This is a genomic window from Cohnella sp., assembly GCF_041640265.1.
GTDB lineage: Bacteria > Bacillota > Bacilli > Paenibacillales > Paenibacillaceae > Cohnella.
Genome location: NZ_JBEQAP010000039.1, coordinates 1 through 52,779, shown reverse-complemented (window position 1 = coordinate 52,779; position 52,779 = coordinate 1). Strand labels below are relative to the sequence as shown.

At 48.5% G+C, this 52,779-nt stretch carries 47 protein-coding genes, 1 pseudogene and 2 riboswitches; of the genes and pseudogenes, 6 read left to right on the top strand and 42 right to left on the bottom strand.

Going from position 1 to position 52,779, the window contains the following annotated elements:
* Window positions 1-190 precede the first annotated feature (190 nt).
* A complete protein-coding gene (locus ACESLK_RS22190; RefSeq protein ID WP_373231898.1) occupies window positions 191-1,693 on the bottom strand; it encodes an MDR family MFS transporter in 1,503 nt (500 codons plus the stop codon).
* Between the two features lie 217 nt (window positions 1,694-1,910).
* Here ACESLK_RS22190 and ACESLK_RS22185 point away from each other — a divergent pair, with 217 nt between their 5' ends.
* A complete protein-coding gene (locus ACESLK_RS22185) occupies window positions 1,911-2,513 on the top strand; it encodes a TetR/AcrR family transcriptional regulator (RefSeq protein ID WP_373231897.1) in 603 nt (200 codons plus the stop codon).
* A gap of 87 nt (window positions 2,514-2,600) precedes the next feature.
* Here the strand turns inward: ACESLK_RS22185 and ACESLK_RS22180 are convergent, their stop codons facing one another.
* A complete protein-coding gene (locus ACESLK_RS22180; protein WP_373231896.1) occupies window positions 2,601-3,260 on the bottom strand; it encodes a phosphatase PAP2 family protein in 660 nt (219 codons plus the stop codon).
* 37 nt (window positions 3,261-3,297) lie between these two features.
* On the bottom strand, window positions 3,298-5,157 hold the full coding sequence (locus tag ACESLK_RS22175; protein WP_373231895.1) for an LTA synthase family protein: 1,860 nt from the start codon (window positions 5,155-5,157) through the stop codon (window positions 3,298-3,300).
* 139 nt (window positions 5,158-5,296) lie between these two features.
* Here ACESLK_RS22175 and ACESLK_RS22170 point away from each other — a divergent pair, with 139 nt between their 5' ends.
* Together ACESLK_RS22170 and ACESLK_RS22165 are read left to right on the top strand one after the other, a co-directional pair.
* Window positions 5,297-5,593, top strand: a complete 297-nt coding sequence (locus ACESLK_RS22170) for a hypothetical protein (RefSeq protein ID WP_373231894.1) — start codon at window positions 5,297-5,299, stop codon at window positions 5,591-5,593.
* A gap of 51 nt (window positions 5,594-5,644) precedes the next feature.
* Window positions 5,645-6,439, top strand: coding sequence for a (2Fe-2S)-binding protein (locus ACESLK_RS22165; protein ID WP_373231893.1), 795 nt, complete (start codon window positions 5,645-5,647; stop codon window positions 6,437-6,439).
* 575 nt (window positions 6,440-7,014) lie between these two features.
* Here ACESLK_RS22165 and ACESLK_RS22160 read toward each other — a convergent pair.
* The 8 genes from ACESLK_RS22160 to ACESLK_RS22125 all read right to left on the bottom strand — a co-directional run bounded on the left by ACESLK_RS22160 (window position 7,015) and on the right by ACESLK_RS22125 (window position 17,197).
* Window positions 7,015-7,569, bottom strand: a complete 555-nt coding sequence (locus ACESLK_RS22160) for a guanylate kinase (RefSeq protein ID WP_373231892.1) — start codon at window positions 7,567-7,569, stop codon at window positions 7,015-7,017.
* A gap of 215 nt (window positions 7,570-7,784) precedes the next feature.
* A complete protein-coding gene (gene nasC / locus ACESLK_RS22155; protein WP_373231891.1) occupies window positions 7,785-9,905 on the bottom strand; it encodes an assimilatory nitrate reductase catalytic subunit NasC in 2,121 nt (706 codons plus the stop codon).
* Window positions 9,906-12,254: a nitrite reductase large subunit NirB gene (nirB, locus tag ACESLK_RS22150; RefSeq protein WP_373231890.1), complete on the bottom strand. Its 2,349-nt coding sequence runs from the start codon at window positions 12,252-12,254 to the stop codon at window positions 9,906-9,908.
* A gap of 21 nt (window positions 12,255-12,275) precedes the next feature.
* Window positions 12,276-14,714, bottom strand: coding sequence for a nitrite reductase large subunit NirB (gene nirB, locus ACESLK_RS22145; protein WP_373231889.1), 2,439 nt, complete (start codon window positions 14,712-14,714; stop codon window positions 12,276-12,278).
* Between the two features lie 302 nt (window positions 14,715-15,016).
* Window positions 15,017-15,247 (bottom strand): cold-shock protein, encoded by a 231-nt coding sequence (locus ACESLK_RS22140; protein WP_373231888.1) that lies wholly within the window; start codon window positions 15,245-15,247, stop codon window positions 15,017-15,019.
* A 77-nt stretch (window positions 15,248-15,324) separates the two neighbouring features.
* On the bottom strand, window positions 15,325-15,525 hold the full coding sequence (locus ACESLK_RS22135) for a cold-shock protein (protein ID WP_232182287.1): 201 nt from the start codon (window positions 15,523-15,525) through the stop codon (window positions 15,325-15,327).
* A gap of 294 nt (window positions 15,526-15,819) precedes the next feature.
* Window positions 15,820-16,095, bottom strand: a complete 276-nt coding sequence (locus tag ACESLK_RS22130; protein WP_373231887.1) for a MoaD/ThiS family protein — start codon at window positions 16,093-16,095, stop codon at window positions 15,820-15,822.
* Window positions 16,085-17,197 carry a WD40/YVTN/BNR-like repeat-containing protein gene (locus ACESLK_RS22125; protein ID WP_373231886.1) on the bottom strand — a complete coding sequence of 371 codons (1,113 nt, stop codon included), beginning with the start codon at window positions 17,195-17,197 and terminating at the stop codon, window positions 16,085-16,087. Before ACESLK_RS22125 ends, ACESLK_RS22130 begins: the two co-directional genes overlap by 11 nt.
* 138 nt (window positions 17,198-17,335) lie before the next feature.
* Here ACESLK_RS22125 and ACESLK_RS22120 point away from each other — a divergent pair, with 138 nt between their 5' ends.
* Together ACESLK_RS22120 and ACESLK_RS22115 are read left to right on the top strand one after the other, a co-directional pair.
* On the top strand, window positions 17,336-19,372 hold the full coding sequence (locus ACESLK_RS22120) for a molybdopterin-containing oxidoreductase family protein (RefSeq protein WP_373231885.1): 2,037 nt from the start codon (window positions 17,336-17,338) through the stop codon (window positions 19,370-19,372).
* Window positions 19,373-19,543: 171 nt separating this feature from the next.
* On the top strand, window positions 19,544-20,617 hold the full coding sequence (locus ACESLK_RS22115; RefSeq protein ID WP_373231884.1) for a YncE family protein: 1,074 nt from the start codon (window positions 19,544-19,546) through the stop codon (window positions 20,615-20,617).
* On the opposite strand, the gene ACESLK_RS22110 is transcribed toward ACESLK_RS22115, so the two are convergent.
* The 27 genes and pseudogenes from ACESLK_RS22110 to ACESLK_RS21980 all read right to left on the bottom strand — a co-directional run bounded on the left by ACESLK_RS22110 (window position 20,604) and on the right by ACESLK_RS21980 (window position 43,018).
* A complete protein-coding gene (locus ACESLK_RS22110) occupies window positions 20,604-21,683 on the bottom strand; it encodes an acyl-CoA dehydrogenase family protein (RefSeq protein WP_373231883.1) in 1,080 nt (359 codons plus the stop codon). The genes ACESLK_RS22115 and ACESLK_RS22110 overlap by 14 nt on opposite strands.
* The gene (infC, locus tag ACESLK_RS22105; RefSeq protein WP_373231882.1) at window positions 21,680-22,168 is read right to left on the bottom strand and encodes a translation initiation factor IF-3; all 489 of its coding nucleotides are present in this window, start codon (window positions 22,166-22,168) and stop codon (window positions 21,680-21,682) included. Before infC ends, ACESLK_RS22110 begins: the two co-directional genes overlap by 4 nt.
* 221 nt (window positions 22,169-22,389) lie before the next feature.
* Window positions 22,390-23,238 carry a response regulator gene (locus ACESLK_RS22100; protein ID WP_373231881.1) on the bottom strand — a complete coding sequence of 283 codons (849 nt, stop codon included), beginning with the start codon at window positions 23,236-23,238 and terminating at the stop codon, window positions 22,390-22,392.
* A 1-nt stretch (window position 23,239) separates the two neighbouring features.
* On the bottom strand, window positions 23,240-24,883 hold the full coding sequence (locus tag ACESLK_RS22095; RefSeq protein ID WP_373231880.1) for a GspE/PulE family protein: 1,644 nt from the start codon (window positions 24,881-24,883) through the stop codon (window positions 23,240-23,242).
* A 64-nt stretch (window positions 24,884-24,947) separates the two neighbouring features.
* Window positions 24,948-25,871, bottom strand: a complete 924-nt coding sequence (locus ACESLK_RS22090; protein WP_373231879.1) for a type II secretion system F family protein — start codon at window positions 25,869-25,871, stop codon at window positions 24,948-24,950.
* 3 nt (window positions 25,872-25,874) lie between these two features.
* Entirely contained in the window at window positions 25,875-26,837 is a 963-nt protein-coding gene (locus tag ACESLK_RS22085) for a type II secretion system F family protein (RefSeq protein ID WP_373231878.1), read from the bottom strand.
* A gap of 4 nt (window positions 26,838-26,841) precedes the next feature.
* Window positions 26,842-28,272: a TadA family conjugal transfer-associated ATPase gene (locus ACESLK_RS22080; RefSeq protein ID WP_373231877.1), complete on the bottom strand. Its 1,431-nt coding sequence runs from the start codon at window positions 28,270-28,272 to the stop codon at window positions 26,842-26,844.
* 13 nt (window positions 28,273-28,285) lie between these two features.
* Window positions 28,286-29,140 (bottom strand): CpaE/TadZ family protein, encoded by an 855-nt coding sequence (locus ACESLK_RS22075; RefSeq protein ID WP_373231876.1) that lies wholly within the window; start codon window positions 29,138-29,140, stop codon window positions 28,286-28,288.
* Between the two features lie 43 nt (window positions 29,141-29,183).
* Window positions 29,184-29,882: a Flp pilus assembly protein CpaB gene (gene cpaB, locus ACESLK_RS22070; protein ID WP_373231875.1), complete on the bottom strand. Its 699-nt coding sequence runs from the start codon at window positions 29,880-29,882 to the stop codon at window positions 29,184-29,186.
* A gap of 33 nt (window positions 29,883-29,915) precedes the next feature.
* Window positions 29,916-30,836: a pilus assembly protein TadG-related protein gene (locus ACESLK_RS22065; RefSeq protein WP_373231874.1), complete on the bottom strand. Its 921-nt coding sequence runs from the start codon at window positions 30,834-30,836 to the stop codon at window positions 29,916-29,918.
* A gap of 15 nt (window positions 30,837-30,851) precedes the next feature.
* Entirely contained in the window at window positions 30,852-31,232 is a 381-nt protein-coding gene (locus ACESLK_RS22060) for a TadE family protein (RefSeq protein ID WP_373231873.1), read from the bottom strand.
* Window positions 31,229-31,741 carry an A24 family peptidase gene (locus ACESLK_RS22055; protein ID WP_373231872.1) on the bottom strand — a complete coding sequence of 171 codons (513 nt, stop codon included), beginning with the start codon at window positions 31,739-31,741 and terminating at the stop codon, window positions 31,229-31,231. The genes ACESLK_RS22060 and ACESLK_RS22055 overlap by 4 nt, the downstream gene beginning before the upstream one ends.
* An 83-nt stretch (window positions 31,742-31,824) precedes the next feature.
* Entirely contained in the window at window positions 31,825-32,025 is a 201-nt protein-coding gene (locus tag ACESLK_RS22050; protein WP_373231871.1) for a Flp family type IVb pilin, read from the bottom strand.
* 23 nt (window positions 32,026-32,048) lie between these two features.
* Window positions 32,049-32,399 carry a DUF192 domain-containing protein gene (locus ACESLK_RS22045; protein ID WP_373231870.1) on the bottom strand — a complete coding sequence of 117 codons (351 nt, stop codon included), beginning with the start codon at window positions 32,397-32,399 and terminating at the stop codon, window positions 32,049-32,051.
* Window positions 32,400-32,482: 83 nt separating this feature from the next.
* A riboswitch (cyclic di-GMP riboswitch) is annotated at window positions 32,483-32,570 on the bottom strand.
* Window positions 32,571-33,064: 494 nt separating this feature from the next.
* Entirely contained in the window at window positions 33,065-33,475 is a 411-nt protein-coding gene (locus tag ACESLK_RS22040; protein WP_373231869.1) for a hypothetical protein, read from the bottom strand.
* 579 nt (window positions 33,476-34,054) lie between these two features.
* A complete protein-coding gene (locus ACESLK_RS22035) occupies window positions 34,055-34,594 on the bottom strand; it encodes a hypothetical protein (protein ID WP_373231868.1) in 540 nt (179 codons plus the stop codon).
* 284 nt (window positions 34,595-34,878) lie between these two features.
* On the bottom strand, window positions 34,879-35,922 hold the full coding sequence (locus ACESLK_RS22030; protein ID WP_373231867.1) for a hypothetical protein: 1,044 nt from the start codon (window positions 35,920-35,922) through the stop codon (window positions 34,879-34,881).
* 153 nt (window positions 35,923-36,075) lie between these two features.
* A riboswitch (cyclic di-GMP riboswitch) is annotated at window positions 36,076-36,151 on the bottom strand.
* 48 nt (window positions 36,152-36,199) lie between these two features.
* Window positions 36,200-36,538, bottom strand: coding sequence for a hypothetical protein (locus tag ACESLK_RS22025; protein ID WP_373231866.1), 339 nt, complete (start codon window positions 36,536-36,538; stop codon window positions 36,200-36,202).
* A gap of 33 nt (window positions 36,539-36,571) precedes the next feature.
* Window positions 36,572-36,703 (bottom strand): annotated as a pseudogene (locus ACESLK_RS22020) (RHS repeat-associated core domain-containing protein); the annotation flags it as partial.
* Window positions 36,704-37,007: 304 nt separating this feature from the next.
* Entirely contained in the window at window positions 37,008-37,472 is a 465-nt protein-coding gene (locus tag ACESLK_RS22015; RefSeq protein ID WP_373231865.1) for an SMI1/KNR4 family protein, read from the bottom strand.
* A complete protein-coding gene (locus ACESLK_RS22010) occupies window positions 37,429-37,773 on the bottom strand; it encodes an HNH endonuclease (RefSeq protein WP_373231864.1) in 345 nt (114 codons plus the stop codon). Before ACESLK_RS22010 ends, ACESLK_RS22015 begins: the two co-directional genes overlap by 44 nt.
* Before the next feature lie 165 nt (window positions 37,774-37,938).
* Window positions 37,939-39,135, bottom strand: coding sequence for an RCC1 domain-containing protein (locus tag ACESLK_RS22005; RefSeq protein ID WP_373231863.1), 1,197 nt, complete (start codon window positions 39,133-39,135; stop codon window positions 37,939-37,941).
* An 88-nt stretch (window positions 39,136-39,223) separates the two neighbouring features.
* Window positions 39,224-39,586, bottom strand: coding sequence for a hypothetical protein (locus ACESLK_RS22000; protein ID WP_373231862.1), 363 nt, complete (start codon window positions 39,584-39,586; stop codon window positions 39,224-39,226).
* A 146-nt stretch (window positions 39,587-39,732) separates the two neighbouring features.
* Window positions 39,733-40,113 (bottom strand): hypothetical protein, encoded by a 381-nt coding sequence (locus ACESLK_RS21995; RefSeq protein WP_373231861.1) that lies wholly within the window; start codon window positions 40,111-40,113, stop codon window positions 39,733-39,735.
* Window positions 40,107-40,721 carry an RHS repeat-associated core domain-containing protein gene (locus ACESLK_RS21990; protein WP_373231859.1) on the bottom strand — a complete coding sequence of 205 codons (615 nt, stop codon included), beginning with the start codon at window positions 40,719-40,721 and terminating at the stop codon, window positions 40,107-40,109. Before ACESLK_RS21990 ends, ACESLK_RS21995 begins: the two co-directional genes overlap by 7 nt.
* 99 nt (window positions 40,722-40,820) lie before the next feature.
* Window positions 40,821-42,056, bottom strand: coding sequence for an IS110 family RNA-guided transposase (locus tag ACESLK_RS21985; protein ID WP_373231858.1), 1,236 nt, complete (start codon window positions 42,054-42,056; stop codon window positions 40,821-40,823).
* Between the two features lie 185 nt (window positions 42,057-42,241).
* Entirely contained in the window at window positions 42,242-43,018 is a 777-nt protein-coding gene (locus tag ACESLK_RS21980) for a recombinase family protein (protein ID WP_373231857.1), read from the bottom strand.
* 169 nt (window positions 43,019-43,187) lie between these two features.
* Between ACESLK_RS21980 and ACESLK_RS21975 the strand changes: the two genes are divergently transcribed.
* On the top strand, window positions 43,188-43,388 hold the full coding sequence (locus ACESLK_RS21975; protein WP_373231856.1) for a helix-turn-helix domain-containing protein: 201 nt from the start codon (window positions 43,188-43,190) through the stop codon (window positions 43,386-43,388).
* 368 nt (window positions 43,389-43,756) lie between these two features.
* On the opposite strand, the gene ACESLK_RS21970 is transcribed toward ACESLK_RS21975, so the two are convergent.
* The 4 genes from ACESLK_RS21970 to ACESLK_RS21955 form a co-directional block, all read right to left on the bottom strand.
* A complete protein-coding gene (locus ACESLK_RS21970; protein ID WP_373231855.1) occupies window positions 43,757-44,368 on the bottom strand; it encodes a helix-turn-helix domain-containing protein in 612 nt (203 codons plus the stop codon).
* Between the two features lie 600 nt (window positions 44,369-44,968).
* Window positions 44,969-45,196: a DUF6199 family natural product biosynthesis protein gene (locus tag ACESLK_RS21965; RefSeq protein WP_373231854.1), complete on the bottom strand. Its 228-nt coding sequence runs from the start codon at window positions 45,194-45,196 to the stop codon at window positions 44,969-44,971.
* Entirely contained in the window at window positions 45,197-51,406 is a 6,210-nt protein-coding gene (locus tag ACESLK_RS21960; RefSeq protein WP_373231853.1) for an RHS repeat-associated core domain-containing protein, read from the bottom strand.
* Window positions 51,399-52,658 (bottom strand): S-layer homology domain-containing protein, encoded by a 1,260-nt coding sequence (locus ACESLK_RS21955; RefSeq protein ID WP_373231852.1) that lies wholly within the window; start codon window positions 52,656-52,658, stop codon window positions 51,399-51,401. The genes ACESLK_RS21960 and ACESLK_RS21955 overlap by 8 nt, the downstream gene beginning before the upstream one ends.
* Window positions 52,659-52,779 lie beyond the last annotated feature (121 nt).

Genomic DNA, 52,779 nt, shown 5'->3' with positions numbered 1-52,779 from the left:
ATTTGCCGCCGACTTCCTTCAGATTCCACCTCACGGAGGACACCCTTGTCTTAAGCTAATGACTACTACTGCCTTCGCCATTCGGGACTTGCACCCTATAGATAACGCCCATGCTGGGCGACACTAAACGAGAAGCTGCCCCATTCGAGGGCAGCTTCTCCTATTTTATTAACACGTTACAACTTTGCCATTAATGGCTAATCGCCATATGAGCTTCGGCATTGCCTTCGGAGCCGTCTTCAGACTTCTTAGGCTTCTGAATCATGAGACCTAACAATCCTCCGACTAACGCAATACCAACCAAGATCAAGAACGTATAACCAAATGAGGAAGCATATAGCTCCAGATCAGGCCTCTGCTTGCCAGTTTCGATCATCAGATCCTTCATCTTGGTCGATGAAAGAGTCGTCAATACGGCAATCGCGAAGGACATCATGACTTGTTGCGCCGCATTCGTAAGCGAAGTCACACGACCTACCAGGTTCTGCGGAGCGGATTGGATAAGATGGTTATTCAGAGGCATCATGAACAGCCCCATTCCTGCCCCCAATAAAGCCAGCGGCAACATAACCGTACCTATGCCGGATTCCGCAGTTATACCCGACAGGAGCAATGCCGAAATCGTTGTCAAAGCCATCCCTGCCAATACAAGCGGGCGGGCGCCAAAGCGATCGGATAACTTTCCGCCGATTGGCATGAACACACCGGAAGCCAGTGCTTGAGGAAGCATAATCAAGCCCGTTTCAAAAGGAGAATACCCTTTGGCTTGCTGCAGAAACAGCGGAACCATGAACATCGTGCCGAACATTGCGATCTGCGATATCCATTGCACGATTATTCCTTTGGTAAAGTTTCCGGAACGGAAGACGCGAAGCTCCAGCAAAGGGCTTTGGCGATTTGTTTCCACGAGAATAAACAGAATCAACGCGATAACGCCTACGCCTATCCCAATGAGCGTTGTCGCATCTGCCCAAGTGGATTCACCCGTTACTGGATCTATACCGCCTTGAGAAACGCCGTAAACCAATGCAGCGAACGCTAAAGGTCCAAGTATCATTCCAAGTATATCCAATGACGCGACAGCTTGACGTTGAATATTCGGCAAAGTGCGGATGCCGAGTATAATACCGATAACTCCGATAGGCAGGTTAATCAGGAATATCCATTGCCAGCTGTGATATTCAACCAACCATCCGGCAACGACCGGACCAAGCGCAGGACCGAGCAAGATCGGAATACCGAGCATACCCATTACGGCTCCGACTTTGCCGGGAGGCGACAAGCGGTAAATAAAAGCCATGGCAATCGGTATAACCACGCCCCCGCCAACCCCTTGAATGATCCGGAAAGCAATGAGCATTTCCACGGTATTGGCCATCGCGCAGAGCGCTGAACCGATTGTGAACATTCCAATCGAAATCAAGAATACCTTCTTGGCTCCGAATCGATCCGACAACCAACCAGCCAAAGGTATAACGGCAGCCTGCGCCAGCGCATAACCGATAACTGTCCATTGCACTAGTGACAAATTAAGTAACTCGAACTCTTCCTGCAGCTTAGGCAGTGCGACATTAACTGCGGTACCATCCAATATGACCATGAAAATCCCGACGACGATGGCAATCAATGGCCCGAGAATGCTGCGAATAGATGCCGAACCTTCCGTTCCCGTTGGTGATGCTTTTGAAGACATGCATTACCCTCCTATCCAGATTATAGAGCTTCCTCTGCGCAGTCTCTCTCGTCCATTGACCGTCTTATGCTTTGACGCTACAATAAAGACATATGGACCCTACAAAGGTAAACTCGCAACTTACCGGACAATTGTCCGTTTAATTTCGATGTTACCGGACAATTGTCCGGTTGTCAACGGCTAAAATGTTAAATTTATGTAAAATGAGGTGATGACCGTGTCCATTCGCCGCGAACGAAAAGACGCTGCAGAGCACCGCAAATTAATCCTGCAAACCGCCAAGTGTCTCTTTAAAGAACATGGTGTTCATCCCGTTAGCATGCACCAAATTGCTAAGAAAGCAGGAATAGGACAAGCGACTTTATATCGTAGGTATGCCCATAAAGGCGATCTATGTTTCGATATTCTTCAGGATTACGGACGAGAGATTTTGGAGGAGATGAATTCTTATTTGCAAATTAATCAGCATGCTCCTGCCGCAGATCGATTAGGAGGCATTCTAGATTTATGGATTGATGCCGTGGAAGAAAGGTCCGATTTAATCATCGAGATGGAATCCAAAATGAACTGCCAGGATAACCGAGGTAATTTCTTTCATTCCCCAATGTATCGGTTTATCAGAGAAAAAATGTCGGGGCTTATCGTAGAGATTGTGGGAGCGAATCCCCAATTACCGATTGACCCTGACCTTACCGCACATGCCATTATCTGCTCCTTGTCTCCCGTTGGCTATTTCTATATCAAACAGGAAAAGGGATATTCGCGGGAACAGATGAAGCAAGGCTTTCGTCAGATGTGCCGTTTGGCATCCCCCGTATAAATAATAAACTTCAACCCCATATAACAAAGGCTGTCCGATTAGCAGAGCTTACCTTCTGCAGAACCGGACAGCCTTTCCCTTTGGCCATTAAGCTCCGAAAGTGCTCTTCTGACGCTCGCGAGACAACTTGAACATCCGCTCCGCAAGGACAATAACTGAGATAACAACCTCAACTAAGAAAATTGCACCGATCGCATCCATGATAACGTGTTGTTTCACGAATAAAGTGGATAAAATAATAAGGCTGGACATTCCCGTAATCAGAGTTACATTCCACTTATTGCGGAAGGAACTGGACCAAACCAGTCTCATTACCATGTAGCTTGAGAAGCAATGGATGCTCGGGAAGCAGTTAAAGGGCTGATCCCGGTTGTAAATGTAGCGCATAAGTTCGGAGAAAGGATCGCTTCCGATAACCATCGGACGAGGAACCGTCGTTTGGAACACGGAGTAGATCAAGTAACAGACGAGTGCACTAACGATATAAATCAATAAAGACCGATAGTAAACGTTGATGTCCTTCTTAAAGAAATATAACAAGCAAGCATAAATGTAGAATATCCATATGGAATATGGAATTGAGAACACCTTAAGGAAAGGGATCGCTTCATCGGCAGCAGTTATCAAACGATAAACTTCCTGATTGTTTGCATTGTTGGTCCATGCATATAGCATTCCAAGAAAAGGAAACACAAGCATAAGCAACAGCGGCGCATACTTTTTCCAATCTATATATTTAAGTTTCAATACTTAACCCCCTATTTATATCTGTAGCATTAACTCTTTATTCATGCACTGGCAAGCTGCTGACATAGCTATCCGACAGCTTCAACAATTCCAATGCGCGATTATATTCATCCGCCGTCAAATCGGTTTCACTTGGACTTAATCCGTCCCGAGGATAGCTCGTACCATCCTTATAATCATTACCCGGAACGAAAATACCATTATCGTTAATGAAGGACCCCGAAGGCAAATAGTAACGCTGCGGAAGCAAGTTGCTCTTCGCATTCAGAATATCCTGACCGAAGTGGATGTGATCCTTTAATGAGATCCCCAGCAGATTAGCTATGGTTGGGAATAGATCAACCTGACCCCCAGTCTGGGGCTGTAAGCTGCCTTGTGTTCCAGGCGCGATGAGCAGCAAGGGAATATTAAGCATTTCCGAGAAATGATAGGGTCGGCCGTAAATTTCTTCCATGAGGTCTTTCTCCCGGTCGACTAACGAATATAACGGCAAACCCAGGTGGTCTCCATAGATCAGGAGGATTGATTGATCCCACAAGCCATTCTTCTTTAATTTCTCTATAAAAAGGCCAACCGTATAATCCGTATAGTTCTGTGCCTTAATGTAGTCCCCTACAAGGGTATCCTTGTAACGCTCCGGAAGCTGAAGGCGAATTTTGCGCTCTGGAAGATTAAAAGGATGATGGGAAGACATCGAAATGATTTGCGCATAAAAAGGCTTGCCGCTTTGACTCATCCTCAGTAACTCGTCTGCCGTTTTGTCATAAAGCACTTCATCAGATGCTCCGAAGAAAACCATATCGTCTTCACCGAAAAACTCCGAGTCATAATAATGATCGAAGCCAAGACCCTTATACAGCTCCTTGCGATTCCAGAATTGCACATCATTCGTATGGAACGTTGCAGACTGATATCCATGCTGTCCCAGTACTTTCGGCAAGCTCGGCAGCGCTAAGTTCCCATAGTCCTGTGCTGCAGCTCCATGCTGAGGGATATAGAAAGAAGTATTGACGACAAACTCAGCATCCGAGGTGTTTCCTTGACCGACCTGTTGGTAGAAATGCGGAAAATAGAAGTGCTCCTTAGCAAGCTGGTTCATCACCGGCGTAACTTCTTGACCGTCGATTTTAAGATTTAGCAGGAAGTTTTGAGTCGCCTCAAGCTGAAGGATAATCACATTCTTACCTTGCGCTTTACCCCAATACATCGGTGCAGCTGCTTCTTTGATGCCTTTTAGCTTCGAAATAGCTTCCGTCGATATATGGCTTAGGTCCACCACATATTTGTTGGCGCTGGCAAACACCGCATAGGCCTCATAATTCAGAATACCCATGCTTTCAGCCTGCTTCAGCTCGTTAATGCTATCGCGATGTATCCATACGTTTAACACACTGGCTGTCAAGGAAAGAAAGAATATAACCGAAATCAAGACATTGGATTCCCTAACGGCAAGTGTCTTTCCCCACTTTCGGAACCGACGGTTCAATAAGAACAGAAGCAGAGCGGCAATGTCTGTATAAATGAACAAGAAATAAGGATGAAGCAAGGAGAAGACGCTTCCTCTGACCTCCGTCACTTGATTAACTTGCTGCAAGGCATGATAAGTCACGATGACCCCAAAATATTTGTAGTACATAATGACCGCAAAGAAAATAGTAGTCAGCAACAAATTAACAGTGACATATGCGCCCAGCTTCCTGCGAGTTGCCAGCCACTCAATGAGGCAGAACAGCACCCAGACTGACGGAATTCCAGTTGCGAGCGGCAGCCACAATGAACCTCCGTCGAATATAACGATAGTAACCAGATAAGTTTTTAGAATCATCATTAAGGAAAAAAAGATAAATGGCTTGGATAATACCACTCCCAGCCGACGAAACAATTGCAAGCCGATCACCTCCGGAACCTCATTTATTATAACGAATGTAAACTCACTGTTAAAGTACTACTTCAATGAAGATAACCTAAAGGTTGGCTAAAGAATTCTCTGTCGCTTATAATGAAGCAATCTAATCGAATGCGAAAGGGGTACCCTCATGGCTATATCCTACACAAGAGAATATGATCATATTTTGAATGACCTGTCTCACGCTATAGAAACAATCCCAAATTTCTATGAGGCTTTCGAAATGGAAGCTGATGATTGGAAAGAACTTGGGAAAGAAGAGCGTGAAATTTGTATTCGCACTCTGGCGGATGATTTGTTCTATATGCTTGGATCCGAAACCAATGCAGAAGTAGGTCTCGGCTCCGCCGAGTATGATTCTGCCCATGCCGTCATCAAAGTGACAGCGAACGCACAGCTTGTTCATGTTATCTGTTTGCGCGAGTAGCTCGCCTGGATCTTCTAAGACTCCAATTAGTAATGGATGGATGGGATTATATTGGACTTGAGAATCGCAGAGGAGCACTTCCATATTTCAACAAAGGGAAGCGAAGCTCCTCTTTACTCCATAGCAGCCACCGATATCCTTCAGCATGAGAAGATGTTAGAACTCCTTCAAAGAGGATCCGTGCTGGTCAAAGGCATTGGTCTTGAGCTGGCCGTTTCCTTTCTAGGTCTGGCATACTTCGGCTTGGCGGCGACGAAGCAATTCGTCATGTCCCGGTACAACCGGGTGCTGGACCTCTCCCTTGAGAATCTCACGATCCAACTACAATCCAGCGGCGATTATGCGCAGGCCGTATTTAAGCTGAAAGAATTGAAATGGACAGAACTCCCCGCGAATGATCGTGAAACAGCCCTCCTCGCGGAATGGAAGCATTATTTCGAAGAAACGATGAACCCCTTAATAGAAGCTACCGCGGGCAGCGCTGGATTCAAGCCCGCCATGATTTGGAACCAATATGGCGCTCGAATGTCTTACACAATGGACTATCTAAGATCCCATGCAGCTGAAGGTTCCGCTAGGCAGCTCCTCGAAGAAGACTTCCTGCTTCTTAGCAGCTTACCTGCAGAAACCTTTAATCTAAGAAGGAAAAACCCATTCGATCATACCCCGTGTTATATTGACAGCCCTTATCAGCCGGGTAACCAGATCATGATACGCTCTTCATGCTGCATGTATTACCGACGGGAGAACGGTGTAAAATGTTACAACTGTCCATTACTTAAGGATGAAGAGCGCGCAGAGATGAAGCTGAAGATTGAAGCTGACCGGCAAGGGCAGAGCGCATAACCAAAAAAACTACGACGGCACAATCATCGAACATAACTTTCTCGCTGTTCGTAGGTGAGCTATAGCGTGCTTTACGAAGTACACCGAGGCGCTCTCATTGTTTGCTTTTCGAGGCTGTCGATTAATTGTGGACATTTTTAACGTGAACATACAGATGCAGAGAATATATATGATTTTTCGCATACATTTACAGAATCCGGGCTCAAATCAAATTTTTTGTATGAAATTTCGTATAGAATCGACTGATTCGATGTGTATGACGCTCATTTTGTATGATTGTTCGCATACATTTTGTGGTTTCCCGCAGATTTCCGAAGTTAGGAACTGTTAATCGACAGCCTCTTTTTACGACAATGATGAGACGACTATTAGTTTCGTCCTCGTACGAGGCTGCTTGAAATATAGTCCGCAGTCCGTTGTCTCTCAGCGAACCTCAATAGATCTTTCAGAATTCTGATAGCAAATGGGTTTTCTCCCTTAAGGATCGGCTACCAATAGGGATATAATGTTAGATGATTATGCCATCGTAGAAAAAAAAGAGATTGAGCAGATTTACTGCCAATCTCTTTTTTTGGTTAGGACTTATAATTCTTCATCGCTTCGCAAATATGGTCCACCGTCCGCCCTAACTCCACATTCTCGAATACATATTCGCACATTTTACGGTAAGTCACTTCTTCCATGTAGTGTTCCAAGTAACTATCAATAACCTCATATCCCGTTCCATTGCTCTCAAGCCTCTCTCGTACGGATTGCTTGTCAACATAAATGAATATCCGAACGACGCGGTCTCCGTATAATTGCTTTAGGGATGAAGCCCCTTCGCGATTCAGGATTAGATAGACGTTATGATTGCTAGCCAGGACGGTTTCAAGCTCTTTGTGCAGAACGCCGTATTTATATTTATCGATCTGGACGGTTTGAATAAACTTGCCGCTCTGCTCCCATTCCTCGAAATGCTCAACACTTATATAGTGATAATCTTCGTCCGGCTTATCCGGATTGCGGGGCGGGCGAGTCGTACAGGAGCGAACAGGCAACCATCCTAGCTTCTCTCCGGTTCGACGGGCTACGGATTTACGTCCCGAGCCGCTCGTTCCGGTTAACACGAAGATCATTGAATTAGCCATGTTACCCCCCCTAAACTTAGATCCTACTTCTTATATCGGCAAAATGGCTGAAAAAGTAACCTATTAATGCCCACTCGACCGGAACGCCATGCAGAGCTTCGGCTTACCAATTCAAGAGGAAAGCCTATTCTCGTCAATAAATCATAAGTGCCGCGAACAACAAAAGGGTTATTCCAGAAGTCACCGACTTTTGGAATAACCCTTTATTGTTTAGTTCAATTCGTATACATGGATGAAACCTTGACCGCACATGCCTTGAAGCCAGGCATTCGACAGGTTGGATCCAACGTCGGATTCGTAAGCTTATTTACATTTTGGATATCTCCCCAATGCATAGGCACGAACAAGGTATCCTCCCGAATTTCCCTCGTATGGCGGCTTCGGACGACGATTTCTCCCCTTCTGGATTCCAATCGCACCAAAGATGCATCCGCAATTCCATGCTTGCGAGCCGTACGAGGATGAATCTCCACAAAGGATTCAATATCCCTCGCAGCTAACGAATGACTTCGGCGAGTCTGAACACCCGTTAAATAGTGCGTAAGCACCCTCCCAGTGGTAAGGGTTAAAGGATACTCTTCGTCTGTAGGCTCATCCGGCATGTGATTCGGCACACCAGTTAGCTCTGCCTTGCCGCTTAAGTGCGCGAATGAGTGTTCGAATAGCCTTCCCGTACTCTTGTAATCAACGGATGGACAAGGCCAATAGACGCCCTCCTCCTCACGAAGCCTATTGTACGTAATACCGTAATAATCAGCTATCGCGCCTCGAGTGGTTAAGCGCAGTTCATTAAAGATCGATTCCGCGGATTGAAAGCCGAAATACTCCTCTTTTCCCAACCCAGCCGCGATGTCGCATAGAATCTCCCAATCATGCTTAGCCTCTCCCGGTACTGGACGATTCGCTTCACGGAGCAGAACGCGCCCTTCCATATTAGTCAACGTTCCTTCATTTTCTATATAAGCAGATACAGGGAGGATTAAGTCGGCCAAACGAGCCGTCTCAGAGAGGAACATATCCGCCACAACGAGATAGTCGAGCTTCTTCAAGCCCTCTTCTACGAAATTGGCATTCGGATTCGACACAAGCGGATTGGAGCCCATCACGAACAAAGCGCGTATTTCCTGTTGATGAACCTTTTCCATCATCTCGTAGGCAGAAACCCCTTTGCCAGGCAGCTCGCGAGGATCAATTCCCCAAACCCCCGCGACATGAGCCCGGTCCTCCGGATTCTCTATTAGTCGATAGCCTGGAAGCTGATCGGCTTTCTGCCCATGCTCCCGACCGCCTTGTCCGTTTCCTTGTCCAGTAATTGCTCCATAGCCCGATCCCGGCTTGCCAATCTTGCCTGTCATTAATACGAGATTCAAGAAGCTCCTTACCGCCATATATCCATCGGTTTGTTGCTCCACCCCGCGTGCAGTAAACACCATTCCTGTAGCTGCTTTACCGTAGGCCAAGGCAGCCTTGCGAATATCTTCAACAGACACACCTGTTAGCTCGGCAATTTCCTCTAAATCCAATTGCTGCAGATGAGCTTTCAGCTCCGCATATCCCGACGTACGATCCGATAGGAATTCTCGATTCAGCAAATCCTCTTCCAGAAGAACCTTCTGCAAACCATTAGCCAGCGCAGCATCCATTCCCGGCTTTACTTTCAAATGCAGGTCCGCAATCGCAGTCGTTCCAGTTTCCCGAGGATCAATTACGATAATAAAGGCGCCGTTCTCCTTCGCTCTTGTGAAATACGGCATTAAGGTAGGCTGGCATTCGGCAATGTTCGTCCCAGCGAGAATGATACACTTCGCAAGCGGGATATCCGATAGAGGATTCGTTAAACCACGGTCCATGCCAAAGGTTTTGTTCCCTGCGGAAGCAGCCGCGGACATGCAGAATCGCCCATTATAATCGATATATTTGGTTTGCAGGGCCACTCGAGCGAACTTCCCAAGCAGATAAGCCGCTTCATTAGTCAGCGATCCTCCGCCGTAAACACCGATAGCATCATAGCTATAGCGGCTGCGAAGCTCTGCGAATTTGTGGTGGATAAGCTTATAAGCTTCTTCCCAGGATACACGCACTAGCTCGCCATCTATGCGAGCCATCGGATACAAAACCCGTTCAGCCGTTAAGGCATGCTGATAAGCATTCATCCCTTTAATGCATAGTCGTCCTTCCGAAGCGGCGTTCGGCTTCGGAGCTACAGTATACGTCGCTTGTTTCGCACCAACCCTCTGCTCTACCACCTGCATTTTGCATTGTACGCTGCAGAAGGGGCATTGCGTATCGAATACTGAGGTTGTCACTGATTCATGTATCTCTGCGCTTTGGCTCATTTACTTCACCTGCTCCAAGGCAGCCAATGGCTGCAGTTCTGTACTCATTGCTAACCCTATATTCCTTTCGGAGTCCAAACGTTCCAGCAAGCCCGCACGATGAAGCGTGTTAAACAAATACTCCCTGATTCCGATAAGTCCGATTCGTTCTATCCACTCCCAGGTCGTTTCACCAAAGTACGCCTGCTCCCGATAAGCCTGCAGGAAAGACGCCGCCATCTCGAGCGCTTCCCGGTCAACCGCCTCCGTGCAAAGCAGCTGTCCTTGTCGGAGCGACCCAATAGAATTGCCTCCGACATGAATTTCCCAGCCCCCCGGGGCTCCAACAATACCTACATCTTTGGCTAACGTTCCCGCTCGATGGAAGGGACTGCCCGACACCGCAACCGATAAGGGTGCAGGCATTTGCACGCTCTCGAGCCGCCTCTCCAAAGCGACGGCCATACCTATTGAATCCTGCAGCGCATATCGGTCATACCGCAAGCCCTCACAAGCAGCAACCGTTACTGGATGACCATAGCCTGCACTCGCGATAGGCATTTCCAGTTCTTTAACGACATCCTTAAATTTCTCGTTCTCAATACCAAGCAATTCAAATCCAGAAGCCCCGATCTTGGCATGGGGAACGCCGTATTTGTCGATAACATTCGCAATTCGCCGTAATTGCTCAGAGCCGGCAAGACCTCCGTGCATCCGGGGAGCAATCGAGTATGTTCCATCTGCTAGTGGAATGACCGCATCTAACGAGTCGCCATTTAAGTAACCCATATAGTAACTTATGGCAGGTCGGCAGATAGAGCAGCCTTCCGCTTTTTTCCAGCCTAATTGCTCTCTGACTTCCATAGCCGTCTTATAGCCGCGCTTACTTACAGCTGCCCTCAGCTCATCATGACTTAGCTCCGTACATGCGCAAACCGTCTCCTTGACCTGCTCGATGTCCTCATCACTGGACAAGGTCACCCGCAGAATCGCAGATACGATCGGCTTACAGCCCCCGCAGGAGCTGGATGCTTTCGTACATTCCCTTACCTGCTCGAAGGTATCCAGCTTATCTAATCGGATTGCGGATACGATCGCCCCTTTGGTCACCCCATTACAAGAGCACACCGTCTCCTTATCCGACATGGCGCACACGTAATCCTCATCCGAATCCGCCGACGTACTGCCAGCTTGTTGATCGAGTACAGATACGCTTGCTCCTTGCTTGATGTAACTAAGCAGCTTGTTGCCTTCGCTGCTATCCCCGAACAGAACGGCGCCGACAATACGATTGTCCTGGACGGTTATTTTCTTGTAGGTGCCCCGAATACCATCTACAACCTTCATAGTTGCCGCAACCTCGGAATCCCGGATTTCACCTGCCGAGAAAACCTCGACTCCCGAAACCTTGAGCTGAGAATAAAGGATCGAACCTTGGTAGCCTTCCGCAGCTATCCCGCAGATCGACTTGGCAAGCACCTTCCCTTGCTCATAGAGAGGGGCAACTAATCCGTACGTCACTCCGCGATGCTCGGCACATTCACCAACAGCATAAACACCCGGAATATTCGTCTCCATCTGATCATTAACAACAATAGCCCGATCCACCTGAATACCGCTTTCTGCAGCCAGCTTGATATTCGGTCTTACACCGACGGCAACCACGATGAGATCAGCCGCCACCTTGGTGCCGTCCTTAAACTGCAAGCCCTCTACCCGTTTCTTGCCCAATATTTTTTCCGTATGCTTCTCCAGCAAGAAACGCATGCCTTGCTTCTCGAGTTCTTTCTTCAGCATCTGAGCCGATTCCAGGTCTAATTGACGATCCATGAGATGATGAAAAATATGGACAACGTCAACCTCCATCCCGAGGTTCAACAGCCCTCGCGCTGCTTCGAGACCGAGCAGCCCACCGCCGATTACTACGGCTTTCTTGTATCGGCGCGATGCTTCCATCATCGTATTACAATCCTTTATGTCACGGAACGCAGTTACTCCTGGCAGATCCGCGCCGGGCAGCGGCAGCATAAACGGCAAGGAGCCCGTCGCCAGAATAAGACGATCATAATCGACCGTAATACCGCTAGCGCTAATTACTTTGCGCCCCTTGATATCAATATGAGCAACGGGGTTCCCCGCGTATAAGGTGATGCCATGGTCCTTGTACCACTGCCAGTCGTTGATCGTAATGTCCTTGATCTGAGTATCGCCCTGCAGCACCTTGGATAGCATAATGCGGTTATAGTTGGGATGCGGCTCACTGCCAAAAATCGTAATCTCGTAAGCATTCGGCGCGAGCTTAAGAATTTCCTCTATGCATCGGACGCCCGCCATCCCGTTGCCTATCAACACCAGCTTCTGTTTTCCCATATGCAGACGACCTCCAGCTATCTATTTCAACAAGGAAACGGGTGTTTCGGAAGCCAGCGGGACGAAGGTTTCATTCAATCGCTTCTGCTCGATGATTTCTTTCCACGGATCCTTCATTAAACTAAGTGTTTTCTCAATTCGTTCAACCAGCGCAAACCGGTCTTCCTGTTTATCCAAAGCTGCCTTAATGGTATCTAGCCCCACACGCTCCAGCCATTCCGATGTACGTTCATTGTATTTGCCGGTCTCCCGGTAATACTGCAAATAAGCACCCGCCCACTCGATAACCTCTTCTTCTGTCTTTACCTTGCAGAGCAGATCGGAGCCGCGAAGCTTCGTCCCGCCATTGCCTCCAACATGCAGCTCCCAGCCGCCGTCAATCGCGACGACACCGAAATCCTTAATCGTTGCCTCCGCGCAATTCCGAGGGCAACCGGAGACAGCCATCTTTACCTTAGCAGGAGTGTATAAACGTTCGAATTTCTTCTCAAGCTTGATACCCATTCCGATGGCATCTTGGGTACCGAATCGGCAAAAGGTTGATCCCACACATGTTTTGACAGTCCGCAGCGATTTACCGTACGCATACCCTGACGGCATATCTAATTCTGCCCACATTGCCGGCAGATCTGCTTTCTTAACCCCCAACAGATCGATTCGCTGTCCGCCTGTTACCTTAACAAGGGGAACCTCGTACTTCTCAGCGATTTGGGCGATCTTTATTAAATCCTTAGGTGTCGTTACACCGCCATACATCCGCGGCACAACGGAATAGGTGCCGTCCTTCTGGATGTTGGCATGATTGCGTTCATTAACGAAGCGGGATTCCTTCTCATCCTCATGCTCCTCCGGCCATGCCATGCCTAGGTAGTAGTTAAGGGCAGGACGACACTTGGAGCAGCCCTCCGGATTACTCCATTCCAAAACATTCATTACCTCTTTAGAGGTCGTTAAATGCATGGACATGATGGCCTCGACTACCTCATCCCGGCCTAGAGTCGTACATCCGCATATGCCCTCCTTGACGGTTTTGACGCCATCAGCCCCGAGCACATAGGTCAGCACATCCTCAACCAATGGCTTGCAGCCTCCACAGGACCCTGACGCTTTCGTACAAGCCTTGATCTCGCTCAAGCTGGAGCAGCCTTTGTCTTGAATCGCTTGTACGATCGCACCCTTGCTCACTCCATTACAGCCGCATACGATTTCATCCTCGCTCATCGCCGCAACCAGCTCGACGCCGGACTTCGCTGAGCCTCCACCCGCGGATGCACCCAGAAGAACTTCCTTTTCCTTGCCCGTCACATCTTCCCCGCTTCGAATCATCGCGAACAAGCGAGATCCATCTGCGGTGTCTCCGAAGAGAACGGCTCCAATCACTTTGCCTTCGCGAAGCACGATTTTCTTATAAACGCCTTCCAGCTCATCCTGCAAGCGAACGGCACGAGTATCCGCTTCATCTTTGAATTGCCCAGCGGAGAACACCTGCACTCCGGATACCTTCAGCTTAGTAGAGACAACAGAGCCCTCATAACCCTGCGTATCCAAGCCCGCAAGCCGCTTAGCAAGTACCGCTCCCTGTTCATACAACGGGGCAACTAATCCATATGCAATACCTCGATGCTCCGCGCATTCACCAACGGAATATACATGGGGCGCATCCGTCTCCATATAATCGTTGATAACAATTCCACGATTGGTCTCTATTCCACTGCTCTTCGCTAACGAAATGTTAGGGCGAATACCAACGGCCATGACGACTAAGTCCGCCGCTTCCTCTGACCCATCCGTGAACCTCACGCCTGTAACCCGTTTCTTGCCAATAATCGATTCCGTATTTTTGGAGAGCAGGAATTTCATTCCCTGGCCCTCTAGCTCCCGTCGCAGCATTATCGAAGCAGGCTGATCCAATTGCCTTTCCATTAGAAAAGGATGGATGTGAACGACGGATACTTCCATATTCAGATTAAGCAATCCGCGTGCCGCTTCCAAACCAAGCAATCCACCGCCGATCACAATCGCTTTCTTATATTTACGGGACGTCTCGATCATCGTCTCGCAATCTTTAATATCGCGGAAGGCGATGACCCCTTCCTTATCCGCGCCTGGAAGCGGGAGCATGAACGGCAGAGAACCCGTTGCAATAATCAATTCATCATAAGGAACGCTTATTCCGCCATCGGTGCTAACGAGCTTCCGTTCTTTGTCGATGTGGCTTACCGTGTGACCGGTATGAAGCGTAATATGATTTTCTTCGTACCAAGACCAATCGTTAATTACGATTTCCTTCATATCTGCGTCACCAGCAAGCACAGAGGACAGCAAGATGCGGTTATAGTTAGGATGAGGTTCTTTACCAAAAATCGTAATCTCATAGCGATTCGGAGCCAATTTCAACAGCTGTTCCACACAGCTAACCCCCGCCATACCGTTGCCAACCAGCACTAACTTCTTTTTCATCTCGGTCTCCCCTTCCTTGCTTTAACCATAAAAAGCCCATCCTTCTGTTAAACAGAAGGACAGGCTTCATTGCCAGAGTGATAACACGTCATTGTGTCTGGATCACTTCGTTTATGAATTAAATTATATTAACAGTATAGATGGCTAACCTGCATATGTCAATAATCATCACACACAATTGCTGATAAACATCCTTTAAGGAGAAAAGAGTGTTTTCTTTATTTTTTCCATGTTATAATACATAACATATAATCAACAAAAAGAAAGAGAACACCTCTTGCGGTGCTCTCTCGCATGCATGATTATCCGATTGAGACACCTTTACGAAGGGTCTTCTGATCCCTATTCGTATTGATAAGCGCGGGCAGCATTCTTGTTCCGCTCTCCATAGGTGTGTGACAAATCCCGCAGGTTGGGACGGTCTCGAATGCAAAATTATCTCTCATCCAACCTTTGCAGCCTTCACTCGTACAGGACCAGATCGCCGTCATCTCTTCAGGGATTTCCTCTAACGATTTCTTCCGCGAGTACATGGACGAACCTCCTTTTGCTATAGCGTAACCAAAAAGATGCCCTTAACGATCAGTTAAGGACACCTTTGTTGTTAGAATTACAGTTTAACAACGTTCTCCGCTTGTGGTCCGCGGTTGCCTTGTACCACATTGAATTGAACGCGTTGTCCTTCGTCCAAAGTTTTGAAGCCGTCACCAGTGATCGCGCTGAAATGCACGAATACATCGTTTCCGCCTTCAACCTCGATGAAACCGAAGCCTTTGTCTGCATTAAACCATTTAACTGTACCTGTTTGCATGTAATTCACCTCCAACTTCTATTGCCTCATGAACTTTTTTATTCATACGAATAAAAAATCCACAAAATGAAATAGGTTATGTCTAACAAAATAATAACCCTTCCATTTTGTGAATCCAGGTCACGATTTCGATAGTTCTTATCTTAACAGGTTCCCATATAAAATGCAAACTCATTCTCCTTACGTCTTAATTTTTAACACTCCCTTTACATCGAACATTTGCCCTCAACGCTTGAAATGTAAGCGTCGAGCTTTTAGGATAGCCATTAAATAAAATCTTATGCTAATTCTTCTTCACCCTCCGGACACAAGCTGCATGATAAACACTTTGTCACCATGACGAAGGGGGATATCCAGGGTATCCAGCCAAGCTATATTGTCTTTGTTGTAGCAAATGAGCACGTGCTGTCTAACCTTTCCCGGTTCAGTGAATACATGGTGCTTCAGCAGCGGATAATCATAGAACAAGCGATCCAGCGCCTCCTGCAGCGTATGTGCTGCAAGCGGAAAACGCGCTTTGCCTCCCGTACAATCCGCAAGCAAAGCGGGGACGCTTACCTCAATCTCCATCCTCGCCCTCCACAATCCACGGCTTCACCGATAGAATACGCGATAATTGACCCGGCAGACGTTGCCAGCTTACTCCGCAATCCACGGAGCAGAATACTTCACCGGAAGTCGTACCGAAGTAGAGACCATACGGATCAAGCGAGTCAACTGACATCGCATCCCGCAGCACGCTGACATGTCTTTGCTCCTCGGGAAGGACGTTCCCGATCGGAAGCCACTCTGTCTCGCCCTGGCGTCTGCGGTATACGAGCATTTTGCCGTCCTTCATCGAACGCTGCTCCGAGCTTTCCAGCGGGATGATGAATAAATCTCCCGTAGGGGAAACACAGAAAGGAAATCCGAACGGCTCGTCGCCTTGCCGCATGGTCAAGCCTTCCTCCATCGGTGTCCAATTGTCTCCCCCGTCTACGGACTTGAACACGCCGCAATGCTCCTGCATATAAAGATGATCCGGGTTCTTTGGGTCTGCAACCATCTTATGAATGCAATAACCTACCTCTTCATAGGGCTGTCCAGTGGGCACACGCGCTAGACCCGCATTCTTCGCCTGCCACGTCTCTCCTCCATCATCAGAACGGAACACGCCAACAGCCGACATAGCCACCCACATTTTTTCCGGTCGATTTGGGTCTATGATAATGGTGTGCAAGCACATGCCTCCCGCACCGGGAAACCAGCTCGGACGCGTAGGGTGGCTTGTCAATCCGCTTAACTCTCGCCAAGACAAACCCCGATCCTGGCTTACGAATATTCCGGCTTCTTCAACCCCCGCATACAAAGTATCCGGCTGCGAGGGAGCCCCCTGCACAAGTTGCCAAATTCGATTTAATGCAAATCCGCTTTCCGGGGAATAACTTGGTCCTTGTTCGATCTGCGTCCACGTTTCTCCGAAATCATAGCTGGCGCGAATAGATGCCCCGTAAGCCGCATGAGAGGTGCCAGCGAACAAGGTGTGCCCGTTCCGGCTATCGCCAAGCACGCTATACACTTCCCAGCCACTCAAGTAGGGACCGCTCAACTTCCAATCTCGGCGATCTTCATTCGAAGAGTACACAAAAATACCTTTATTCGTACCTACTAGCAGCTTCACTTGTTTAGCCACGAAATTCCCTCCAGACATGTTTACATCTTCTTACATAAATTCGTTAAAAGATCGGATTATCCTCTCTCAGAAAATAGTTCTGCTAACCGATTTCCTGTATAATTAACCTATCCTCTAGTGGAGCGTGAAAAAAAAAGCATGTCAGCGACTGAAATAAAAATCGTCCGTTCCGTCTGCCCTTTTGATTGCCCCGATACCTGCAGCTTAAACGTCAAATTAGAAAATAAACGAATCGTATCCATAGATGGAAATCCAGAGCACCCTGTCACCCGAGGTGCAATCTGTAACAAAGTCCGTCACCTGAACGAACGGGTTTACCATAAAGATCGACTCCTATATCCGATGCGCAGAACCGGCCCGAAGGGCTCCCTCGAATTCGAACGAATAAGTTGGGAAGATGCCTATGGAGAAATTATCTCTAGATTTAAATCTACAATAGAAGAGCATGGCGCCGATGCCATTCTTCCTTACAGCTTTTATGGAAATATGGGGATCCTTAATGCCGAGGGGATGGATCGTCGTTTCTTTCACCGCATCGGCGCAAGCAAGTTAGACAGAACAATATGCAACTCCGCGGGAGCAGAGGGCTTTCGATACACAATGGGGGCAACGGCCGGCATTGACCCGGAGGATACCGTACACTCCAAGCTAATTCTCGTCTGGGGCTGTAATCTCGTCTCGACCAACATGCATCAGGTCATGTATTTGAACGAAGCACGCAAGCGAGGCGCCAAAATTATTCACATCGACGTCCACCGCAATCGTACCTCCGTATGGGCAGATCAGTTCATATCGATACTTCCGGGTACAGATACCGCTTTGGCGCTGGGGCTCATGCATGTGCTGATCAAGGAAAACTTGACGAACTCCGACTTCATCGCTGCATATACGACAGGTTACGAGGAGCTTGCCGTCCAAGCTAAAATGTATCCTCCTGAGAAGGTATCCGGAATTACAGGGATTCCAGCGGAGGATATTATCTCTCTAGCGCGTGAATATGGCACGACATCTCCTTCTTTCATCCGAATCGGCAATGGCTTGCAGCACCACGATAATGGAGGCATGGCCATTCGTACGATCGTCTGCTTGCCGGCTCTGACTGGACAATGGGGTATTCAAGGCGGCGGTGCTCTTAAAGGGAACGGATGGTATTCCGCACTAAACAGCGTGCAGCTTGAACGTCCTGATCTGCATCCGGATCCGGATGTTCGTTCTATTAATATGAATCGTTTAGGAGAAGCATTGGTAGAGACGACTCCGCCCGTTAAGATGCTATTCGTATACAACAGCAATCCGGCGGTCGTTGCTCCTGATCAGAATCAGGTACGGCAAGGCTTGATGAGAGAGGATCTCTTCACCGTTGCACACGACTTGTTTATGACGGACACCTGCCGTTATGCAGACTTGATACTGCCGGCCACAAGCCACTTTGAGAATCGGGATCTGTTCGCTTCTTATTGGCATTTATACCTGCAACTGCACGAGCCGATCATCGAGGCCATGGGGGAGTGCAAATCCAACTTCACATTGTTCAAGGAGCTCGGCGTGCAGATGGGTTTTGAACCGGAGATATTCAATATAACGGAGGAGCAGATGATTCGGGAAGCGCTCGAGCATGACAATCCTCACTTGGATGGCGTCACTTACGAGAGGCTTCAAGAGCAAGGGTGGACGAAGATGAAGCTGGACCGTCCCTCTTTGTATCCAGATCGAATCCCCACGCCTTCCGGCAAAATAGAGTTTTATTCGCATGCCATGCTTCAGGCCGGGCTTTCGCCCGTTCCCGAATATGTTCCAATTGCGGAGCCTGAGGGCCTGCCTTTCTTACTTGTTACCGGGCCTAATCATAGCTTCATTAATTCAACCTTCGGCAATCAGGAACGGTTGAAGCGTTTAGAGAAGCAGCCCATGCTCGACATGCACGCCGAAGATGCCGCAGCCTTGGGCTTGCAGCACGGTGATCGGGTGCGAATATGGAATGAACGCGGGGAATGCAAGATTACCGTTAAAACCGCAAGCAATGTTCTGCCCGGCGTCCTTGTCAGCCAAGGCTTATGGTGGGAGCATGGGAATGACGGCGTTCAATCCGTCAATGCCCTAACCTCCCAGCGCCTATCCGACATGGGCGGCGGAGCGACCTTCTTCTCGACTCGCGTGGATATCGAGAAGCTATAACTTAAACCTTTACGACGATATCCCCTTCGCTCAGTATGCCCATACGGCTCCTGAGTGGAGGGGATATCGTCGTAAAGAATGCTAGGCGGCACATAGGTTCTTGCACAAGCAACCCCTTAAAGAGTGAATACAATGTCCTAAATGCCTAGCGGAAGGATGAGGACAATACCGATGACGACCGTAAAAAGCTCTGCCCCACCCTCCTCCACGCCGAAAGTCATATCGACAATCGCACTCAACTCACCACAGCATGTGGCCGTCAATTTCCGAACGAACCGAGTTTACCTCACCCTATTAAATGATTCCTTAGCTGTCATTAACGGTCAAACAAGCACGCTGATAGAAGACATTTCCATCGAGAATACTCCGAATTACCTCGTCGTTAACAACCGAACCAATCAAATTTTTACTTTAAACACAGCAACCACCTCTACTCCCCAGGGTTTTCGGGGTACCGTTACGGCCGTTGACGGACATACCAATCAAGTCATTTCCTCTGCAACTGTCGGGATCGACTCCTCCAGTATTGCGATTAACCCCGTCACAAACCGAGTTTATGTAACCAATGCAGAAAGCGGTACATTAACGGTAATCTCAGGACGTACAGTTTCAGTTCTCAAAACAGTAAGTGTCGGGGATACCCCCTTCAACGCGGCTGTCAATTCAGTTACCAACAGGATTTATGTATCTAACTTCGCAGCGGGAACCGTTACTGTCATCGATGGCGCAACTAACGAAGTCGTATCGACCATCCCCGTCGGAACAGAACCTGACAGCATTGCCATTAACACCGCTTCGAATCGAATCTATGTCGCAAACACCAACAGCAATTCAGTCTCGGTGATTAGCGGTAAGACGAATAAGGTAATCAAGACCATCCGCGTAGGTACCTTCCCCGTTGATTTGAAGATCAATTCAGCAACTAACCGAATCTATACAGCGAACTTGAACAGCGATGATGTAACTGTCATTAATGGAAGTAATCACATGATCCTTGCAACCATTCAGGTTGGCAACCAGCCATCAGCCCTTGGGATCAACGCACGATTAAACCGAATTTATACCGTTAATTCATCCGTTAACCTAAAGAGAGGTACCGTCTCAGTCATTAGCGGAGAGGGCCACAAAGTCATTGAGACCCTTCAGGTTGATGCCGGCCCACAAGATTTATGCGTGAACGAAACGACAAATCACGTCTATGTTACAAATAACAACAGCAGTACTTTATCCGTTATTCGCGGATGAAGTAAGCTTCAGGAACGAGTACCGAATGCTGAGTTACCGTATGCAAATCGCGCCATATTCGGTTTATGAGGCTATCTTCCATAAGGGCGGCCATACCCAACTGCGGAAAAATCGCATGCGCGCAGGACAAGGAAACGGAAGCAGCCTCCTGACTGCAGCGTCCGACCTCACGCTCATCCTGCTCTGGGAGCTGGCCGCTACTTACGAAGTCCGCCCAAGTCCTTTCAACCGTCTCATAAAACCTTGAGGCAGCCGCTTCGAAATAGGCTTCTTGCTCTTCGAGTATATGTAGCAGCGCCGCTATTCGTAACGGTCGAGTTTGCGTCCATTCTTCTTGCCGCAGCGCTGCAAAGGAACGGGCTTCCTCCAAGAAATGCCGGCAAATGCCCAGACATACCGCAGTGAATGAGGTTTGGGCAAAAGGAAGGAATGGATAGCGGAAGATCGGATCGTCATAATGGGGAACGCTCATTATATTGAAGGTACGTTCCGTCGGTACGAAGGCTTTTTTAACAGAGATAGAATGACTTTCGGTCGCTTTCAGGCCAAATGAATTCCAATCCGGGATTACCGTTACCTGTTCGGGCAGGAAGGCAAAGGAACGGATTTCAGGCTCTGTTCCCGGTTCCCCTTCGATACGACCGTTTGCCGTGAACAAGCTGGCATAAGTCGAGCCGCTGCAATATTTCCACTGACCGCTTACTTCATATCCGCCTTCTACCCGCCGAGCAATCCCGTTCGGATGGCCGCTTCCGGCAACTACGGCTTTCGCATGACCAAACAATAGGGGAGACACTTCTGGGGGGAGTGTTGCAGAGAAGAACCCCCCGCCCGAACCGATCGTGACCAGCCAGCCAAAGCTTCCATCGATCCAAGCTGCCCTCTCGAAGACTCGTAATGCCTCTGGCAAGGGAAGCATTAAGCCTTCCAAATCCTTCGGCACGAATAACTTAAACAGCTTAGCCTCGTACATATACGCTAGAATTTGCGGGGTAAGAGTACCTGCATTATCCTTGTTATTGGCGTTCTCTCTAACCTCGCAGACGATTTTATCTGGAATGCTCATAACGGATTAACTCGTATAGCCGCTTGTTTGCCGCTAACCTGAATACCAGATTCCTTCTTACCGCTGGCAGCTAACTCTTTCAGAAGACGTTCTAACAACTCCTTCGCCTTAGCTCCTTCTTTGCTGTTCTGAAGCTTCACGACCAATTGAACCGCGATGCCCGAGGAAAGCAGCTTCTCCGCTTGCCGCTGCTTCGTCTCATAGTCATGATCTTCAATATTCGCCGTCAGCCTGATTTCTTTCAGCTTAAGCGGTTGTTCCTTCTTCCTGATGTCCTGCTTTTCCTTCGCGGCCTCCTGCTTTGCCGCTCCCCGCGAGACAAGCTTGCAGGGCGGTGGACTGCTGAAGAGAGAGGTGCATACGAGATCTACCTTTAGCTTACGCGCCATCGCCAAAGCTTCACTTGTCGCGACAATCCCCAAGCTTTCTCCATTCACTCCCGTTAAGAGAACCTCTGTTGCTTTTATTTTATCGTTTAGAATCATAAGATACAGCCTCCACTTTCAATCAGACCGAATCGGAACTACCATAGTTATTGTCTAGAGTATCTCGCCAATTATAGCACAATAGGTGATCACACAATGGCGATCTGGTACATAAAGCGATGCGTGACATCGTTAGACCGCTGGCGGTTTGTCACCTCACCTAAAAAAACAACGTGTCGGAATTCTCTCCGGCACGTTGTTTTTTTAGGTGGGGGCATTCCTTAACCCTGCCGAGCACTTAGGTGATCCTCCAGCCATTCGGCCAGTTGGCGGAAGCCATCAAGGGTGAGCGGGATGACCTGCTTCTGATCCCCTTGGTCTCTCCATTCGATAAACAGCTCATTGTCGCTTTCCGTGTAGACGACGGAGTAATCCGCTATTACTCCGTTCCGTTCTTCCTGCCAATGGCACATGAGACTGCTGACGAAGCTTTTTAATTTCCCATTCCCCTTGTTCAAGTCAGCGGCGGGCTTTTTATTGTGGGTTGAGGCCCTTGATTTTACATAATCGGTCGTCGGTTCCTGCTCCTTCGCGATGTTGTCCATCTCGGACGCAAATCCGCCTAATGCCTCACCTTCCGTCTCAGCTATCTCAACTGCCAATCCGTCTTCATCCTCCGGTGTCGGTGATTCATGCGGAGCTTCGAATTGGGAAGCCGTCTCCGGTAAAGCTTGCGGCGTCAAAAAAGGCTCCACATATTTGCGGATGACCTCTTGCAATCGATTCGAATTGAAAGGCTTCATCAGGTACCCTTTGGCTCCGGCATCCATCGCTTCGACGATTAAATCCTTCTGGTTGCTCGCCGAGCAAATAAGCACCACGGCATCCGGGTCGATCGCCAAGATGGCTTTAATAGCATCGTAACCGCTCATTTCCGGCATCGTCAAATCCATCATCACGACATCCGGCCTCAGTTCCTCGTATAACTGAACGGCTTCCTTACCGTTCGAAGCTTCTCCTGCTACCTCATAGCCGAATTGCAGCAGGAAATCGGCCGCCATTTTCCGCATAAAACTCGTATCATCAACTACCAGGAACCGGTAAGCCATCATCACGTCCACCTTTGTCATGTCATGTCGTTGCTTTCAGCGTTTCTTCCACTGTAGTGAGACCTTCCCGGGCTTTAACCAAACCGTCGTACAACAAGTTTTTGTGGCCGTTGTGCAGTGCTTGCTTCTCGATCTCGAGAATCGGACTGCGCTTTGCGATCCGCTCACGGAGCGGGTCGTCTATGGTCAATACTTCCTGTAAGGCGACATACCCCTGATATCCGGTTTCACCACACGCTCTGCAGCCGGCACCCCGGCTCACAGCAGGTTTCCCGCTGGTCTGGGTGAAGACGAAGGACCTGAAGTTCCCGAAGGTTCCTTTTGCGGCGTTCTTCGAATCCTCTCGCGACATAAGGTTGGCTGCTTCGAACCGGCGGATTTCCTCGTCGGTCGCAGGTATGGACTGTGCGCACTTCCGGCAAACCCGCCGCGCAAGCCGCTGGGATACGATGCAAGAGAGCGAGGATGCTAGCAGTTCCGTATCGCGCGCTATGGCCATCAATCTCCCCAGAGAATCAAAAACATGGCGGGCCGTCATCGTCCCAACGATTAAAGGTCCGAAGCGGGAAGCCAGCAGCGCCGTATCGGCGGTGTCGGCATCAGACATGCCATCTACCAGGATGAGATCGGGCTTGTGCCGCAGCGCGGCACGCAGTGCCCGGGCCATCGTCAGACCCGACTGCTCGTTCACTTCCACCTGCGTCATTCCGGGCATCACCCTCCCGATCGGGTCTTCCAGGCATATGATTTTCCGGTCATCCAGCCGTTTGTGTTCCAACAGGGAATAGGCAGTTGACGTTTTGCCGGCGCCTGGAGGTCCGGATACGATCAGAAGTCCTCCGGGATGACTAAGAGATTGCTCGATTTCCCGGAGATGATTTTCGCCGAAATCCAGCTCGGACAGCTTCAGTAAAGGGGAATATGGATCCGAAAGCAGCAGGTAAAGATTCTCTCCATGCAAAGTGGGCAGCGTGGACACTCGAATCTCGACTGGCTTATGATCGACATCGGTCCGATAGCGTCCGAATTGCGGAACCGATCGGTTTTCCACCGTCAAGCCCGCCATCCGTTTGATCCGCTCGACGAGGGACGGCTGCTTCGGCTTTGCCACCATCCCGTGTTCCTGCAGCGTATCGCCGATCCGGAACCGAACTGTCAATCCTTGTTCCGCCGCCTCGAGATGGATGCCTGACACCTTATGTTCGATACCGGCTTGCAGAATGCGTTCCAGTTCTTCCGACGATTCGTCCGATCCGTAGTAACGGACGATCGCCTCATCCATCTCCGAACGGGTCGTGATCATCGGCATCACGCGGAGCCCGGACACCATCTGAATTTGTTTGATGGCCTCATGGTTAAGGGGATCAACCATCGCCACACGAAGCTTTTCGCCATCCCGGCCGACCGGGAGTACGTGATGCTTGCGAGCAAGGGATTCAGGAATCAAATGGATGGAGGCGGGATCAGGAGTTGTCTCGGACATCTTCACGACGGGCACGCCGAGTTGGAATTCCAGCGCTTCCGTAAGTTGGCGTTCGTTTATATAACCTTTGCCGATCATGATTTCCCCAAGCTTAACGGGGCTGCGCTGCTGCTCCTCCAAAACCTGCTCGAGCTGCTCGGCTGTAATCAAACCGTTCATGACCAGAAGTTCGCCGATACGCATAAGGTCCTCCTTCGAACGCTAGTAAATAAATAACAAGGTGGATGTTACGGGTCTCCCCGGCATTCTATTTCGCGAACACCTGTATGAATTGAATGACCGCAGGACCAAGCAGGACAATGAACAGACTCGGAAAAATAAACAGCACCAGCGGAAACAGCATCTTGATTGGAGCCTTCATCGCTTCCTCTTCCGCTCGTTGTTTACGCTGCTCTCGCACTTCCTGCGATTGGATGCGAAGCACCTGCACCATCCCGATCCCAAGCTTCTCCGCTTGGAGAATGCTGCTGATCAGCACCTTAAGCTCTTCAAGCTCAAGCCGTTCTTTAACGCCGGTGAGCGCCTCTCGCCTTGTTTTTCCAAGCCGGATTTCCTCGAGACAACGTCTGAATTCCCCCGCGAGAACTCCCTCTTTCTTGGAAATGAGCTTGCTGAGCGCAGCATCGAAACCAAGTCCCGCCTCAAGGCTTACGGTTAACAGATCCAGCACATCCGGGAGCTCCCGGAGCGCAAGCTTAGCCCTTGACCGCGACTTTAGGCGCAAGTAGTAACCCGGAAGCAGGACGGCCAATATCAATCCGACGAATACGAACAGAACCGATGATGCAAACCCGATGTCCAAGATGTAAGCATAAAAGGCGGAGAGTCCCGGAAAAACGACAAGGACCGTCAGCTGCGCGATTCTGTAATCTACCGGCGACATATCGAAGGGCCGTCCAGCCTGCATTAATTTGAGCTCTATCCTCGCTTCCTTGCGCTCCTCCAGCTTACGGCCGAAGCCGCGCCGAAACTCCTTCCAGACCGGCTGCAATAGCCGGCTGAGCAGCGTTGCTTCCCGCGCGTCAGATTGAGCCGGCACTGGCAAGCTCTCGCTTGTTATTCCCGTAATATGGGAGAGCCGCCGCTTAAGAAGCTTCTTCCTTTCTTCCCGGAGCACGAAAAACGAATAGATCGTTAGAGTGACCGTCATGCAAAAGGCTGCATATAGCATACGTCACACCTCGATTGTCGTAATTTTGCGAATAAAGAGAAACCCGATAATGCCAGAGAACAGTCCCGCGGACACCATGATGATTCCGATCGTATGATCGAATAGCGAACCGATGTAGGAGGGCTCTATTAGGTAAAGAATGAGGCCGAGCACGAACGGCAGCAGGCCAATGACGAGACCGGAAAGCCTGCCTTGCGCGGTTAAGGTCGTCACTTGACGTTGAATTCGGCTGCGGTCGCGTATCGTCTGCACGATCGTTTCGAGTATGACGGCAAGATTCCCGCCGATCTGGCGTTGAATAAGAATCGCTTGAATCATCAGATCCAGATCCTCGCTGGGCATCCGTTCCTTCCACTCTGTCAGCACGTCTTCCATGCTGCTGCCGTATTGCATTTCCTTCAGCACAACTTCGGCTTCATCCCGCACCGGCCCCTCCGATTCGTCGACAACGGTTTTTAGCGCCTGGGTGAAGCTGAAGCCCGCGCGCAGCGATCCGATTATCGTCGTGAGCATGTCGAGCAGGCCATCATTAAATGCGGTCATGCGCGCCTTGCGCTTCCGTCCGATCCACCAGCGCGGAAGCCCAAATCCCATAACGGCCCCTACGGCAAGGAAGAGTGCCTGATCGAACATCAAATACAATAAACCTGAGCACAACGCCGTGCTGAGCCATTGAAACATAACGTATTCTTCCGGCTTTAGCGGGACTCCGGAAAGACTGAGCATCGTTTCGAGACGCTTCCCTTTCTTCTTGGTAAGCACGCGATCTCTTACAGCATTTTTATATAGCTGCAGTTGGACGAGCAGGTTGAATTTCTTGCGGCCCAGCTGCTTCTTGTCGTTCAGCTCCAAGAATCGCTTCATCCGTTTCTCCATCCGCTTGTTGGATAGGAACAGGATCTGCAGCATCGCAGAGAACAAGAGAAAGCTGCTCATCGCGAACATGACTACGACGATCCAGATCATGGTCTCACTCCTCTTCGATGAATACCGATACCGGAATATGAATGCCCGAGGTTTCCAGCCGCTCGTAGAATTTAGGACGTACGCCGGTAGGCAATAGCTTGCCGACGACTTTACCTTGTTCATCAATGCCCATCTGCCGGAAGGAGAAAATATCCTGCAGCACAATTACGTCGCCTTCCATGCCCAGAACCTCGGTTATGTTTGTAATTTTGCGTGAACCATCCTTCAGCCTCGATTGCTGGATAATTACATCGACTGCACCTGAAATCTGCTCGCGGATCGCCTTCACGGGCAGCTCGATGCCTCCCATCAGAACCATCGTTTCTAGACGCGATATCATGTCTCGCGGACTATTGGAGTGACCCGTTGCCAGCGAGCCGTCATGTCCCGTATTCATCGCCTGCAGCATGTCGAGCGCTTCACCGCCGCGAACCTCCCCGATGACAATACGCTCGGGACGCATCCGAAGTGAGTTCCGTACGAGGTCGCGGATCGTGATAGCGCCTTTACCTTCAATATTGGGCGGTCGCGATTCCAACGATACGACATGCTCCTGTCCTAACTGAAGCTCCGCGGCATCCTCGATCGTCACGATCCGTTCATCGCTCGGGATGAAGGAAGACAGTACGTTCAAGGTTGTCGTCTTCCCCGACCCAGTGCCGCCGCTGACGAAGATGTTAAGCCTTGCTTTGACACATGCCTCCAGGAATATCGCCATGTCCCGGGTAAGCGTGCCGAATTGCACCAGATTATCAATCGTGAACGGTTCCTTGGAGAACTTCCGGATCGTAATCGTCGGCCCGGTCAAAGACAGCGGCGGGATGATTACATTAACACGGGATCCGTCGGGCAGCCTTGCATCAACCATCGGACTGCTCTCGTCTACCCGGCGTCCGATAGGGGAGACAATCTTCTCGATAATATGCATGACGTGCTCATCATCGCGAAATTGTACATAAGATAGCTCAATCTTGCCGTTTCGCTCTACGTACACTTGATTAGGCCCGTTCACCATGACCTCGCTGATATCGGGGTCGAGAAGCAGCGGGTTGATCGGACCGAAGCCTGTGAGATCATGTATGAGCTCATCGACGACCTTCTTGCGGTCGACCTTCCCCCGGAAAGACTCGTCCTCCATGATGAACTGAACGGCCATCGCATCTATTTTCGGGAGAATGGCCTCCACATCGTCGTCTTTAAGGTCATTAAGAATCTGTTTGTGCAGCTTGTTTTTGAGCTCCTGATGCTTCGAGATTTGCGCGGAATTCTCTTTCGGACGCGTATCCGTACCGCGAATTTGACGGAAGGTGGTCAGTAGATCCTTTTTCACCGCTTTCGGCTGCTGCTGTTGCTCAATATCGCTCAAATCGTCTTGCTGCGTAAAATCCGGTTCGTTCTGAACCGTTTTGGCATTTACTTTATCCAATAAACTCATTATGGGGGCCTCCTCAGAAGATCGAGGTAATGTTTTTCGATGTTTTGTGGAACAGCTGCTGAATGAACGAGCCTTGCTTGGGCTTAAACAAAGAAATTTCCCTACGGGAAATAAGCTGCTCCGCCATCTTGAATACGGCTTTCGCGATATCGGTTTTGGCTTGATTCAAAACGAAGGGGATACCGATGTTAAGCGATTGGGACGCAATTTGGAATTCATTGGGAATATAAATCGCTGTCTCGACACCTAGAATATCCGGTACATCCGACGCCTTGATCACGCTATCCATCGTCGACCGGTTGATCACCAATTGCACCTTGTCCCTATACCCAAGCACCTCGAGCGTCTCCAGCATTAGCTTGGTGTTCTTGATGGCCGTCATCTCCAGCGTCGTCAGCACGAAGATTTGGTCCGCTTTCTCAATGAACTGCAAGGTCTTATCTTGCAAGCCGACGCCTGTATCTACGATAAGATAGTCATGATGCGACAGCATTAAATCGCACACGCGGTCGATCACGGCCGACGTGATCAAATCCGCGAATTCGGGCCTCTCCGGCGCGGCAAGGACCTTAACCCCGCTATTATGATGGATAAGGAGGCTAGCCAACGTATAACGGTCCATCGCCTCGATACCTTCGGCTACATCCTTTATTGTAAAGGTCGGATGCAGATCGAGCGCAAGCGCGATGTCCCCGAACTGGAAATTCCCATCCAGCATGCTGATCTGAATGTTCTTCTTCGTCAACGCCACCGCCAGATTAACGGCCAGGACCGTTCGCCCGATGCCGCCTTTCGCGCTGCAGACGACGATCATCTCACCTCTTTTGCCGACTGGTTGATCTCCGTTAAGCTTGTCCCCATGGTTCATTGCTTGTACCTCCCGTACCCGATTACCTCTTCCGTTTAACGCGTTATTGCTTAGCTTGAGGCTGCTCCTTTGCTGCGTCTTTGACGATCCGACTGTGAAGCATCAAGCTGACGATTCCGTCCGGATCCTCGTCGGCATGAATGGCCTTAATTCCATCTGCGGGCTTAAGCTCAAGCGTGACCTGAGAGTATTCCACGTGAGGCGTATCCACCTCGGCCTCCACCATCCTCCGACCGATTGAGAGAACGTGGACATTCTCCAGAAGAACTGTAGAGATTCGCTCCTCCGTCAGTTTTTCGGCCTTCGTGAATACAATGTCAACGAAATCGCCTGGTTCGATTAGATTAGAGACGGACTGGACGATATTGACTCCGATCGAGACTGCGCGATATCCGTCCTTTACTTTCTTGGAGACGAATTGCGCTTCCTCCTGCTGGTCCTTCAGATGGTTCGAGAGGAGAATTTCACCCGCCGCCAAATTCGACGCCGTTACCTTTCCGGCCGCCTCGCTCGGATTTTTCAAAGCGGAGGGATGAACGCTTTCCATAGGAATCTGCACGACCTCCAGCATACCAGCGGACAGTTTCGTGTTCATCCGAACCTCCTGCTTGACCGCCACTACGCTAATCAGATTCCTGCTCAAGGCAGGGGCCTCTTTGTATTGCTTCATATAATTAAAAAATAGTACCGTCGTTACGATTCCCATCAGCAGCGCTGCTATCAATATGAGCTTTGATCTCATTGTTGTCACCTGTCCTAGACATAAATGTTGTTGCTATTCAACTAGCTTGATCGCATATGCGCCTTTGTCTACTGTACCCGGCTTAGTAAAACCCGTACCCGTTCTTTCGATGAACATACCGGTAATCGAAGTATCCTTGCTAGACATCGGCTCCAGTATGTAAAAGTAGGCAAAGCCCGTTACCTCAATGTGCTTGAGTTGGTTTGACTTTTGGTCATATGGCCGATAGACGGGAATCAGGATGACGCGCGGGGAATCCCGATGAGAATAGTCTCCCGGCGGATAAGGGTCGGAATCAATCCGCAGCTTCACCCCTTCTCTTGTTTTACCGGCTATGTTCCCTGTCTGCGTATCGATGATATCTCCGATTTTGATTTCATTCTGATACCCGTATTTCAAGTTGCTTTCATAGGTATTGGCACCGGGACCGCCAAGCGCCAGTATGCCGAAATAGCCTGTATCAACGTCGGAGCTGTCCACCTTGAGCTTATAGGTCGTGTTGTAAATAAGAGGAATCGATTCGTCAATGCCCAGCGGGGCCGCGCCGGAAGCAACCGCCATCGGCATGACCTGAGCCGCCGCTTCGACTATGACCGAGACGCTGTCATTGCCGAATAACCGACTGAATCCGAGCTGAACTTCCTTCTTCAGCTGCACGCGCACACTCGACTTCATTTGCACTTCCGTTCCAACCAAGCTTTCCTCCTCATGATGCTGGAGCAAAATGTCTTCAATAATTTCCTCCACTCGGGCTTCCTGTCCCGTCAGCTCCTGCGCACCGGATAACGCCGCAGCATTAGCAACCTTCTGAAGATGGCTTTTGGAAGCATACATCGTGCCGCCATCCACGACCAAACCGACAACAGTGAGCAGCAGAAGCATGGATAATCCCATCAGTACGATTGTGCTTCCGCGTTGCTCCTTAATTAGCTTCCTACCTAAACGTATCAGCATCCGTTCAATTGCCTCCTACTCCACCCGAATGGTAGAATTCGCTGAAAGAACCGGGTCCGGCATGATCTCCGTCATCAGCGGCGTCACTAGGGGGAGGGAGTAGGTTAAGGTTACGGTAATGTTCTCGCCGGATTTTCTCGTTGATTGCCCTGGCGATATAGTAACCTGCAACTCAGATGCATCCCCGACACGGACATGATTTCTGGCATAGGAGACGATCTCCGCATCATCCTTGCCAAGCCCTCCTAGCCTAACTGCCTCCTGCGACGTCATATTGAGACTGACAAAAGCAAATAACAGCCGCCCCAGATCAACGATGCCGCATATTAGCAGCAGCAACAACGGAAGCAGCAGAGCAAATTCGACAAGCGATTGCCCCTTCTGTTCCTTGATCATCCCGCTCCCCATCCTTTCAGCCATAAACAAACTGCCGCACCACCTGCAATTGCGACACCATATGGATAAGCGCCCGTTGTCCAGTACCCCTGCAGATTGGGCCTTATCCTAAATCGTAAGCAAATCAGTATAAAACCAGCAAATTGTAAGCGCTCTCGAATGCCATCCTTGAACAATACAATCGCTAAGGCCATAACAGAACCGATCAGCGCCATATAGACGGCCGCCGAGAAAACAAACTCTGCACCTTGAAGCGCTCCGACAAGAGCGAGAAGCTTAACGTCGCCAGCCCCCATACCGCCCATTAAAAAAGGGATGATTAGAATGGCTAAGCCGAGGGTAAAGCCTAATAGAGAGAATCCTAATCCTGCCCAACCGTCAGAAAGAACATGGAACAAGAATGCGAATACCATCGCCGGAAAAATCACGATATTATAAATCTTTCTATTCTTCAAATCCGTTATGACACAAATCGATAGGACGATTAATAGAACGATATGGGTCCACAAGCTGGCTCCTCCGTTTCGTAGACTTGGATAAAAGAAGGCCGTACGCCAAAGTGAACGTACGGCCTTCATGAGAGTCCAGCCGATTAAGGCGTAGGTGTGGCGCCCATTTCGGTAACGCCTGTATTGATTGTATCTTCCGCATTGTCGAACAGAGCAATAATATGTCCGCGAAGAGCGATCAAGGCAGCCACAACTGCAACCGCGATCAAGCCTAGTACTAGGCCGTACTCCGTCATCCCTTGTCCTTGCTCTTCTTTCAACAGGCTTTTGAATTTGTTCATCATTGTAAATTCCTCCTAGAATGGGTTTAGTGGTTTTTTTCGAATACTGCCGTTTGTCCAATCCGAACATCTGCTTGCTCAAGCGTCCCCGCAGGAAGCTCAACGACTGATCGGGTTCCCTTAATCGCCTTCCCGATAGTTCCGGGCTTCAATCGTTGCTGGATGCCGACGATTCGGCCTGCTTCGTTCAGATGAAGCACGTCAATCGAATACCTCATGAAGAATGAATGCACTGATCGGCAAGGTCGAATATGCAAGCCGTATCCATCAGATAGCGATTTCGTTAGCATCAGTCCTCGTAATCGCCTGAGAAACGAATATGCTTCGGCGATCTGGTGACCCACTTGATGCCCGCTTTCTTGAATGATCAGCTTCACTCGACATTTTCACCCCCTAGATATGCCAAATAACCCACCTTTTCCCGAAAGGAGGGTTCCAATTAAGAAGCTCCCCTTCATCTTTCGGCAGCTGGCTGGCAATAACGCTAGTGCGTCTTAGCCCCTATAGCTTTGCGTCACCGGCTTTCACCGGCTTTGCCTTTATCGAGATTCAGCTGAGCGTTTCGTTCGCCGATTCGATGTGATTTCATCATAAGCCGTTGCATAATATTCCTTAAATCCGTCTCAGTCCTCAATTTTCTGAATATTATGACATGTAATTTGACACCCTTTTACATAGTTCAAATGATAGAGGATGTTTTTCATAATAGGTCTTTTGGAGATTATTCATGAGGATATCTGCCCGATACACTGTCTGTCAAACCTATATTTACCACAATTAGGTGAAACACGACTATAAAAGGAACATGCACTCAATCGACACTTTAGGCTTACCTGTCCCCCTCCTTGCGAACCACAATATCGACAAAAAAAGAAAGCTAGTTCCGTTGCCGGTACTAGCCTTCTGTTCCTATATTTAGAGAAAGTCAAACTTGTTCCCAGGCCAACTTTCCTGTTTCTGCATTCTTCAACATGATAATTCCCTCAGAAGGCTCGCCTTCGGATGATTGTCGTTTCAGCTTAGAAAGCGACTTTTTACCGTGTCACCTCATATTACCGTATCTATTTTTGTTCTTTCTGTTCGTTATCACTCTGTTTAAAAAATGTCCTGAGAGCGTGACAGGTGCAATCAACATGTCATGAATGAGGTCCCCGACTGTGAATGATGCAAACAAACCAAGCAAACTGAACGTTAAAATCGCAACTGCAAACCATATGACACTCTTTACTTTTGCAGTATCTTTACTTGAAATCACGAATCCGATAATAAAAAGAGTAGCGAGTGAAATCGTGATCGAAATGACTTCTTCATAGCGAAGAACAGTTAAGGGATCGATAACATCCTTCAATAAATCCAATAAAACGGCAAGTAAAAAGGGGCTACCGTAAATAGATACAACGTACAGTACCAAACCTAAGATAACGTGCTTAATGATGGAACCTTTCCTGTTCATTTAAACAACCCCTTAAAAAGAACCACATGGTATGAAGTGCACTCCTTAGAATTTACACTCGCATGTGGTTCTGACATTATTTTGCCATGTAAAAATCAACAATTGGATTTTCCTTAATCCCTCTTACGGCGGTAGGCGAGGAATTTGCTTCTGCAACTGGCTCTCCAGCCATGCCTTCGTCTACGGACTTTCAGTTCCACTAAAGTTCAAATGATCTGCTTGTGATCTGAACATCAGGGTTCAACTGCTTTAATTGCAAACCATACTCTTTTTTCATCCCCGAAATATGCAATGACTCTATATTCGGAAAGTACTCCTTCAGGTTGATTAAATCGACCTCCACATTGCATAAAATGAAATCAATATGCTTGACGTATTTCAGTCTGATCTCTGTTAAATTCATTTCCTTGGTACAGCTATTTACAATTAACACTTCAATTTCCTCGAAAGTTTTTAGCGTACTTAAATCCAACTTTTTGCAGCTATCTACAACTAGCCTCTTAATGTTGCCGTTATCTCCTGTAAACCGTTCTAGATTTCGACATCCTAGTACATTGATATCATTTAAGCCTGATACAGCTACTGTGTTTCATAACTCCTTAAATTTGCAGCTTTTAAATGAAAGATTTTCGAAAAGGAATCTTTCCATTCTGCTAAATTCGGTTCCATTGAGCGATAAATATCTACGGTGTTAAGAAATTTAAATCCTGCAACAGCGGATAAATCCTCGGCTCGCTCAACAAAAAGATCAATGTTTTTTACAGTTGCTTGAGATAGCTGAGATATATCTCTGCGTCGATTACGGTGGGTTTGAATTTTGATGTAATCATCTTTATCAAACCACCCAATCCCATCAAATGATTGGATGTGTTGTCCACAGACATACAAAATCTTCAGATTATTAAACGCACATAATACGCCAAGATTTTTTAAAGAAGAATTATAGTCGATCGTTAGTTTTATAACTTTATCAATGCCTCTAATCTGTCTCAGATGCTCAATCAAAGCGTCAGCATCAACTTGTATATCCGACTGATTGCTGATTTTCAAGCTGTCATATTGCGGATCTATGTTTACTAATTGAGTAAAAGTGGATTCATCTATAGTAAGCTCAAGCATCGCAGCCCTTAACGCCTCATTTCTAGCACTGAAATAAGTACCTTTTCCCGAACATTTTCGGGTTGAAATACGGTATCATCTCGTATCATGAGTTTAAGTCTAAAATGAGCTTAGCCGCCCGCTTCATTCGGTACTGGGTGGGGGCTAAAAAAAGAAAACCACATGGAGTTGTTACACTCTTATGTGGCCACAAAAGGTTATATTCATTATTAAAGGTAAGGTAGCTGAAACGGGAGAGAGTCAAGATGAATCGCCCTCATAGTTACTTTTGATCATTTAGCAACTTAATTAGGCTCACTATACGCACTCGTTGTATCAATGCCGATGGAGTTGTTCTTTACATCCCAGGTGACGTTAAAGTCGATCTCTTTGGCAATGTCCCGCAGTTTGAAGTAATTGTAGCCTCCGATGCTGTAGGCCGTCAACTGAACCTCCTTGCCATCGATAAAAATTTTGGAAGAGCCCGATTTTGCGGATTGCGGTTTCGAAATGCCCGATACGGCGAGTTCCGTACCATCTGAAGTATAGGCTTTATTATTGCTGAGTTGAATGGCCTTGTGGACATCGTCCCAGCCGATTTGGAACTGCTTCCCGGATCCGTTTACGGCCATAGCCAAATCCCGGAGCTTGAAATAATTACTTCCTCCGATGTTATAAGCTTGGAAAGCAACCACTTTGCCGTCTACGACAACCTTAGAGGAGGCCGGATTTGCGGTGACCGCAGCCGATGTGCCTTCATTCCGGGTAGTCGTACCGCCGCCTTGGTTTGCAGAATCTGCTGCATCACCATTTGAAGGCTTTGTCCCGGGCTCGACGAGCATGAAATATAAGCCCTTGGAAGTGAATACCGTATTCCAGTCAGGATCGCTGGTGCTAAAATTAAAATCAAATACAGTGTCCTTGGGGAAGTCCTTCATTTCCTTCGTCGTTTTATTCAACCCGATTTCAAACGACACTTGATTATTTACGAATCCACCATGGAAGGAGTCCAATTCATCACCCGAGAACGTTTTGGATAAAGCATCCACCGCATAGGACTTGTCGCTGCCGGTCTTCACAACGTTGAAAATCAGGTAGTCGTCACGTTTGTTTGGCGTAGGCCGTTCAATAACGATAACGTCAACCTGAACCGTTTTCCCATTCGAATCTTTCGTTTGCACCTTCTTGTTTTCCACAAAGTTCGGAATCACGATTTTGTAGCCGGATCCTTCCCCGTTCACATTCAATTCCTTTCCTTGAACCTCTTCCGCATACGCAGGAACGGTTAAGCTACCGAACATAAGCAAGGAAACCATAAGCAACAAATAGAATTGTCTGATCTTTTTCATAAGGGCCTCCTGATATGTAGTGTGAGTGGCAGCGTGCGATTCGAATTTTACGAGTTGAACCTGATTTCTCTCACCTCGAATCTTCCCGAAAAAGCAAAAAACCGCAACGTCGAAGTGTTACGGTTGCAGGGCGAAATCGCGTGCAATCCAACGTTCAGCGGTCTGGCGATCCAACTTGGGACCCATGACTTTGCGTCCCCATCTTGCGATGGGTATGCCTTTTTTCGGTTGTTAGTCCTATAAACATATGAAAAAAGATCTAGGTTTTCACGCATAATTATAACAAATAGCCCTCTATATAGAAATGCTTTTTTTTCCATATCAGTGAATCGGGGCTTCCTTTATTCATCTTTTGATAACGTTCTTTCTCTAACGTCAGTTGCTTATTATAATCAATTAACGCAAACGCATCATTATAGAAGGTTTGATAAATAGTAGCTCCCCCGATATTAGGTGTAACAGTCCCCAATCTATTACCAGCCCACTTCAAGGCCTCTGGCGTGTTATTAACAGATTGCTTAACGACATTCCACTCATCTTCAGTAAATTTTTTAGTTGCGTCCCACGCAACGTCCACCCACTCAGGCCAATGGCCGGTCGGATCCACATAACTCAAGGGGTTATTGATAGCATAAATGTAAAGATTCAAACTTAACGGATTACCAATCTCCCCCTCATAGCTATCCTCACTAATAAAGCGAGCAGGACGCGGATCATAGTACCGAGCTTGCAGGTAGTAGTATTGCGTCTTCCTATCAAAATAGTATCCCGCATAGCGGATTTTAGCAGGTCGGTCGGATGTCTTCTTTTGGCTCTCTGGTTAGCCCAGCCAAAAGAAACCTCGATAAGCATGTAGCCAATCGAGGTCAAGGGGGGTTCATTATTAAAGTCCTTTATAACCTTTAGAGATTTAAACGCTGACAGTGAGTTTGCCTTTGAAGCAATCCCAGATTCTTCAACTCCGAAACTTCACCAAACTCAAAATCAATTTACTCTTTTAATTGCGATATAACCTCATCTTGATTAATTCACAATAAATCACCACAGGCTCTTCATCATTCTTGCGAACCCATTAACTTCAACGCTTAATCTGAACTGTTTTCATCAGGAAAACACAACATTTCTAGTAACTCTGAAAAGCTTGAAGCAACGTACAGAAGACTCAAATCTGAAGAATCAAAAGCAATCTCATGCTCCCAAAATACAATAGAAGGATTATCAGCATCCTTACGATAATCGAAACATATAAAATTGCCAAAAGGATCGTTAGCAAAAGGGATAACTTTTTTATCAGGTAATCTATCTATAATATCATTATAAACTTCTAAAATGTAATTTGAACTATCTGGATCATAACTAAGCAAATAGCCAAACACAGCTTTGCCATGTCCCGAAATTTGAAAAATCTCCAGAGAAGGACTACCGCCATGATACTTTAAAGCTACATCAACATAATCACTAGGGAATTCTATATCAAGTTTTTTTTCGACAAGTGAAATAACTTCTCTACCAACTTGTTGGTCTTGGAATTCCCAACCGATTATCTCCATAGACTGCAACCCCTTCCATTATTATTCTATTTCCTCTTCTACCAAACCTTCCGCCACCCCACATGGCTTTCCCTCCAGTATGACCTGTAAGTCTATGAATCTTGGCGTCAACTAATTGCAGTTTTCCTAATTCTTGATGATGATGCCATGCATAGCCTTTTGGTGTTTTACCTCGATTTATTTGTTTTATTTGCTCATCAGAAAATTTTGCTGCCAATTTCGGGTTCTTTTCAATGATTACTGCAAGAGCTCTATTAGCTTGTCTAAATTGTACTTCATCGCTCGTACTATAATACTCCATTTTTAACGCGGATGCGTTCGAATAGCTTCGTGTGTTCACCTGGCGGCAGATTGACTTCGCCGTTAACTATGTTATCAATGGCTTCGAGGAACTGATCGTTTTTCTCCGGTTCTGAATAGGGTATCTTTAAAAAAGTGGCTGCTCCATTAGAGCAGCCACAAAGAACTATTCGAATTGTACCTTTGCCGGTAAGCTCCTACTTATATATGTGCCATCACCGAGTTGTCCATGAGAATTATCTCCCCATGCCCAGATCGTTCCATCTTTTTGCAGAGCAACCGCATGATATTGACCCCCATCCACAGCAATGATGTCTTTTAATCCTTGTACTTGCTCAGGGGTATCTTTATCAACCGTTGTCCCGTCTCCAAGCTCGCCATGATCGTTATGACCCCATGTCAAAACCGTACCGTCGTTTTTGATTGCCATATTAAAAGAACGACCAAGGTCAATTGCAATCACATCGTTTAATCCCTTCACCTGTCTTGGGCGTTCTTCATCTTCATAACCCCATTCCCATACCGTACCATCGGATTTTAGAACTCTTACAGCTGTTGTCCCACTTGCCTGTACAATTTGATCGAATCCTAAGTCTACCGGACTGAGGTAATCCTCATGTCCCAAATCTATTGATTCATTCCATCCCCATGCCAATAGCTCACCATCTTTCAGAACAGTTAAACTAAATGCTAAGCCCCCAGATATTTGTTTTGCATCGTGGATACCTTCAACTTGTTTCGGTTGTCCGTTATCATCGTCTTCAATCGGTCTTCCAAGTTGAGTATATGAATTGTCTCCCCACGCCCAAACTGTACCGTCTTCACGGATGGCTAATGAATGGTTGTCGCCAGCAGCAATCGCGGTAACTTCAGACAATCCTATTACCTGTTTAGGGATCCCGGAGCTTTGACTGGAGCCATCCCCAAACTCACCTTCCAAATTCCTTCCCCAAGCCCATACGGTTCCATCCTCTTTTAACGCAATCGCATGTCCAGCACCATTGGCAATTGCCAGTACATTTGATATCCCTTTTACTTGCATAGGCGTGTTTCTACTTACGTTTGTTCCATCCCCAAGCTGACCATACTCGTTATCTCCCCATGACCATACCGTACCGTCCTCTTTTAATGCGACCGTAATATCTCCAAATGCACTGACCGAAACCGCGATTATTTTCGCTGGTGTTTTAGGCTCAACCTGGTCATTGCTTGTAGAAACACTTCCTTCCTGAAAATGGCTAGGAGAACTGGAGCTGGCCGAAGCAACATCTGGTTTGGATACAGAAAACTTCGCATGTGTACAACCGCTTAGAATAAAAACTATCAGGAGAAATATAGATAACCCTGTTTTTTTGCAACTCATCGTCCTCACACCCATCCGTTAGTTGGAGTTTTATTTTGTGGCAGTCCCGAATAAACAGGAATCGAAAAGGTAAAAAGAACGTCCAACTCTACGAGCCCTTTTGAAAAAGTGCTCGCTTTATTGTAAGCATCCATGATGTTGGTGGCATATTGTGCATTCGTAACATATATTTAGCAACTGCCCATTTCATCGTGTACAAAGTGTCCTTTCCATTGTTTACATATCTGTCATAGATGATTTGTGCACCGCCAATAATAGCTTTATCAACCGTATTCCACCCGTGATCTTTTGCAAACTTGGCTCCATTTTTATGTGACTGCGCACCATCGTTTGCCCCTAATCCATACATATTATACCAGCCCGTGTAGCCTTCAACTTCACCAATAGCGAGATCTGATGTGCCACCTCCGGATTCAACCTTCGCCTTGGCCGCCAAGAATACAGCATTCACGTTCTGCCCGCCTCGATACGTCAATAGGGGTTGAGTAAATACTTTTAAGCAAAAAAGAAAACCACATTGAGTTGTTACACTCGCATGTGGCAAATAGTATCAATAGCTATACTGTTTTGTAATGATTACGACAGCCTCACGTCTGTTTAGAAAGAATCTATTGTTTTTCTAACTCTAATATCAATTAATTCAGAGTTCTCATTAAATCCAAAATAGACTTCTACATCTGTGACAAAAATAATCTGATATTCTCCAATATGAACCGATATATGCTTTTTACCTACTTCCTCTCCGCGATCGATTCTATAACCATTTATATAACTTATTCCAACATCTGACCAACCTTCCTTAAGATTTGCGAATTGAATAATATCGTCCATCTGTGTTCCCACTGGGAATTGAGACAACATTTTTTGTCGTATTGTGTCCTCAGATCGTGTTAAAGGATTGAATACAAGTCGTATACCTGCAATAAGTAGGGCAGCAATTAGAATCAGAACGATTGCAAAAATCATTTTCTTTACCATAGACGCCACCAAGGTTTCTTTTTTTCTGTTGTTTCTTTTGGTTCCATGAAATAGTCGACCGGAACAGGCTTTCCAAATCCAGGGAGAATCCTATCTGGTTTTTCGATTTTGTATCCTGCCGCTTGCAAGAAACCAGTTACAAATGAATTTGAATTGTAACCACTACCTCCGCTTCTAGGGAACAAATCATAGTCAATTGGTTTCCGTTCTGAATTTTCGATGAAGTTGTCGAAAAGTTCCAAGAAATTTATTAATTCTTGGTCATCTTCCTGTTCACCCAGTTTTATCATATCTGTTTTAATACTAAGATCCTTATCCTTTGGTCTATTAATACCAGCTTTTAGTTTCGGATTTAGCACCCTCGATTGCCCTGCTCCTATAGTCATATATTGCATCCCCCTTTCCTCATCAAATTTTTTTATAAAATCTGTAGAATTCCAATACTCACTTTCTTCATCAATAAATATAATTATACTTAAATGATACCGCCCCGCAGCCACTTCATGAGCTCCGACGTACATCTCAACCTTATGTCCGCTTGGATCAATATACCTTAACGGATTATTATGCACATACGTATAAAGATTCTGACTCTGCGGATTCCACAAATCCCCCTTATACGTATCCTAGTTAATAAAGCGTACTCTACTAATAAAATGGGCGGCTGACTGTTTTTGCTACAATCGCCGCCCGATACTATGATTTTATCATGCCGCTTCGCCACTGGATACTACTGGAATTACATATGCTGACTTGGTTTTCATCAGGTAGTAGATGACGTTGACGAGTTTTCTCATAATGCAGACAATGGCTTGCTGCTTGGTTTTCCCCGCCACCATCTTCTGCTCGTAGTACAAATGGAAGTATGGATTGCGAGGCTCTTTCTTGGTACGGGTAACGGCAATCTGACGAATCGCAAGTGCTTTAATGATGTCATGCAGTTCTCGATTGCCCTGCTTGCTCTTGTAATTCCTATGCTTGTTCCCCGAACCAACCGCGATTGGAGCAATTCCGGCGAATCGTGCTAGCTTATCAGAGCTTGCGAAACGGTGAATGTCACCAATCTCTGATACCAGTTCAGCCGCCGTAACAAGTTCTATGCCTGTCATCGTCTCTAGTTGGAATCCAAGCTGCTTTATAAGGCTTTCGATTTCATTCTCGATACGGCTTATTTCCCGCCCGTAGAAGCGGATACTTTTAACAAGCCCTATGACGATAAAGTCTCTCTTGTCTTGGAAATCGCGGCTAGTATCTCCATCCTCGGCTATTAGAGTTAGAATCTGTTCGGCTTTCTTGGTGGATAGTCCGTTATTGCTTAGCTTTCGGAGATACATAGCCAGTTCCTCTACTCCCACGCCTGATAATCGGGAAGGTGACGGATACTTATGCCAAAAGGCTAACGCTGTTTTCCCGTCTATCTCGGAGAAGAACTTCTTGTAACTTGGATAATGATAACCTAGCTGCTGATGCAGCCGCTTTACCGCTCCTGTTAGGCTTTTCGCTTGCCATTTCCGCATCGTGACTAACTGACTAATCGCCCAATACAAGTCAATTGGCTTGGCATCCGGCAGGTTGGGCAGTTCATCTCTTAGAACCTTCGCCACACATTCAGCATCCCAAGCATCTGACTTCTGAATGGTCACATGGCTTTTGCGTCTTGCATTGGCTAGCTTGGCATTGACTTCTTTCACGCAACAGTTTTTCTCCGTCAGGTAAACCGCTAATGCTCTGCCGTAGCCGCCCACATCCTCCAAACCATACACAACGGAAATTCCCTTTTTCGTGTACTTCTTGACTTCCTTCTCTAGAAGCGGGAACGCTGTGGGCTTGTTATCGAACTTGATTTCCCCTAGCTTCTGATTCCAACAGTCAATGATAACGGCTGTGTGATGTTGTTTGTGAAGGTCTACCCCCACGTAGACTAATTTATCAGGCTGAATCATTCCTGTTCACTCCCTGTTGTTAGAATTGAATGGTTACTAACGAGCAGGAAACGATATTCCTGCCCATGAGTAACCACCCAATCGGATGGTTACGGATATTGTCGGATAATCAGGTCGCATCCTCAGTTCGAGCGGACGAGCCGCAAAGACACGTTAGCGAATCCTCATTTCCTTCAATGCTCCGATTAAATGATTGCTTGGTGCTGCCCCTCGGCTTCAATGCCGCCGTAGCGGTAAAGACCTTGATAGAAGCCCCTGCGGTCTAATATCCGCTTCACTTGCACTTTCGTGAACATCTTGCCTTGTTGCGTTGTAAAGCCTTCCTCATTCAATGCTGACGCTATCCTCTCAAGCGTCCATGTCGGGTACTGTTCCCGTATGTCAAAGAGCCGTATAACTGCCTGTGCTTGCTTCTCGTTCACTTCGATTGCCTTGTGACCTTTACGGGCTTTGTAACCGAACGCCGCCCGTCCTCCGGCGTAGCCGCCTTGTTCTGCTTTCTTATTGCGTCCTCGGCTTAATTTCATGCTGATTTCTAAGCGTTGGAATGCATCGAGCAATTCCATTAGCCCATTGATTAGAAAGTCGGATGGGTCTATTTTAAAGATGGAGTATGTCGGCTGCTCGATGCTTTTGACATCCACGACGTACTTCTTGAACTCCCGATGCACCAATACCTTTACGATGTCAGACCGCCATAATCGGCTCGTATTGAGCACGACAACTATGTCTATTGATTGCATAGACAGGGCGGCTAACATGCTCTGAAAGCCAATTCTATCCACCTCAAGCGCATCCTCGTCTACCTTCGCCCCGCTGATTCCTTCATCGCTGTAGACATTCAGTAAGTTCCATCCTTGCCCCTGACAATAGGAACGAATTTCATCCTGCTGATAGGTTAGACTGTAACCATCCTTGGCTTGTCCACTTGTCGAAACTCTAACATAACCGATGACATTCATGCTGTTTCCTCCCCCTCCGTTACGATAATTGAGATTAACGTAACGCTTAACCGAATCATAACTCGATTATATACCGCTTAACCGAAACACACAATGACTTTTACATAGAACGATGATATAATCGTCTCAAAGTTTTAGTACGGTTAAGCGTTACTCTTGGAGGGTAAACATGGCGATTCGTGTAAGGCTACGTCAGATATTAGAACAGAAGGGGATTTCCCAACGGGAACTTGGGCGAATAACAGGACTCCGCGCAAGTACCATTAATCATCTTTGTTCTGATAACGTAGACAGGGTTTACTTAGAGACACTTGAACTCGTCTGCAAGAAGTTAGACATCCGTATTGAGGAACTCATAGAGATTGATTGAGCAGTACCGCCTTCGGCGACAACGGCAGAATCCTTGTGCTTTACGTAAAGTCTTCTCCGCCCGCATTACCAACCAGGAATCAACAAACTCCCCCGAAATCGCAGACCGCCATCGGCGCGTCTGCTGTTTCTTTTTCAAGTGATTCTTTAGTTGATTCATGTAACTGAGTATTAGTTATATATCTTATTAGTGAGACTCTAGGACGGTAAGCAGCAGACTTTATGTCTATCTATCAGACACTCTGTCCAACATCACCGTCTCTATGTCTACTTCGCGGACACATAGTCTACGAAGCCTGTTTTGTCACTTTCAACATACTATTTGACGGTTACCTGACCAGAGAGTCTGATGAAATGACAGACTCGATATTATTGCCCGTTTACATCAGGGGGAAAGCGTTTAGCCAACTCCGAATAGAGATGTTGAGTAAAGCTGTCGAGGATTTCTTGTTCTGCGAACTTGGGTATAAATCTCCCCTCATAAAGCTTATGAAGTCTCACAGTAAACGCCTTGTACTCTTTACTCTTCACAATGCCTTGAACCCAAAGAGTCAACTCTCGCTCGTTTACGTTCTTACGCACATTGCCGACGAACTCATGCGCCTTTTCGGACATCAGTAGGTACGGGTGGGTGTGGAAATAACTCGGCAGGTAGTACGTATTGTTCTTCCTGTCCTGACTGACGAGAATCATCTTCTTCTCCGACAGTCCTGCAATATGACGCTCTATCGACTTTGAACTGCAACCAACATTTCTAGCCAACATCTCGATTGTCGGGTAGCATAAGTTCTTATCGCTCATATAAGCGACAAGGTCAATGAGAATTAACTTCTCATACTCACTCAACCCATAACAACGATGGATTTTGTGCGGCACTATGGTAAATCCCTTGTGTTTAGAAGTGAGCGTACTCTCTTGGCATACAGCATTCATGTACTCATTGGCGGCTTTGTAATTCTTATTCAGCCAGTTGTTTTTCATTTCAATATACCTTCCCTCTTATTCAGCGTTTGCCGCTGTGCGGCGGCTTTCAGGTTAGGAAGGTGGCTAGCCTGCACGTTACCTTACCTGTTCTATGTTAACTGGTACGTTACCAGATCGTTTTCTCACGATAACTATCGCTATATATGACTAGTTAGTTGCGGATCAAAATTAGCTTGTTAGATAACCGCCCTCACTATAATGGTCGCTCTATGTTTATTTGGAGTTGCGGCAACTACTCCACCTTCTCTATCGAGAGAAAAATTATTCGTTTCGATTATTTACAGAACCAATATATATGGGAAATACCGCGAGAAAGCGAAGGTAAGATATTAGGTGTGAAACAAGGTGGTATCTGAGGATTTCGACCATAGGTAATAGAAGAGAAAATATTGGAAAGGGTAATAATAGTCGAGCACACGCACTGCAAATGTGCGTACATCCAATTTTAGAATATTCCATAGTGGGCTAACGAGGGTTAAGTCGGGCTAAATAGGTTAAACCGATTCGATCGGCAAGGGGTGGGGATAAAATCTATAAGACAAAAAGAAACCACATGGAGTTGTTACACTCACATGTGGTTATTAATATACTTATTGATTAAATTCCCTTTAAGCCGCCAAGTAAAGTAACTATTATCAAAGAGACGCCTATTATCAACATTACATAACCACTTATCTTGTATCTCTTGATTGCTGATCTTGAAGGTGTTTTCTTCAATGTGTTTGTAGCTGTCGTTTTGTACATGAATTCAGGAAATAAAATGCCTGCTATCCCCCAAATTATAAATATTAAGAAAAATAAGGATACAGTAATTCTATCTTCCATCTATTTCCCTCCTAAGTGATAGTGCCACTCCATATAGTGCATGGGATAAGAAGGAGCGACTAAATTAATTCGTATAAGAACTTTTTCTCTTGATAAATTACCCTCACCGATATACATTGGAAGTTCTAAAGAAATTCCAACACCACCACCAACAATAGATTCCCAATCTGCATCTTCAATATCATAAGTGAATTTACCTTCAACAACAGTAAAGTATGGAAGTTGTTGTGTGTGTCCTCCACTCGCACCTCTATCTATACTTCCGCCATTGCCTACCGAACCCCCACCTGTAAAAGTACCTGATAATCCAACCTTACCATTTACTCCATAGAGTAAGCTCAAAGTTAGTTCACCATTTTGTATTTTTGCTTGAGCGCCTCCAGTTGCAATAACTGAAAGAGATACCGCACCTTTTATATAAGATTGTGTGACTAATCCACTATCACCAACTGAAGTAATAGTATTATTAGATTTAGAAACATTGTAAGATCCACCATTTACAAAATCAATTCTTTTAACCGAATCTGCGTATTTTAGACGTATTAGGTTTGCAGAATCATGAGCTGCTTGCATTCCAATCAAATTACCGCTACTCTTTGCAGCTTTATAAGCAACTTCAGCTTGTTTAATAGATTGTTGATCACCATATCCATAATGAATATTTTTGTCGATTTCCATACTGTGACCAGATGGATCAATATACATCAATGGATTATTCGCAACATACGTATAAAGATTCAAAGTCAAAGGATTATCAATCTGCCCCTTATACGTATCCTCACTTATAAACCGCCCCAACTCCGGCTGGTAATACCGCGCTCTCGCGTACGTAAGCCCGCTGGTATAATCATACCCCAATCCGGTGTAACCGAAAAGGTTGTCCGGTCCCGGCCAGTTCGGGTCGAATTTCTTCGCGGGCAGCGGGATGCCGAACTCGTCGTAATGGTAGCGCGCCGACATGCGCCCGTCCTCGGTCATGACTCCCAGCGCACTTCCCAGCCCGTCAGCCATATAGTACAGCGTCTTCGGCGAAGCGCCCGGTTCCGCCCCGCCTGCCCCCGGCGAAGGCTCCCAGCCGTTATCATGGTCGTACGCCGGCAAGTAGGTCATGCTGACCCGTTCCCCGCCTGCTCCGTAAACATACGTTTCCTTCCATTTCGTCGGGTCCGATTCGGTCACCTGGATCGGTTCGGGCAGCGCCAGACTAACGTCGTTCGTGTAATGGAACTCCCAATGCTTCTTCTTGTACTGCTTCTCCCAGCCGTCGCGTGTTCCGCCCGGATGATCTTCCGGATACGTCGTTTCCCCGCCGCACTTGCCTGCCAGTCCCGGCGGAACGAAGCCCGGCGGAACGGTAAAGCAATTCTGGGCTCCGGAGCCATCGCCGTTTCCGTTTCCAGGTTCGCTGCCACCATCAGCATTGCCGCATTTGTCCGCTAGTCCTGGCGGCACGAAGCCAGGCGGCACTTCAAGGCAGTCCGAACCGCCGTTGCCGTCTCCTGTGCCGTTGCTGTTGCCATTGCCGCCGTTGCCGTTTCCAATGCCGCGGCCATCCTCCGGGATGTAGGCCAGGTCGACGATCATCTTCATCCGGTTGCCATCACCGTCGTAAGCATAACGCGTAATGTCGCCTTTGCTATTGATTTGCTCAATCAACCGGCTTGCTCCGTTCCAGGCATAGCGCTCGATTGTTTCCGGCTCGGACCATTGCGGTTCATTTAATGCCATTAAAGACTCGATAACCGCATCGACTTCCGTAATCGGATCACCGGACTCATAGACATTGGCCGTTACCGAAGGATCATACACGGATGAGGTCACCGCCGCGTCCGTCTCCAGCTCAGTCTCCGGAAGCAACAAATTCTTCTGCATCACCTGCAGCAAGTTGCCCCGAGGGTCGTAGGTGTAGTCTTTGATCTCGCTGCCGTTCGTCCATTGAAGGAGACGATCCGCCGCATCGTACGTATACGATTCGGCACCTTGCACATCCCCCCACACGCTTGTTTTCTTCAAACGATTCCCCACAGCGTCATAAAGGTAGCCTGTGGATACCGGCAGGTCCGCTTCCAAGCCGTTCTGCGTCTGAACGCTCACCAGCTGATTCAGCGCGTCATACGCATAGTCGGTCACGATCAACTCCTGGCTGTCGCCCCCGTCCTCGTCGTCCCCGTCCGACAGACGCTCGCTGCGGATCCGGTTGCCGAGCGGGTCGTAGGCATATGTCATTTGCTCCATCACTTTGCCGAATTGATTCCGGTGGCTCAGCTCCAGCAGCTGTCCGGCATCGTCATAGCGGTAGCTGCTTTGTCCCATTGTCGGGAGATTCTTGGAGATGAGCATGCCCCGCGCATCGTAAGCATAGGTCGTGACTCTGCCCTCTGCATCCGTTACGGCTGTCATCCGGTCCAGCAGATCGTACTGATAGTGGACGACGGCGGCATCCGGATACACGACTTTGCTGCGCTGTCCGCTAGGCGTCCACTCGTATTGAATGGTCTTCTCGTAAGGATCGGTTACCTTAGTCAGACGGTTCAGCGCATCGTAGATATAGCTCGTCTCCCCGAGCTCATCGGTCATTCGCGTCCTGCGTCCAGCCGCGTCGTATTCGTAACCGACCTGCTTGCCGTCCGGATAGAGAATGTCCGTCAATCGGCTCATAAGGTCATAGCCGTAGCTGGTCGTTTCGCCATCCGGCAGCTTCACGCCTGTCCGATTGCCGAGACTGTCGTACATCAGCTCCGTCACGCGCTGCTCCGGACCGATTTCCCGTATCAACTGGCTGTTCAGGTTATATTCATAGGAAGTCATGCGTCCAAGGGCATCCGTCTTCGACGTGATATGGCCCATGGCGTCATAGCTGTAAGCCGTCGCAGCCCCAAGCGCATTGGTCACCTTATGCAGCCGGCCGAGCGGATCGTAGCCGTATTGCGTCGTCTGTCCCTTGGCGTCCTTCAAGGCGGTAAGCAGGCCGCGGGCATCGTAGGACATTTCCGTCATGTGACCGAGCGGATTGATCAGCGCGGTCACCTGTCCGGCCGCATCGTAGCGGTAGATTGTCGCTTTCCCGGCTTCGTCGATCGAGTCGACGACCCGGCCAAGCGCGTCCCGGGTCATCTCGGATACTTGTCCGAGCGGATCGGTGATCTTGACGAGCATGCCGCGCGGGTCATAATCGAGCTGCCATACCCCGCCGTTCGGGTTAACGGTCTGAATCAGGCGATCGGCGCTGTCATACGCATAGACGGTCTTCTGTCCCAGGGCATCCGTCTGTTCGATCAATCTGCCCAGCGGATCGTAGGCGTATAAGACAGAGTGGCCCAGCGGATCGATTTCCTGCGTCAATCGTCCGGCCGCGTCATAGCTCATCAGCGATACGCCGCCCTCAGCGTCGGTCACCTTCAGCGGCAGATTGCGCCCATCGTATTCGATTCGGGTTTCGCCGCCGTTCGGATCGACGAAACGCTTCAGATTGCCGTTAGGGTCGTATTCGTAGCGGCTCACGCCGCCCTCCGGATCGGTTACTGCCTCCAAACGGTTAATATCGTTGTAGCTATAAGCCGTTTCGGCCCCGTTCGGGTCGATCCGTTTCGTCAGGTTCCCTACGGCATCGTACTCGTTATGGGTTGTATTTCCCAGAGCGTCGGTCACCGCACTCACTCTCGCGTAGCTGTCATACGCATAGACGGTGCGCGATCCCGCCGCATCGGTGTAGCTAGTCAGATTGCTGTCCTTGTCATATTCATACCGCTCGGTATTCCCAAGCGCATCGATTCGCGCGGTGACCCGATCCCGCGGGTCGTATTCCATCTGCGTCCGCTGTCCCAGCGCGTCCAACAAGCTGGTGACGCGGTGCAGCGGATCACGGAGCATTTCTTGACGGTTGCCAAGCGGGTCCGTAATCCATTTCGCAAAACCGTACTCGTCATTCTCGATGCTGACGGTTTCGCCGTTCGCGTTCGTAACGGATACCGGGATGCCCCGTCCATCCACCGCAATGCGCGAAACACCGCCTTCAGCGTCAGTAATAGCGGTCAGGTTGCCGTTGCCGTCATAACCGAGCGCCGTCTTGTGTCCAAGCGGATCGAGGATCTCCTCCGGCAGATTGAAGACGTTATACCGGATTTCCGTCTGATAGCCTTCCGGGTCCTTGGCACGGATCAGGTTGCCTGCATGGTCGTACATATATCCCCAGACCCCGCCGCCGCGGTCTGTCATTTCAATCAGATTGTCGTGCTTATCATACAGGTAACGTTCGGCTGTCCCGTCCGCGTAGGTCACGGCCGTTTTACGGTAACGCTCGTCGTATTGATAAACGGTCTGCCTTCCAAGCGCATCGGTTGTCACCGTCCGCATCTCTTCGGGAGCATATTCGATGCTGCCCCATACCCCTGCAAAATCCCGCTGGCGCACGACCCTGTCCTGCTCATCGTATTCATTAATGAGCGCGGCCGTTTCATTCGGATTGAGAATTTCGGTTATGCGGTGCTTATCGTCATATTTATAAGCAATCCTTGCCCCGTCGGGGAGGATCATGGCCATCAAATCATGATTAACGGCATCATACTCATAGGCGGCATACCGTCCCGAATGGTCGGTTACCCGCGCGACCTTGCCCCCGGCTCCATAGGTGAGCGTCAGCTTCGCGCCGCTCGTCGCCACTTCGGTAAGCAGGCTTCCCAAATAAGCAAGCTGAATGTGATTGCCGTTCGGATCTATGATCTGGTAAATCAAACCGTCTCTGCGATAGATGTAGGACCATCTCTGCGTCGTTTGCTGCTTATAGGTACCGTCTTGATTTTTCACCAGTGTGTCGTATATGCCGTCCTGTCCTGTATACTGCCCGTTGCCGGTCGGCTCGAAGCGGTGGCTTGCGCCTTCGGGGGATACCGCATAGACAACGCCGTTCTCCCGGAACTCCAATCTCCGCTCATACGTATGATGCCAGCCGACGCCAAAATCGCCGTTATAGCGGTCCCGGCTGTGGTACGTCAGCGTCAAGTCAAGCGGTATAACCGCCTGCGCGCTGAGATTCGTATGCCGGAACACGAAGTCCCCCGTCGCCAGGTTGACCGGGTCGAACGCTTCCGCAATCGGATGGTCGTTGCGGTTCGCATATTCCTCGTGGATTCGCTCGTCATCTTCCATGCCAATTTCTCCGGCTTGCAGCGGCTCCATGACCAGCAGGTTTACGCCCTCTTCGAGGTTGCCGTAGCAGGTCTGCCTATTGCAATCCTCCACGGGAAAGCCGTTGTCGCTGGCTACCTTACCGATTTTCTCGACAATGGCTTCTTTCTCGATCACATTGTAATAATAGCTGGCGATGACCGACCAGTTGATATTCCATGCAGGCGTTTTATATCTCAGCACCCGCAGCGTTTTCGAGCTGTCTGATTGCTTCTCGTCGAAATCTCTCGTCGCGACAGCCTGGATTTCTGCGATTTCATAAGCGGGCAGCCGCACCTTCACTTCCCATTCGCCAACATAATCCTCGGGCAGGTTATCCGAACGTTCGGGGAAGTCCATAAAGTAGGCAGCGTTAACCGGTATGTCCAGCGCCCATAACGATTCCCTGGGTTTGACCTCAATGTTCGTTGCAAGCGTTTCAACGCTTCCGTCATCGACGGCCGTATCATTGCCGACTCTGCGAATTCGCTTCATCTTCAGCTCAACCTTGGTGCCTATCTCCGCAATGCCCCTGATCGTGTGCTCCTCGCTTCCCGTATCGGACACGATCTCCAGCCCTTTCGGCTGCGGAGGCTTCGGGTTTATGATTTGCACGCTGCCTGAATTGCCGTTATCCGGAAACCGGGTCGGCGTGACCCGAATCTGGTAGCTGCCTTCTTCGACAGGCTCTCCGTTCACCTTGCCATCCCATGTATAGCTATTGTTCGTTTCGGTCCGGTACGAACCGGTTTCCAGCATGGCAACCGTGGAGCCGTTACGCTCCAGACTGATCTCCGTGCTATGGGATGCTTGTGTAGTATCATCCGGGTCCGGATCATCGAAGCTGAAGTTCACCTCCGTCCGTCCGTTATATACCGAGCTAAGCGATTGGGGATTGATCTGCAGCGAAGTATCCGCATACGCTCTCGGCAGATTTGCATTCGGCAGCAGCGGAAGCCCGGTCAAAAGCACGATAAACGCAAGCATGCCTTTTCCGATTTGACCCCACACCGATCGACGACGTCTGCGCTTTGTCTCTTTACCCATTGAATACCTCTCCCTTCATGGCTAGCCACCTGTAAATGACTACTGCCGCTTCCGAACGCGTACTCGTTCCGCCGGGATTCAACCAGCTTCCGCTGCCTTGGATGATCCCGCTCTTGATGGCCGCTTCGACAGACGGCTTGGCCCACGCACGCACACGGTCTCCATCGGCGTAGCCCGAGAGCATACCGCTTGTATCTTCCTTCGGCAAACGAGCGGCATTGGCCAGCATGACCATCATTTCTTCGCGGGTGACAGCGGCATTCGGCTTGAAAAGACTGCCTTCATAGCCCTTGATCCATCCCGCTGCGACCGCCTGCCCGATCCACCGGGCAGCCCAGTGGCCGTCCGGCACATCACGGAACGATCCCCCGCCTGCTTGTACGGTCTCGAGCCCCGCCGCCTCGACCAGCATCTTGGCGAACTGGGCGCGCGTCACGGATTGCTTGGGCTCAAAATTCCCCATCTGCATCCCGTTCACGATCCATCTGGACGCCAGCACTTCCACTTCCGATTGCGCCCAATGGCCGTTCATATCCGGGAAGGAAGGCGCGTAGATAAAGAGCGCGTACAAGCCCGGCATAACAACCCGCGAGCGGATCGTGCGCCATGCCGAATCTGCCGTTCCCCCCGCATAAACCCATTTGCCGTCCGATTCGACGTACCGGTAAATGCCCGTCCGGTTTGCCAAATCGGCTGTCTCTAAGGCGCGTTCCAATTCGAAGGTCAGCATGGCCGGCTTCTTCAGCTCCGCTTCCGCGGTCCATTTCCATGCCATGCCCGCCCAGGTCATGCCTTGCGCCAGCTTACTGCCGAACAGGGCGGTATCCGTGCTTTTCTCCAGTACGATCCGTGTTTCTCCGTCAAATGTACCTTGTTCAAACGCCAACGACGCCGCTTGATCGGCCGACACAATACCGCCGCCTGAGCCGATGACGGCGCCTCCCGCAGGTTGAACGCCGGCCGGGCTGCCTGAAAGGCCTGCTTCTGTTTGGACGATGGTTCGGTTCACCAGCTTTCCATTATTCACAAGGGCAAGCCCGTCCCCGTTAAATCCGATAAATTGCGAAGGCTCTGCTGCGCCGAGCGTGTAAGGAGAGCCGCCGGTCAAATCCGCACCCTTCATGACCGCCGAACCGCCGGATGCTTCGAGCCAGACAGCCATTCCGTCCGAGATGCTCATTTCTTTATACTCGACACCCTTCATGACCGGTCCGGTCAGATCGACCGGCTGCGGATTGCTTTCGCCCAGCATTCCTGTAGAGCGTTAAATTTCCACTTTGTAAATAATGAAGCACCCCTATAGGATAGAGGTAGGCCCCACGAAGGCACTACATTCTATCCTAGGAGATGCTCTACTATGAAGTTTAAACAAC

Coding starts and splice junctions, on each gene's coding strand:
- ACESLK_RS22190 (WP_373231898.1), bottom strand. CDS start 1,693: ATGTCTTCAAAAGCATCACCAACGGGAACGGAAGGTTCGGCATCTATT.
- ACESLK_RS22170 (WP_373231894.1), top strand. CDS start 5,297: ATGGCTATATCCTACACAAGAGAATATGATCATATTTTGAATGACCTG.
- ACESLK_RS22160 (WP_373231892.1), bottom strand. CDS start 7,569: ATGGCTAATTCAATGATCTTCGTGTTAACCGGAACGAGCGGCTCGGGA.
- nasC (WP_373231891.1), bottom strand. CDS start 9,905: ATGAGCCAAAGCGCAGAGATACATGAATCAGTGACAACCTCAGTATTC.
- nirB (WP_373231890.1), bottom strand. CDS start 12,254: ATGGGAAAACAGAAGCTGGTGTTGATAGGCAACGGGATGGCGGGCGTC.
- nirB (WP_373231889.1), bottom strand. CDS start 14,714: ATGAAAAAGAAGTTAGTGCTGGTTGGCAACGGTATGGCGGGGGTTAGC.
- ACESLK_RS22140 (WP_373231888.1), bottom strand. CDS start 15,247: ATGTACTCGCGGAAGAAATCGTTAGAGGAAATCCCTGAAGAGATGACG.
- ACESLK_RS22135 (WP_232182287.1), bottom strand. CDS start 15,525: ATGCAAACAGGTACAGTTAAATGGTTTAATGCAGACAAAGGCTTCGGT.
- ACESLK_RS22130 (WP_373231887.1), bottom strand. CDS start 16,095: ATGGAGATTGAGGTAAGCGTCCCCGCTTTGCTTGCGGATTGTACGGGA.
- ACESLK_RS22120 (WP_373231885.1), top strand. CDS start 17,336: ATGTCAGCGACTGAAATAAAAATCGTCCGTTCCGTCTGCCCTTTTGAT.
- ACESLK_RS22115 (WP_373231884.1), top strand. CDS start 19,544: ATGACGACCGTAAAAAGCTCTGCCCCACCCTCCTCCACGCCGAAAGTC.
- ACESLK_RS22110 (WP_373231883.1), bottom strand. CDS start 21,683: ATGAGCATTCCAGATAAAATCGTCTGCGAGGTTAGAGAGAACGCCAAT.
- infC (WP_373231882.1), bottom strand. CDS start 22,168: ATGATTCTAAACGATAAAATAAAAGCAACAGAGGTTCTCTTAACGGGA.
- ACESLK_RS22100 (WP_373231881.1), bottom strand. CDS start 23,238: ATGACAAAGGTGGACGTGATGATGGCTTACCGGTTCCTGGTAGTTGAT.
- ACESLK_RS22095 (WP_373231880.1), bottom strand. CDS start 24,883: ATGCGTATCGGCGAACTTCTGGTCATGAACGGTTTGATTACAGCCGAG.
- ACESLK_RS22090 (WP_373231879.1), bottom strand. CDS start 25,871: ATGCTATATGCAGCCTTTTGCATGACGGTCACTCTAACGATCTATTCG.
- ACESLK_RS22085 (WP_373231878.1), bottom strand. CDS start 26,837: ATGATCTGGATCGTCGTAGTCATGTTCGCGATGAGCAGCTTTCTCTTG.
- ACESLK_RS22080 (WP_373231877.1), bottom strand. CDS start 28,272: ATGAGTTTATTGGATAAAGTAAATGCCAAAACGGTTCAGAACGAACCG.
- ACESLK_RS22075 (WP_373231876.1), bottom strand. CDS start 29,140: ATGAACCATGGGGACAAGCTTAACGGAGATCAACCAGTCGGCAAAAGA.
- cpaB (WP_373231875.1), bottom strand. CDS start 29,882: ATGAGATCAAAGCTCATATTGATAGCAGCGCTGCTGATGGGAATCGTA.
- ACESLK_RS22065 (WP_373231874.1), bottom strand. CDS start 30,836: ATGCTGATACGTTTAGGTAGGAAGCTAATTAAGGAGCAACGCGGAAGC.
- ACESLK_RS22060 (WP_373231873.1), bottom strand. CDS start 31,232: ATGATCAAGGAACAGAAGGGGCAATCGCTTGTCGAATTTGCTCTGCTG.
- ACESLK_RS22050 (WP_373231871.1), bottom strand. CDS start 32,025: ATGATGAACAAATTCAAAAGCCTGTTGAAAGAAGAGCAAGGACAAGGG.
- ACESLK_RS22040 (WP_373231869.1), bottom strand. CDS start 33,475: ATGAACAGGAAAGGTTCCATCATTAAGCACGTTATCTTAGGTTTGGTA.
- ACESLK_RS22035 (WP_373231868.1), bottom strand. CDS start 34,594: ATGCTTGAGCTTACTATAGATGAATCCACTTTTACTCAATTAGTAAAC.
- ACESLK_RS22030 (WP_373231867.1), bottom strand. CDS start 35,922: ATGAAAAAGATCAGACAATTCTATTTGTTGCTTATGGTTTCCTTGCTT.
- ACESLK_RS22015 (WP_373231865.1), bottom strand. CDS start 37,472: ATGGAGATAATCGGTTGGGAATTCCAAGACCAACAAGTTGGTAGAGAA.
- ACESLK_RS22010 (WP_373231864.1), bottom strand. CDS start 37,773: ATGGAGTATTATAGTACGAGCGATGAAGTACAATTTAGACAAGCTAAT.
- ACESLK_RS22005 (WP_373231863.1), bottom strand. CDS start 39,135: ATGAGTTGCAAAAAAACAGGGTTATCTATATTTCTCCTGATAGTTTTT.
- ACESLK_RS21995 (WP_373231861.1), bottom strand. CDS start 40,113: ATGGTAAAGAAAATGATTTTTGCAATCGTTCTGATTCTAATTGCTGCC.
- ACESLK_RS21985 (WP_373231858.1), bottom strand. CDS start 42,056: ATGATTCAGCCTGATAAATTAGTCTACGTGGGGGTAGACCTTCACAAA.
- ACESLK_RS21980 (WP_373231857.1), bottom strand. CDS start 43,018: ATGAATGTCATCGGTTATGTTAGAGTTTCGACAAGTGGACAAGCCAAG.
- ACESLK_RS21975 (WP_373231856.1), top strand. CDS start 43,188: ATGGCGATTCGTGTAAGGCTACGTCAGATATTAGAACAGAAGGGGATT.
- ACESLK_RS21970 (WP_373231855.1), bottom strand. CDS start 44,368: ATGAAAAACAACTGGCTGAATAAGAATTACAAAGCCGCCAATGAGTAC.
- ACESLK_RS21965 (WP_373231854.1), bottom strand. CDS start 45,196: ATGGAAGATAGAATTACTGTATCCTTATTTTTCTTAATATTTATAATT.
- ACESLK_RS21960 (WP_373231853.1), bottom strand. CDS start 51,406: ATGGGTAAAGAGACAAAGCGCAGACGTCGTCGATCGGTGTGGGGTCAA.
- ACESLK_RS21955 (WP_373231852.1), bottom strand. CDS start 52,658: ATGCTGGGCGAAAGCAATCCGCAGCCGGTCGATCTGACCGGACCGGTC.